This is a genomic window from Ruegeria sp. CK3 (assembly GCF_056536565.1).
Genome location: NZ_JBQFPV010000013.1, coordinates 108,445 through 157,036 on the forward strand (window position 1 = coordinate 108,445; position 48,592 = coordinate 157,036).

Here is a 48,592-nt window from a genome sequence, read left to right on the forward strand (position 1 = left end):
CGTTCAACGCGTCGCGGTAAAACATCGACGACCCGAGATAAGTCGCCAGACTGACCCGATGGCGCAGGTCCGAGATGGAGTGCCCCAGCAGGTTCAGCGCCTCGACGAAACTGCCGGTTTTTTTGGTTTTTGGATCGTCACGCACCCACAGGAAATAGGGCGCCATGAACAAAACGAACCACGCGGCGGTGAAAGGCCCGACAAAGCGCGTACCCTCGCTAGTCGCAGCATCCAGACCCAAAGCAGGTTCTATCCCGATCAACGTCTTGCCGTTGGGCTGTTCGACAAATAACGCCAGCATGATCGCCAGCGATATCAACCCGCCAAAGTATCCGAAGGCAAAACCTGAGCCCGAGATCTCGCCCACCTGATTATCATCGCCTAGTTCGGGCAGCTGTGAGTTGATGAAGATCAGCGCATACTCTGCCCCGACAAAGCCCAGCCCAAAGGCCGACAGCATCAGCCACATGTTCGAGCCGTCGGGCATCGTGTACCAAAGTGCGGCAGACCCCACCACATACATCACCGAGAACGCAAATATCCACGGTATGCGACGCCCGGAAACATCTGCCATCGCCCCAAGCAGAGGCGCGCCAAAAGCGATGATCAGCCCGGTGATGGTCAGGCAATTGGCCCAGACCGTCTGCGCCCGCGCGGCGGCGGCTTGCGGGTCCAGCCCGGCATCGGTGAAATACCCTGCGGCGACTCCGGCGAAATAGGGACCGAATACAAAGGTAACCAGAAGCGAATGATAAGGCTGCGATGCCCAATCAAAAAACCACCAGCCCCAGATGCGCTTGCGATTGGAAATCTCTGCCATGATTGCCCCAGTTATTCTTTTGTCCAATAAGACGGGTGTTTGGCCCAATTCGCAAGCTTTCAGTTGGCGCAGGCTTGCTCTTTGCGGCGTGTGTGCTTAGGTCTTTTTCGGTCAAAGAACGGAGTACCCATGCTGTCGCTGATCCAAATCCTGCTTCTGATCCTGGACATTGTCTGGTTCATTATCCTCGCCCACGTGATCATGAGCTGGCTGATCAATTTCCAGGTGCTGAATCTGCACCAACAGCTGGTCGCGCAGATCTGGTACGGCCTGAACCGCATACTCGAACCGATCTACGGCCCGATCCGCCGTATCCTGCCGAATATGGGCGGGCTGGATCTGACCCCTCTTGTCGTGCTGATCGGGGTCTATGCGGCGCGGATTATCTTGATCAACAATGCGGGCTATTTCGTCTGAACTCTTGTTCACCGAATCTTAGTGTGTGATTGTCCTGTCTTAAGAGCAGATAAACCTTTAAACAGGGCAACCCCGCACATGTTCGACGCCGCACCCCTGCTGCGAGATGTCTTTGGATTCGACGACTTCCGCCCTGGTCAGGAAGAGATCGTCGATGCCGTGACCGCAGGTGAAAACGTGCTGGCCATCATGCCAACAGGCGGCGGTAAATCCCTGTGTTATCAATTGCCTGCGCTGCTGCGCGACGGTGTGACGGTCGTAATCTCCCCTTTGATCGCTTTGATGCGCGATCAGGTCCGTGGCTTGCAGGAGGCCGGGGTTGAAGCCGGTGCGCTGACCTCGGGCAACACGCCCGAGGAAACCGATGCGGTGTGGGAGGCGTTAGAGGCCGGGCGGCTCAAGCTGCTTTACATGGCGCCCGAGCGTCTGGCGGCCGGGTCGGCACTGGGCATGTTGCGCCGCATCAATGTCAGCCTGATCGCTGTGGACGAGGCACATTGCGTCAGCCAATGGGGTCACGATTTCCGCCCCGACTATCTGCGGATCGGAGAACTGCGGCGCGCCCTGAACATACCTCTGGCCGCGTTCACTGCCACGGCGGATGCCGAAACGCAGGACGAGATCGTCGAGAAACTGTTCGACGGAGGCGCCCCGCGCAAGTTTCTGCGGGGGTTTGATCGGCCCAACATCCATCTGGCCTTTGCCGCCAAGGACGGACCGCGCAAACAGATCCTCGACTTCGCCGCCGCGCGCAAAACCCAATCCGGCATCGTCTATTGCGGCACCCGCAACAAGACCGAAGTTCTGGCTAAGGCTCTGCGCGACGAAGGACATTCGGCCTGCCACTATCACGGCGGTATGGACCCCGAGGACCGGCGTATCGTCGAAACCCGTTTTGCGCGCGAGGACGGGCTGATCGTCGTCGCCACCGTCGCCTTCGGGATGGGCATCGACAAACCCGATATCCGCTGGGTCGCCCATGCGGACCTGCCCAAATCCATCGAGGCCTATTACCAAGAGATCGGCCGCGCCGGGCGTGACGGAGGCCCGGCTGAAACCCTGACACTGTTTGGCCCTGATGACATTCGCTTGCGTCGGTCGCAGGTGGATGAGGGCCTGGCCCCGCCTGAACGGCGCATGGCTGATCACGCGCGCTTGAACGCTCTGCTGGGTCTGGCCGAGGCGCTGGTGTGCCGTCGTCAGACTCTGCTGGGCTATTTCGGAGAAACGGCCGAACCCTGCGGGAAATGCGATCTCTGCGACACCCCGCCCGAGGTTTTTGATGGCACAACCCCCGTCCGTATGGCGCTGTCGGCGATCCTGCGGACCGAGGAATGGTTTGGCAGTGGCCATCTGATCGACATCCTTCTGGCCAATGAAACCGACAAGATCCGCGCGCGCCGCCATGATACGCTGTCGACCTGGGGTATCGGCAAAGACTGGTCGCGCCCGCAATGGCAGGCGATCTTTCGGCAGATGATGGGCCATGATCTGGTCCGCCCCGACCCCGAACGCCACGGTGCCCTGCGCATGACGGAGGCTGCTAAGCCTATCCTGAAGGGTGAGGCGCAGATCAACCTACGCGAGGATACGATCCGCAAAGCCGCGCGCCGCCCCGCAGTCAAGGCGATGGTAGCCGAAGAAGACGCTCCGCTGCTCTCTGCCCTCAAGGCCAAGCGCCGCGCTTTGGCCGAAGCCGCACGTGTGCCTGCCTATGTCATCTTCCCGGACCGCACCCTGATCGAAATGGCCGAGAAACGTCCACAAACGCTGGACGACATGGCCCGCATCGGAGGGGTCGGGGCCAAGAAGCTTGAACGCTATGGCGACACCTTCCTTGAGGTTATTGCTGGGGCCGTAGAAGCGGTCCACCCTGCGCGGCGCAAGCTGGCCGGGCGCGAGCAAGGCGAGATTTACGACCGCCTGCTTGAGGTGCAGTCACAATTGTCACGCGGGCCAGAGGGGATCGACAAGCCGCTGAGCTGCACGGCCTCGCAACTGGCGAAGGTGGCGCAGATGCGACCCGATGATCTGCGCGGGGTCGAACAGGTGTTGGGCGATCGTCGTCACGAAAGGTTTGGGGCGGCCTTTCTGGATGTGCTGCGGCAAGCGGGATAGGTCGGTTCACGTTTCAAAGGCGTCAAAAAACACTGCCTCTCTCTGCGGTCGACTGCGCCTTTTGACAAAATCTCTTTTGGTGAAACGTAAAACGACCTAGATACCGCAGGACAGGCAAGGAACGAGGGCGGATATGCTGGTAGTGATTTCCCCAGCCAAGCGGCTGGACTGGACAGAACGGGATGTTGAGGCCACGCAGCCCGACTTTCAGGACGATGCGATCCGTTTGTCCAAGACTGCGCGCAACCTGACACTGAGCGACCTCAAGAAACTGATGGACCTCAGTGATGATCTGGCCCGGCTGAACCGGGACCGCTATCGCGCTTTCGCCGACGCACCCGAGCTTGAGGCCACCCGCCCCGCCGCACTGGCCTTTGCCGGTGACACCTATCAAGGGCTAGAGGCAGCCTCGCTGGACGCTGATGAGATGGTATGGGCGCAGGACCATCTGCGCATTCTGTCCGGTCTTTACGGCGTATTGCGCCCTTTGGACGCGATTCAGCCCTATCGGTTGGAAATGGGCAGCAAGCTAAAAACCCGGCGCGGCAAGAACCTGTATGAATATTGGCGCGATCAGCTTAGCAAAGCACTGAACGCGCAAGGGGCTGAGGTTGGCAGCGAGGTCTTGGTCAACTGCGCCAGTCAGGAGTATTTCGGGGCGGTCGACCTGAAAGCGTTGAACCTGAAAGTTATCACTCCGGTCTTCATGGAGGACAAAGCTGGTACGCCCAAAATCGTCAGCTTTTTCGCCAAGAAAGCGCGCGGTGCGATGGCGCGGTATATCATTCGGCATCGCTTGACCGATCCGGCCGGTTTGCTGGATTTTGACAGCGGCGGCTATGAATACCGCCCCGATCTGTCCGAGGACGACAAGCCCGTTTTCGTGCGGCCTTACTCGGCGTAGAAGGCAGGAAGCGAGGGGCCGCCCCTCGCGCTCCTCGAGGTATTTTTAGCCAGATGAAGGTAGGTCCCCTTTTTTAGGGCCTCTGCCGCTGCTTAATCGGGCTTGGGCGTGACAGGTTCAGCACCCTCGGGGTAATGGTCTAGGATCATTTGCTGGATGAGCTTCTTATGCAGCGGTTTGGTCAGGTAGTGATCCAGACCGGCCTCTAGAATACCTTGATCATCCCCCGCCATGGCGTGCGCCGTCAGGGCGACGATTGGCACGTGCTGATTGGTTTCAACCTCGCGGCGACGGATTTCTGCGGTGGCTTGTTTGCCATCCATTCGGGGCATCGAAATGTCCATGAAGATCAAATCGGGTGAAAACTCCTGATAGAGGTCAACAGCCTCTTGCCCGTTGCTTGCGAAACGCAGGTCGATGTTCAGATCCTTAACCATCTTCTTGAGGATCAGTTGGTTGGTCCGGTTGTCCTCGGCCGCCAGAACGCGCATCACACGGTTCCCGATCGGGTGGGCCACTGGCATAGGTGGAGGCGAGGTATCTGGCTGAGTTGCGGTATCCCCCAAGGCAATCAGTCGGCTGTAAAGTTCGGACCGTGGGATGGGTTTTTGCAAGACACCTTCGATCAAATGCCGTGCAGGGCTGGCGTGAATGACGCCTGGATTGGTGGACATGATAACCACCGGCAACTCGGCCCAGCCGCGGTCGTGCAGGATGGTCGCAAGCTCCATACCGTCCATATCGGGCAGGTCATGATCGCATAGTAACAAATCAATCGAGGGGTCCAGTTTCGACAGCGCTTCCCCTCCTGAAGCGCAGAGGGTGACCTTTGCCCCAAGACGCCCCAGTTGTTTGGCAAGGATGGCCCGGTTGGCCGCCATATCCTCTACCAGCATCACATGTTTCAGGAACCCTTGCAGGTCAGGCGGAGCGGGTTGTGGCCCCTCGGCGGTGGGCAGAGATACCCGGAAGCCAAAACACGACCCTTGCCCAACTTCGCTTTCGACCCAGACATTGCCCCCCATCATGGTGATCAGGCGTTTGGTGATCGCGAGGCCCAGCCCTGTGCCTTCGAATTGGCGATTGCGCTCATCTTCGACCTGATTGAACTCACCAAAAATATGGTTGATCTTGTCGTCCTCAATCCCAATACCGGTGTCTTCGATGGCGATGTGAACGTCGCAATCCTGGCGGTCCGGGTGGGGAACACCGGTCACCCGGATCAGCACATGCCCCTCGCTGGTGAACTTGACGGCGTTGCCCACTAGGTTGGTCAGAACCTGCCGCACGCGCCCCGGATCCCCCACGAACAGCGTTGGCAGGAAGAGGTCGTAATCCACCAGCAGCGTCAGGCCTTTTTCCCGCACGCTGGGCTGCAGCAACATCGCGACCTCAAGGATGCAGCGTTCGAGATCAAATTGCTCGGGGTGCAGGATCAGTTTGTCCGCGTCGATTTTGGAATAATCCAGCACATCGTTGATGATAACCAGAAGCGCCTCACCCGAGTTGCGGATCGTGTTGACATAGAGGCGCTGTTCTTCATCCATCGGTGTTTCGGACAGTAACTCGGTCATGCCAACGATGCCGTTCATGGGCGTGCGGATTTCATGGCTCATATTCGCCAGAAAGGCCGATTTGGCGCGGCTCGCAGCCTCGGCGCGGTCGCGTGCGGCCTGCAATTCGGCCTCATGCCGGACGGATGCGGTGATGTTCAGGGCAAGGCTGACCACATCTCCGTCGCTGCCACGCTGGTCGATCAGGCGGATGTATTGACCATTCCAGAGTTGGATCACCTCGGGTGGCGGATTAGCCCGTGCCCAGCGTCTTTGCATGCGTGCCTGCCAGTCCCCGGCCTTTTCCGAGTCGGTGTCGACGATGCCTTCGTTGGTCAGCAATTTAAGAATGCGCGTATACGAGATACCCGGCGCGACCTCATCCAGACCTTCGAACACGCTTAGATAGGCGGTATTGGCCCCGATCAGGCGACTGTCACCGTCGAAAAAGGCAAACCCGTCTTGAATGGTCTGGATCGAATGCCACAGGCGACGCTCGGCCACTTCGACCTTGGCATGGGCCTCGGTCAGATCTGATTTGACCTTTTCATTCTCGCCCCGGACGGTTTCAACTTCGGCCTGAGTCTCGCCAATTCGTTTGGTCAACGCCATCGCATGACGGCCCAGTTTGCGGTTGGCCGAAGACAGCTCAGCCTGTTTCAGCGCCAACATCCGTTCCGCCGCGAGGCGCGCGCGCCGTTCCTGTGCCAGTTTTTGTGCGAGGCTCATGATGCGTAATTCCGGTCTGCTCTGCCGTCAGCATCCGGGCAATCGGTGAAAAAGTGTTTAAGCCGTTGCCTGAGGGGCACCGCACGTGTCAAATTGACCCCAAACAGGAGGTCAAAATGCACCGCTTTGTATTTTTTTCAATAACTTACATCATTTCCACTTTCGCCCTGACCTTGGGCGCTCTGGCCCAGACTGCCGTGCCCGAGTTCCGCTATATCACGACCCGAGATGCGGATTTTTATGGCTCGGATCTGGATGCGCTGTTCGATACGGATCTAAAGTCCTGCATCCGCGCGTGTTCGGCCAATCAAAGCTGCACGGCCTTTACCTATAACACTCGGTCGGATGCCTGTTTTCCTAAAAGCGGTGTGAACCGGCAGGAGCCCTATCAAGGCGCGGTGTCGGCACAGAAAGTATTCATCCCAGAACAGACCCTATTATTGGGGAAAACGCGCGCTGAGTCCCTCACATTCCTTCGCCAGAAAAACCTGAACGAAGCGTTTCAACAGGCCCGCGACCTTGGGTTTCGCCACTCTGCCGGAGGGCGTGACCTGCAGACTTTGCTGGAGTCAGCGCTAAACGCAGATACGGACCGGCTCGCGATGTTGTGGACTGGGGAGGCCGTGACCCTCAGCGATGCGTCCGACCTATGGGTTGAATACGCCCGGCTGCTGCTGCGCCTGAACCCGAACGGATATCAGGAGCAGCAGGACTTCCGCACCCGCGCGTTGAACGCCGCCATCAACGGATATCTGCGCGCGGACACACCGGGGGCCCAAATCGCGGCGCTGATGGTGATGTCAGACGCGCTGGAAGCGGTCGAACGCGGTCGCGATATGGTATCGGCGCTGCGGCTGGCCGAACAGGTCCAACCGCGTGAGGATGTCTTGGCAGCTTTGGACGATGCGATCGGTAAATACGGTTTCCGCATCATCGACAGCACGGTGGAAAGCAACGCCGCCGCACCGCGTATCTGCGTTGAGTTCTCGGAACCCTTGGTCAAGGCGGGGGTCGATTACGACCCGTTTGTGCAACGCAGTGACGATGGGCTGGTGGTACAGGTCGATGGCAAAAGCATTTGCCTAGACGGCGTTGCGCATGGTCAGCGCTATCGCTTTGCCCTGCGCGAGGGGCTTCCGGCGGCCTCGGGTGAGGCCCTCAACCGTACTGTCGAGCTGACGCACTACGTCCGTGACCGTGCTCCGTCGGTCCGGTTTCCGGGGCGCAGCTATGTGCTGCCGAAATCGGCGGATGCGGCCCTGCCGGTTGAGACGGTCAATACCGGTTCTCTGGACCTGACCCTGCGACGCGTCAGCGACCGCAACCTGATCCGGGCGATCCAGCAGGATTTCTTTGGCCGCCCCCTCAGCGAATGGCAGGAACGTGAGTTTTCGGACGAGATTGCCGAGGATGTCTGGACCGGCACAGCCGAGATCGCAAACGAGCTGAACCAGAGCATGACCGCCCGCCTGCCCATGGCGGAGGCGATTGCCGATCAACCCGCTGGGATCTATGCGCTGACTGCACGCGTACCTGGGGCCGATCCCTATGATGACCCAGGCGCAACACAGTGGTTCGTGCTGACCGATTTGGGGATCAGCACGGCTCTTGGCACCGACGGGCTGCATGTCACCGTACGCGGTCTGCACGATGCTACCCCGCGCGACGGGATCGAGGTTTCGCTAGTCTCAAACGCCAACGCGGTGATTGCCAAAGCGCAGACAGATGCCAGTGGCTATGCGCAGTTCGAAGCGGGCCTGACCCGCGGCAAGGGGGCAAGCGCACCAGCTTTGGTGATGGTCGTTGATGGGGATTCTGATTTCAGCTTCCTCTCTCTGACTGACCCCGCGTTTGACCTGTCGGATCGCGGGGTCGAAGGGCGCGCGCCTGCGGGTCCCGTGGATGTGTTCCTGACCACTGACCGAGGCGCCTATCGCGCCGGAGAGGTCATTCACATCACAGCTCTATCCCGCAACAACACAGCTCAGGCCATCGAAGGCCTGCCCCTTACCGCCATTCTCTATCGCCCCGATGGGGTGGAGTATCGCCGCGCGGTCTCGGATGGCGGTGTAGCGGGCGGACACATCTTCAGCCTGCCCGTCGCCCCCGATGTGCCGCGTGGGACATGGAAGATCGAGATCAAGTCCGACCCCAAGGCCGACGCTCTGGCCCGTCAAACCGTGTTGGTCGAGGATTTCCTGCCCGAGCGCATCGACTTTGACCTCAGCCTGCCGGACGCGCCTTTGCGCCCCGGCGATACGCCGCCCTTGCAGATCGACGCCCGCTATCTGTTCGGCGCGCCGGGGTCGGATCTGAGCATTGACGGACAGGTCATTGCCCGCCCAACCGACGCCGTTCCTGGCTTTGAAACCTTCCGCTTCGGCCGCTACGACGCCGAGACCTCCACCAAAAGCACCTATTTCGGTGATGCGCAGACGGATGCCTCTGGGCAGGCCTCAATTGCCATCGAAATCCCGGGGTTAGAGACAAATGGAAAACCTCTTGAGGTCGAAGTTATCACCCGACTGACGGACGGATCGGGCCGCCCTGTCGAACGCCGCCTAACTGCTCCGGTCCAATCCGCACAGGCGATGATCGGTATCCGCCCCCTGTTCGAGGATGTGATCCCCGAAGGCACCGAAGCTGCGTTCCAGATCATCGGCCTGTCGCCCAACCTGACCACTGAGCCCATGCGCCTGCGCTGGACGCTGAACAGGCTGGAAACCCGCTATCAATGGTATCAGCTCTATGGCGACTGGAATTGGGAGCCGACCACGCGACGTACCCGTATTGCCACAGGTGAGGTTGAGACAGGTGCAGACCCACTGAACCTGTCGCAACCGGTCGACTGGGGCCAGTATGAACTGGTGGTCGAACGCCTCGATGGCACTTACGCGGAAACCGCCGTGGAGTTCAGCGCGGGCTGGTATCAGGCGGCAGACGCCTCAACCTCGCCCGACCGACTGGAAATGTCGCTGGACCGCGACAGCTATCGCCCGGGCGAGAGGGCGCAACTGCGGATCGTGCCGCGCATGGCAGGCGTGGCGCAGATCGAGGTCCTCTCGAACCGGCTGATCCACCGCCAGATGGTCGACGTGCCAGAGGGCGAAACCGTGATCCCGATCGACGTGACCGAGGATTGGGGTGCCGGAGCATATGTCACCGCTACCGTGATCCGCCCCATGGATGTCGCAGCCGGTCAGAACCCGGCACGGGCAATGGGCGTGGCCCATGCAACAGTTGAGCCTGTCGGGCGCACATTGGATGTAAGCATTGATGTGCCGCAGGTGACCTCTCCGAGAACAACGCAAAAAGCCCTTGTTAGGGTCGAAAATGTGCCCGAAGGTGAGCCTGTTTGGCTGACCCTGGCCGCCGTGGATGTGGGTATTCTGAACCTGACCGGTTTCGAAAGCCCCGATCCGCAGGGTTACTATTTCGGCCAGCGCCGTCTGGGCGTGGACCTGCGTGATGTCTATGGCCGCCTGATCGATGGCATGAACGGTGCAATGGGCACGATCCGCTCTGGCGGAGACAATTCGGGGATGCAGAGGCAATCCCCTCCGCCAACACAAGACCTGATGGCCGTTTTCAGCGGCCCGGTTCAGGTGGATGCAAACGGAGAGGTCGAGGTCGACATCCCTCTGCCCGCCTTCAACGGAACCGTACGGCTGATGGCGGTCGCCTGGTCGGCGGCAGCCGTCGGACAGGCCGAGGCCGAGATGATCGTGCGCGACCCCGTGGTCGTCACAGCCAGCCTGCCCCGTTTTCTGGCCTCCGGCGACCAAAGCCGGATGTTGCTTGAGATCGTCCATGCCGATGGCCCATCAGGTGAGATGGGACTGGGGCTGACCGCATCATCCGGGTTGGAGTTGGGAACAGCGCCCGTCAGCTTTGTTCTGGAGGATGGCGGCAAGGCGGTATTCGAAATCCCGCTTCGCGCGCTTGCCGTCGGAGACCCGGAAATCAGCGTGGCGATCACGACGCCGGATGGCCGTGACTTGCCGCAAACCCTGCGGATGCCGGTACGCGCAAACGACCCTATTGTGGCTCAAACACGACGGTTTTCGCTAGGCACGGGCGACAATTTCCTGTTCACCCAGGACGTGTTCGATGGCTTCCAGCCCGGCACTGCAAAGGCGATTCTGTCCGCGGGCGCTTTGGCAAAGTTCGACACACCCGCCCTGCTGGATCAGTTGAATCGCTACCCCTATGGCTGCACCGAGCAAATCACCAGCAAGGCCCTTCCGCTGCTGTACCTGTCCTCCGTGGCGCAAGCGTCGGGGCTGGGTGACGGGCCGATTGTGGATCAACGCATCAGCGACTCGATCCGCAGCATCCTGACCCGACAGGCCCCGAACGGAGCGTTCGGCCTCTGGCGTGCAGAGAGCGGAGATTTCTGGTTGGACGCCTATGTCACCGACTTCCTCTCACGCGCCCGAGCGCAAGGCCACTCGGTGTCGGACCGCGCCTTCGCGCAAGCCATGGATAACCTGCGCAACCGCGTGAACTATGCCCCAGACTTCGACGAAGGCGGTGAGGATATCGCCTATGCTCTTATGGTGCTGGCGCGCGAAGGCGCAGCCTCGATGGGCGATCTGCGCTATTACGCGGATACCAAGGGGGACGTTTTCGACACCCCTCTGGCCGCCGCGCAACTTGGGGCGGCGCTGGCGTCCTACGGAGATCAAACCCGTGCCGACGCCATGTTCGCCCGTGCGGCCCAGCTGCTGCAGCGTCGACCCGCGCAGGAGCGCTACCTGTGGCGGGTCGACTACGGCACAGATCTGCGGGATGCCGCCGGTCTTCTGACCCTTGCGGTCGATGCGGGCAGTCAGGCAGTGGATCGCGACGCGCTTGTCCAGCGTGTCACCTCAGGCCGCGCGCATTTGTCGACGCAGGAGGCTTCATGGTCCCTGCTGGCCGCGCATGCGCTTGTATCAGACCCATCCGACTCGGGGTTGATGGTGAACGGCACGCCGGTCTCGGGTCCCTTCGTTCAGGTGCGTGATGCAGGGTTTACCGATGACCTGAACATCTCGGCCACCGCAGCCAACCCAACCGATATCACGCTGACAGTGACGGGCATCCCAACCACTCCGCCCGAAGCCGGAGGCACCGGATACGCCATAAACAGAGCCTATTACTCGCTTGAAGGCGACCCTCTGGACCGGTCCACCTTCACCGCCGGCGACCGCTTTGTAACCGTCCTGACCGTCACACCGTTCGAGAACGGCGGCGCGCGGTTGATGATCGACGATCCTCTGGCTGCAGGGATCGAGATCGACAACCCCAACTTGTTGCGATCAGGCGATGTGCGCGCGTTGGATTGGCTGGACCTGTCCGACGCGACGCATACCGAGTTCCGCTCAGACCGCTTCTTGGCGGCGGTCGATCTGTCCGGCGGTGAGACGGTGACACTGGCTTATGTGGCGCGCGCCGTCACGCCCGGTACGTTCCACCATCCGGCCGCTTCGGTCGAGGATATGTATCGCCCGCAAAACCGCGCGCGGACGGAAACCGGGCGGGTTGAGGTGCGGTGATCCCGCACCCACCATATCGGCGCAAGGGGGTCGCCCCGGCGTTGCTGGCGCTGGCCTCTGCGCTCTACCTGACCGCCTTCGCGCGGGACCGGTTGGATGCGTGGGTAGACGCAACCGTCCTACCACCTGTTCTGGCCGAAACCTCGGTGGAAATGAGGGGCCGGGACGGAGCGCTTCTGCGGGCCTTCCCGGTCGAAGATGGCATCTGGCGGATGCGCCCCGGCCCAGTGGACACGGCGTTCATCGAAATGCTGGTCCGGTATGAGGATAAACGGTTCTGGTCACATTCCGGTGTCGACCCTCTCGCGTTCCTCCGCGCTGCCGGGCAAGCCCTATGGAATGGGCGTACCGTTTCGGGTGGCTCAACCCTAACCATGCAGGTCGCGCGACTGATCGAGGATGGCTCAACCGGGCGCTGGAGTGGAAAGATCCGGCAAGTTAGGGTCTCATTGGCGCTAGAACGGCGTCTGAGCAAGCAGCAAATTCTAAACCTCTACCTGACCCACGCCCCCTACGGTGGCAATCTGGAAGGCCTCCGCGCAGGCAGCCGTGCGTGGTTTGGAAAAGACCCGGTGCGGCTGACCCCCGCACAGGCCGCTCTGCTGATTGCCCTTCCGCAATCGCCCGAGGTCCGGCGCCCGGACCGTGCCCCTTTGGCTGCCCGAGACGCGCGAGATCGGGTTCTGAAGCGGATGCAGTCTTATGGGGTTTTGACCAAATCTGAGATGCACAGCGCACTGACCGAAGATATCCCGGATCAGATGCGCCCATTTCCCCGCTTGGCCCCTCACCTGACAGACCGAGCGCGGCGTGAAAACCCGGAAGCTGAGGCTTTGGACCTGACACTGGATGCCGGGCTGCAGGAACGGCTGGAGCCTCTTGTCGCACAGGCGGCGGCGCGAGCGGGGCCACGTATTTCAGGGGCGCTGATCCTGGCTGATCACCGCGGCGGAGAGATCCTGGCCTCGGTCGGATCCGCGGGCTACACAGACGCGCGGCAGGGGTTCGTGGATATGACGCGGGCGCTGCGCTCGCCGGGGTCGACGCTGAAACCTCTCGTCTATGGGTTGGCCTTCGATCAGGGGCTGGCCCATCCCGAAACTTTGATCAGCGACAGCCCGGTTATGTTTGGCCGCTACGCGCCGCGCAATTTTGATGACGCCTATCGTGGCGATGTGCGGGTTCGGGACGCGCTGCAATTGTCGCTCAACATCCCAGTTGTGCGGCTGACGGATGAGCTTGGGCCTGCGCGCGTGATGGCCGCCCTAGAGCAGGCCGGAGCCCACCCGAAACTGAAAGGAGGCACCCCAGGTCTTGCTATCTCACTAGGCGGTGTTGGGCTGAGCCTGCACGATCTGGTGCAACTCTACGCCACGCTGGCCGCAGGTGGGCAAGGGCCAAGGTTGCGTCATGAGGCCCTGGCGGATCGCGCTAGGACGCCTCGGGTTCTGTCAGATGTCGCGGCATGGCAGGTGAGCGATATTCTGGTCGGTCTTGCCCCTCCACCAGGGGCCGCCGCATTTGGCTTGGCGTATAAGACCGGCACGTCCTACGGGCACCGGGATGCCTGGGCGATTGGCTTTGACGGCCAGCATGTGATCGGCGTCTGGCTGGGGCGCGCGGATGGCACTCCGGTCCCCGGCGCCTTTGGTGGAGAGCTGGCGGCCCCCCTGTTGTTTGAAGCCTTCGGCCATCTGAAACCGGCTGCCACGCCATTGCGCCCACCGCCGCCATCGACCTTGATCGTGGGGGCCGCCGAACTGCCGCAACCCCTACAACGCTTTCAGCTCCGAGGGGCAGCATTCGACGATGACCCAAGCGCCCCAGACCTGATCTTTCCGCCCAATAATTCTGTGTTAGAGACGGATGGAGGCCCAGTGACCGTAAAACTACGTGGCGGGGTTGGACCGTTTTCACTGCTTGCGGATGGCGTTCCGGTGTTGACGGGGCAACGGCATCGCGAGTTCGAAATTCCGAACCCGGGTCGCGGGTATACCGCACTCGTGGTGGTGGACGCCCATGGCGCGTCGGATCGGGTGTCAGTTCGAATCGACTAAAGCGTGGCAGAGTATTCGTGTCGCAGGTTAACCCGAAGCGATCTAGCGACGGCCTTCGCGCAGCCAACCGCCCAACAGGAAGCCACCGGCCAGCAGCAGTACCAGCCACGGCGGCAGCAGTCCGGCTTGGGTAACGTCCCGTGTCTCATAGGCCTCGCGCGGGGTTAGGCCGATCCAGCCACGCCCCGCCGCCGGACGCCCGGCGCGAACGTTGCGGATTGAGGGCAAACCCTCTTCCAGCCGGATTACGCCACCGCGCATGGCGTTGATCACAGGTTCCAGCACGTCGCCGGTTGCGATCGTACGCTCAAACTCTTTCGGGGCAGCGGGTCCCAGTCCGATCACGGCCATCAAATCGCCCTCCTGCAGGCGATAGAGGCCAATCTCGGGTCCGAAATACTGCGCTTCGAACCGTCCGGGCGAAACCTCTTCAAGGATGATCTCAAGCGTTTCACCATTGGGCCGGGTGATCGTGACCGGTCCGACCTCTTCCTCGAGGGTCTGGCGAATAATGCGCATCGACTGGCCGTTAGCCTCGGCCCAAAGCGCTTCTTCCTCAAGCTCGGGCTCTTTCATCATCCAATGGGCCAGTCGTCGCAGCAATTCCAGCTGAGGCCCGCCGCCTTCAAAACCCCGGCTCCATAGCCAGGCGTGGTCTGACGCCAGCAGGGCTACTCGCCCTTCACCCACCCGGTCCAATACCAATAGCGGCCGGTCCTCAAGGCCGGTCATCAGCACCTGGCCCGAGCGTTCATTCACATCGATCTGGCGCAGCCATGCACCCCAATCCTCGGAATCGCCCAGATTGGTAGTCACAGGGTGCCGATGCCCCAGATCACTAACCATGGGGACGTAGCGCTCTTCGATCACCCGTGCCGTCGGTTGCGCCGGAAGACTGCCCGCGAGGGGCGAGCGGAAGATGCTATCCGCGGTGGCGAAATCAGGGCCTGCGGCGATCAACACAGCGCCCCCGTTGTCGATATAATCGGCCACGTTATCCAGATAGATCGCAGGCAAGATGCCCCGGCGTTTGTAACGATCAAAGATGATCAGGTCGAAATCGTTGATCTTCTCCAGAAACAGTTCGCGTGTCGGGAAGGCGATCAGAGACAGTTCATCCACCGGGACACCGTCTTGCTTCTCAGGTGGGCGTAGAATTGTGAAATGCACCAAATCGACCGAGCTGTCGGATTTCAGCAGGTTGCGCCAGGTGCGCCCGCCGGGATGCGGCTCGCCCGACACCAGCAGAACGCGCAGACGGTCGCGCACGCCGTTCATCTGGATCAATGCGGTATTGTTGCGATCGGTCAGCTCGCCTTCGGCCTCCGGAACCGTGAACTGGATGACGTTCCGCCCCCCGTGTGGCAGTGAGATGGGCAGTTCAACATCCACGCCAATTGGAATACGGAATTCCTCTGGCTCGCCCCCGTCAACCGAGATCTCAAGCGGCGCGCTGGTGGCCCCGCCCGGAGCCGCCCCGCTGTCTTCGACGCGCAGGGTCAGGGTTACGGGTTCACCGATGATGGCAAAGGCAGGCGCGTTGCGGACGATGAGCCTGCGGTCCCAGTCGCTCTCACGCCCGGTCTGCAAAAGGTGCAACGGCGCGGGCAGGTCAGGTGCTTGATCAACGTCATGTACGATCCCGTCCGAGACCACGAGGATACCGGCCACCCGCGCGCGCGGCTCCTCGGCCAGGGCCGCATTCACCGCGGCCAGCACCTGCGTGCCTTTGTCGCCATCGCCGTCGCCCACGCGGATGCGGCGCAGCTCGGTATTGTCACGCGACTCGATCTCGGCCGCCAAGGCCTCAGCCGCTTGGGCGGTTTGGTCGGCCCTGTCCGAGAGCGTCTGGCTGGCGCTTTCATCCTCGATCATCAGAACGATATCTGTCAGTGGCGCGCGGTCTTCGACCTGATAGACCGGACCGGCAAGTGCCGCGATCACTACCAACACGGCCAACCCACGCAACGCCCATCCGGACAATCCCCGCCAGACCGCCAAGACCACGCCAGCAACAGCGATCGAGGCAACCACAAGCAGAACAGGCCACGGGATCAGCGGATCAAAGATAACGGTTCCGGTCATTGTCCCAACCTGTCCAGCAGAGCAGGCACATGGACCTGATCGGATTTGTAGTTACCGGTCAGCACATGCATCACCAGATTGACCCCAAAGCGATTGGCCAGCTCGCGCTGACGCTCCCCCGCATAGCCACGCCCGACGGGGAGGAGGGCCTGCCCGTTTCGATCAACCGCCCAGGCCCCGGCCCAGTCATTGCCACCGATCACCACGGGCGTCACGTTGTCGTTGAGGTTGCGGAAGGGCATCCCTTCGATCTGTTCCGCATCCAGCGGAGCGGCCTCGACCCAGACATCTGTTCCTGCGTAGCGGCCAGGGAAATCCTGCAGAAGATAGAAGGTCCGCGTTAGCACATGATCGTTCGGAATCGGCTCTAACGCGGGGATATTCAGCGGCGCAGCCAGTTGCTGTAGCTTTCGCCCATTGGGACTGGAGGCACCGAACCCTGCGATATCCGCATCGCGCGTGTCAAACAGGATCATACCGCCCGAGCGCAGATAGGCATTCAGCTTGGCATATGCCTCATCCGAAGGGCGCGGCTGATCCTGCGTGATGGGCCAGTAGAGCAATGGGAAAAAGGCCAGCTCGTCCCGTTCCAGATCAACGCCAATCGGCGCAGCGGGTTCAACCGAAGTGCGGTAGTTCAACGTCTGAGCCAATCCTCGCAACCCAGCCTGTGCGATGTCGTCCACCTGGCTGTCGCCCGTCAGCACATGCGCCAAAACCAGTTCATGTGTCGCGGCGAGGGCAAAGTCGGTCTCATCGGGCGTCTGCGCCTGCGCCTCGGGCGCCAGCAGCACGGCCCCCATGGCCATCGCCGCCGCCTTGGCCAGACCCAATCGGCCCGACAAGGCCAGAGACGCGACTACGTCCACGGTCAAAAGGATCAATGCGAGGCTCAGAAGTATTCCTCCCAAGGGCGTCTCGGTTGAGGCCTCCTGCCCACGGATCGGCACATCTGCGGGCCAGACAACGGGGCCGAGCGTCGTCTCTTCGGACAGCACATTCCGCGCCAGCTTTTGCTTCCCGCTTTCATAGAGGCCAGGACGAAGGTCGGGCCCGATCTGCCCTGACACCAGCTCGACCCCATTCACACCCGCCAGCGTACCGGCATCGGACAATGCTCCGAACCCATCCATGATCTGGACCGGCTCCCACGTGGTGCCCTCCAATTGCGCGACCTGACGCGATTTCGCGGCTGAGGCGACGGCCAGACGATCCAGCATTTCCACAAACAGGCCAGACAGCGGCAGGCTGGACCATTCCGCATCTGCCGTCACATGGAACAGGACAACCTGCCCCAAGCCCAGCGCCTTGCGCGTGACCAGAGGGGTGCCGTCCGAAAGCGACGCAATCACGCGATCGGCCAAGTTAGGGTCTGGTTGCGCCATAACCTGCGTCGACACGGTCACGTCATTCGGTATCTGCAACCCGTAGAAAGGCGAGGCCTCGGGGAAGGGTGCCAATGTCTTGGATTCCCCCCAGCTCATCGCGCCACCAACGGTGCGCCCGCCGCTGCGCAGACGAACGGGTAGCAGCGTATCCTCTTCATCGCGCCCCAGATCGCTGGCCGCCATGCGAGGCCCCGCAAACCGCAGCAACAGACCGCCCTGCTCGACCCATTCGATCAGAGCAACCTCTTCCGGGCCCGAGATCTGGGCGACGTCCGACAGGACAATCACATCCGGGTTGGCGGGCAGAACCTCAGGCAGGCCGCCCTCGACAAAATCGGCGGTGGGGATCAGAACCTGCGTCAGGTAGTGCAGCGGCGACAACAGCTCCAGCCCCTCGCGGTTGAGGGTTCCGGCAATCAGCGCAACCTCGCGCCGCCGCAAGCTGTCATCGGTCAGCGTCACGGCTCCGGCTGAGCGCTGGCCCTGCAGCTCAAACCGTGTGATCCGGGCGCGCAGCTCCGACGGCAGGGCGAGGTCGATCTGTGCCTGGGTCTCGCCAGCTGCGAACGTGATCACGGCCGATTGCAGTACCCGCGCCGTGCCCGCCGGGTCACGGCCTTGCGCAAGAACGGTCACGCTCTCCTCCGGGCCCGGTTCGGCCCGCAATGCGGTCAATTGAATGACTCCGTCCTGATAAACGGCAGGCAAAAGCGCCAGCGCCGCCGCGTTCGAGCGGTAGACGGTGACCTGCCCGCGGGACTGCAGTTCAGACACTAACTCTGAGTGTTTTTCATATCCCAAGCGGTCGCTGAACCAATGCGTATCAAACCCACCTTCGACCTGATCCAGTGCGGCGATGACCTGATCAACCTGATCTTCGGTCGGCTGCCACGGGTTCGGAACAAGGCCCGGCAAACGGTTGCGCCACGCCTCGGCCGCCTGGAACACGGGCGGCTCCGGCTCGGTCAGGCGCAGGATCGAGACGGGGCGGCCCGCCCGTCCGGCTTCGGTCAATTGCGCGTCGATCTGGTCTAGCGTTGACGACCAGCGCGTGGCCCCGGCCCAGCTTGCATCCAGCACCAACATCAGGGGACCCGTGCCCGTCTGATCACGCGACGGATTCAGCACTGGGCCAGCCAACCCGATGATTATTGCTGCTGCCGCCAGCATCCGCAGCAAAAGCAACCACCAGGGTGTCCGGTCCGATACGCTTTCGTCGTCTTTGAGGCCCAGCAACAGTGTGACCGCAGGGAACATCCGACGGATCGGCGCGGGTGGGACCGCGCGCAGGATCAGCCACAGAATCGGCAGGGTCAGCAGACCCAACAACACCCATGGCGCGGTGAAGCCGATGCCCGCCAAAACGGTCATTGAACACCCCCGTCCAGCGCACGATAGAGCCACAATAGAGCCGATTGCGCGCTGTCACCGGTGTGGTGCAAACCCAACTGCCAGCCGGTTGCGCGACACAGATGCGTCAGCGCATCCTTGCGTGCGGCGAGGCGGTCCAAATAACGGTCGCGCAGCTCTCCGGCCTTCAGCGTTTCATGCCGAACGGTGCCGCCGACGCTTTCAAAAATGGTGCGACCCGCGAAGGGAAACGTCTCTTCCCCCGGATCGAGGACTTGCAACAAAACGCCCCGAACGCCGCGATCTGCGGCTTTGGTCAGGGCCAGTTCAACCTCATCCATTGGGCCAAGAAAATCCGAGATGAACACCGCGCGGGCATGCGGGATCATGGCGCGGTGTTCCGGTGGCGCGTAGTCGACCTCCGAGTCCTCAGACCAGGCCTGCGCCAAACGAATGATCTGTGCGTTCCCGCGCCGGGGCGGCAGGGTTGTTCCCGTCAGGCCAACACGTTCCCCCCCGCGCACCAGAAGGATCGCGGTCGCCAGACCCAGCAGCCGGGCGCGATCCGCCTTGGAGGGCAGCGCCTTATCCGACGCAAAGCGCATTGAGGCCCCCTGATCGACCCACAGCATGACCGATTGCGCGATCTGCCACTCGCGCTCGCGCACGAATTGCTGATCCCCGCGCGCCGAGCGGCGGTGGTCGATCATCCGGCGGCTGTCTCCGATCTGAGCGGGACGATATTGCCAGAAGTCGTCCCCCATGCCGGATCGCCGCCGACCATGGTCACCCAACAGAACAGTGCCTGCCAGATGCTCGGCGCGCGCCAATAAAGGCGGCAGCCGGGACGCTTCGGCCTCGGAACGTTGACGAAGGGTCAGCGCAGCATTCACGCCGCAGCCTCAGTGCGGATCAGGCCAGCCGCAGTGCTATCGATCAGATCGGCCAAACTGTCGCCCCGTGCACGTGCCGCAAAATTCAGAGCCATCCGGTGGCTGAGAACCGGGCGGGCCATATCCAGAACGTCCTCGGCGTTCGGCGCCAGACGCCCCTGCAGCATCGCCCGCGCCCGAACAGTCATCATAAGCGCCTGCGCCGCACGCGGACCGGGACCCCAAGCAACGGTTTCAGCGACGCGATCCGAGACGCCCGCTTCCTCGGGACGGAACGCGCGGACCAGATCGAGGATCAGTTCCACAACCGAATCCCCCACAGGCATCCTGCGCAACAAGACCTGAGCGGCCAAAAGCTCTTCTTTGCTGAAGATCTGATGCGCCTCGTCCTCGCCCACGCCGGTGGTGGCCAGCAGGATATCCCGCTCGGTCTGCCGATCGGGGTACTCTACGTCGATCTGCACAAGGAAACGGTCTAGCTGAGCTTCGGGGAGCGGATAGGTGCCCTCTTGCTCAATCGGGTTCTGTGTTGCCAACACGTGGAACGGCGTACCCAGCACTCGGTCTTCGCCCGCCACAGTCACCGTGCGCTCCTGCATCGCCTGCAGCAACGCCGACTGCGTCCGCGGACTGGCGCGGTTGATCTCATCCGCCATCAGCAACTCGCAGAAGATCGGCCCCGAAATAAACCGGAAATGACGGCTGCCATCATCGGCTGTATCCAGAACCTCGGACCCCAGAATATCGGCCGGCATCAGGTCGGGCGTGAATTGAATACGGTTGCCATGCAGGCCCATCACGGTGGACAGCGTCTCAACCAGTCGGGTTTTGCCCAGACCTGGCAAGCCGATCAGCAGGGCATGCCCCCCGCACAGCAGCGCCGTCAGGGTCAGGTCCACGACCCTCTCCTGCCCGATGAAGCGGCGGGTGATCGAGGATTTCGCCTCTTGCAGCTTGTTTTCCAAAGCTTCGATCTCGGACACGAGGTCGGCAGGTTCGGACATGACTTTCCCTTCCGTGGACTATTATAGATGAAGTCTATCGCGCTGAGAGGAAATGGCAAAAGCAATGAGCGGACAAAAACCTGTGAAACCTTCCCCTGACGGTCTTGCGGCCTCGATCAAAGCGACCAAAACCAAAGGTTTACCCCCCGTTCACCTCTGGAATCCCCCTTTTTGCGGTGATCTGGACATCCGGATCGCCAAAGATGGCACTTGGAGTTATTTAGGCTCGCCCATCACCCGTTTCGAGCTTGTGAAGCTTTTTTCCTCAATTCTTAAGCTGGAGGACGGGAAATACTACCTGGTGACCCCAGTCGAGAAGGTGGGAATCACCGTCGAGGATGCGCCGTTCATCGCGGTGGACGTCGATGCCTCGGGCGAGGGGCAGGCGCAGGCTCTGGCTTTCACCACCAAGGTTGGCGATATCGCAGTGGCCGGGCTGGATCATCCGATCCGCGTTGTCATGGACCCGCGGACCCAGGAACCCTCTCCATACATTGTGATCCGCGACGGGCTTGAGGCCAGGATTGACCGCAAGAGCTTTTACCGGCTGGTCGAGGTGGGAACCCACCATGACGGCTGGTTCGGAGTTTGGTCCAAACAGCGCTTCTTTCCGTTGATCAAATCAGACGACCTGCCGGGCTAAGCCGGCTTTGCAACTCTCCGATCCTGCGCCAGCACGACGGCCACCGCAACGACCCCTGCGCCCAAAGCGCGGGTCCAGTTCCACTCTTCCCCCAGCACCAGCATGATCAGCATCACGTAGAACGGTGCGATGTTGATGTGGAACGAGGCCAAAGCAACGCCCAGTTTCCCAACGGATCCGACAAACAGAACTTGGCTGAGGCCCATAGACACCAGAGCATAGATCCCAAGCATTCCGATCTGTTGAACATCAATCTGCGCCGTTGGCATGACATCCATACCCACTTGACGTGCCCCGAAGAACAGCAGCAAAGCGACGACCATGCCGCCAAAGAAGGTGATGGTGCTGCGCCCGGTCTGGCCTAACTCGGGAAAGTCCCTCGCCGTTGCCATAGTCGCCCAGCAGAACAACCCGGTGGACACGATCGCGCAGAGCGCGCCCAAACCCAATTGCGCCGGCGCCACTGCACTGGTCGCGATCAGACCGCCAATGATGGACACCACAACGCCAAGCGCGAAATTCCAGCGCAACCGTCGTGCCCCGGTTGCCAGTTCGATCAGAGTGGCAAACAATGGCGCGCAGGAGGCAATGATGGCGACGGTCACAGGATCTGTCAGTTTTTGCGCCACGATGATCAGGAACATACCGGCCCCGAGTGTCCCGCCAACAAGCATCGCATGACCCCAACGGGCGCGTAAAACCCGGCTTGGCCCGTCGATCAGAAACCACAAAGGCACCATGACCGCCACTGCTAGCGCCAGGCGCGCCACGAACAGCGCGACCGGAGGCCAGGTCTGCAGCAACACTTCGGCCGCAGGAAACCCCGCTGCCCAGGTCAGCATGGACGCCACAGCCAAACCGTTTCCAGACAAGGCCGAGCTGCGGCCAGTGGACATAGGAAGAGTGTTCCCGCGCACAGGATCAGGGCTCATCGCCATGGGATCGGACCTTCTGTTGGAACGGCGCAGAAAAATGATTCGCCGTATTAGCCCAAACATCTCTGGACTTGGGCCTGCCTTCTTGTCGATTTTCGACAATCTGTCGTTTTCAATCCCTTTCCTAGAAAATCGGGGGGGACTAAGCTGGGCCGCGTCACCGACCCAAAGGCCTCTCATGCCCAAATTCGCCGCCAATATCTCCCTGCTCTTTGCCGAACTCCCATATCTGGAGCGGTTCCAGGCTGCGGCCGAGGCGGGCTTCAAAGCCGTTGAAATTCTGTTCCCCTATGAGCTGGCCGCAAAAGAGACCCGCCGTGCCCTTCTGGCCAACGGGCTGGAGCTTGTGCTGATCAACGCGCCTCCGCCAAACTACACGGGGGGTGAGCCGGGCTATGCCGCCGTGCCCGGCGGTGAGGCGCGGTTCCAATCCGATATCCGCCGCGTCTTGCGCTATGCCGATGTGCTCAAACCCGGCCTGATCCACATCATGTCCGGCTATGCATCGGGGCCTGAGGCGCTGGATTGCTTTGTTCGCAACCTGCAATGGGCCGCCGATACAGCCCCCGGCCAGACCTTCACCATCGAGCCGCTGAACCAAGTGTCCCAACCCGACTATTTCCTTAACGACTACGATTTGGCCGCCGAGGTTCTGGACCGCGTGGATCGCCCCAACCTGGGCCTGCAATATGACAGCTTTCACGCACAGATGATCCACTCGGATCCGCTGGAGATTTGGGATCGTTTTCACAATCGCGTCATCCACGCCCAGATCGGCGCAGCGCCCCACAGGTCCGAACCGGGTAGCGGAGATCTGGATTTTCAGACCCTATTTAAGGCGATGGAGGTCTCTGGCTATGAAGGATGGGTCAGTGCGGAATATACTCCCTCAACAGCTTTGACGAGCTCATCCCTGGATTGGATGCATAAGGCAGTTCTTGCCAATGCAGATCTCTGATCCGCAAATAGCGCCGTCCGTCCTACCGTAGATACCAAGGAAGCGCCTTATGATCCCTGCCCGCTATGCCCGCGCCGTGTTCAGCCTGATCATGTCCGGGTTGATGTCCTGCATCGTCACCGGGATCGCAACAGTCAAAGCCATCGGCTTTGGCCCGTCCACTCTTAGCGATTGGATGGCCTCATGGGCCTTTTGCTGGCCCATCGCCTTCACCGTAATCTTGCTGTTTGGCCCAACCGTGCAACGGTTCGTCAACCGCATGGTCAGGCCACAGGACTGACCCGCTGCGAAGAGGGTCCGCCGGGCCTGATGAGCAGCGCCTTTTAATGCGCTTCGGCCCAGTTCGCCCCCTGACCGGCATCCACAACCAGTTTCACATCTAGCTTCACGGCAGGGTCCGAGGCACCCTCCATAACGTCCCGCGCAACGCCGATCACCTCATCCACCGCATCTTTGGCGACTTCGAACAGCAATTCGTCGTGGACCTGCAGCAGCATTTTGGCCGGCAACCCATTGATCGCCTCAGGCATCCGAACCATCGCGCGCCGGATCACATCTGCCGCCGTCCCCTGAATCGGGGCATTGATTGCTGCCCGACGCGAGAACCCGGCATGAGGCCCTTTCGCGTTGATCTCAGGCGTATGGATCTTGCGTCCGAACAAGGTTTTCACATAGCCATTCTCTTTGGCGAAGGCGACCGTGTCGTCCATGTAGGCTCTAATACCCGGGAAACGCTCGAAATAGCGGTCAATAAACCCTTGCGCCTCGGCCCGCGGAATGCGCAGATTGCGCGCCAGACCAAAGCCCGAGATGCCGTAGATCACACCAAAGTTGATCGCCTTGGCCTGACGGCGGATATCCGGCGTCATCTCGTCCAGTGGCACATCGAACATCTCAGACGCGGTCATAGCGTGGATGTCCAGCCCGTCTGCAAAGGCCTGCTTCAACGCCGGTATCTCAGCGATATGCGCCAGAATACGCAACTCGATCTGGCTGTAGTCGAGGCTCACCATCACATTGCCCGGCTCAGCGATGAACGCTTCGCGAATACGACGGCCTTCCTCGGTCCGGACGGGAATGTTCTGCAGGTTTGGATCGGTCGAAGCCAAGCGGCCCGTGTTTGCCCCAGTGATCGAATAAGACGTATGCACGCGGCCCGTATCGGGGTTGATATGGGTCTGCAGCGCATCCGTGTAGGTCGACTTCAACTTCGACAGCTGCCGCCAGTCCAACACCCGGCGGGGCAACTCATGCTCAGTCGCGAGGTCCTCAAGAATATCGGCCCCGGTCGAGTACTTCCCGGTCTTCCCCTTCTTGCCGCCCTCAAGGCCCATCTTGTCGAACAAAATTTCACCCAACTGCGCGGGCGAGCCGACATTGAAGTTCTCACCGGCCAATTCGTGAATTTCAGCCTCTAAACCGGCCATTTTCTGCGCAAAGGCGTTCGACATCCGACTGAGGACATCGCGATCCACCTTGATACCGTGCATCTCCATTTCTTTTAGAACCGGCACCAGCGGGCGTTCGAGCGTTTCATAAACTGTCGTCACCTGAACCTGATGCAGCTGCGGCTTGAACAACTGCCAAAGGCGCAGCGTGATATCCGCATCCTCAGCCGCGTAGGCCGTGGCCTCATCAATTGCGACCTTGTCGAAGGTGATCGCCGATTTGCCCGACCCCAGCAACGGTTTGATCGGGATCGGCGTGTGGCTCAGATAGCGCTCGGACAGAGTATCCATCCCATGCCCATGCTCACCGCCATGCATGGCGTAGGACATCAGCATCGTGTCATCGATCGGAGCGATCTCGATGCCATAGCGCGCAAAGATCTTGGCATCGTATTTCATGTTCTGCCCGATCTTGAGGATCGAGGGGTCTTCAAACAGCGGTTTTAACAGTGTTAGAGCCTCATCCAGCGGCATCTGCCCTTCGGCCAGCGCATCCGAGCCGAACAGATCATCCGCCGACCCGTCGCGATGGGTCAGCGGGATATAGCAGGCCTCCCCTGCTTCGATACAAAGCGAAATGCCTACCAGATCGGCGATCATTTCGTTCAACCCGGTGGTCTCGGTATCTACGGCAACCCAGCCGCGCTCATAGACCTGATCAATCCACTTCTGCAAAGCGCCCGCGTCCCGCACGCATTCGTATTTCGACGCGTCAAACGGGATCGCCTCGGCAATAATCTCTTCCGCGACTGGCGCGGGCGCATCGGCGATGACCGGAGCCTCAGCCCCTAGCTTGTCGGCAATCCGTTTGGTGAGGGTGCGGAACTCCATTTCCGCCAGAAACCCCAGCAAGGTATCGGGGTCAGGGTCCTGAACCTCAAGGTCGTCGAGAGTGAAATCCAGCGGCGTGTTCTCATCCAACTGCACCAACCTCTTCGACAGCTCGATCTGATCCCGCTTTTCGATCAGCGTCTGGCGGCGCTTGGGCTGTTTGATCTCTTCCGCGCGGTCCAGCAGTGTTTCCAGATCACCATATTCGTTGATCAAAAGGGCCGCCGTCTTGACGCCGATCCCAGGGGCCCCCGGCACGTTGTCAACGCTATCCCCAGCCAACGCCTGTACATCAACCACGCGATCCGGGCCAACGCCAAATTTCTCGACCACGCCATCTGTGTCGATGCGTTTGTTCTTCATGGCGTCCAGCATCTCAACGCCGCCGCCGACCAACTGCATCAGATCCTTGTCCGAGCTGACGATGGTCACGCGCCCACCAGCCTCACGCGCCTGAACGGCCAGCGTCGCGATGATGTCGTCGGCCTCATAGCCCTCAAGCTCTTTGCAGGCGATGTTGAAGGCCTTCGTCGCCTCACGGGTCAGGGGCATCTGCGGGCGCAAATCCTCGGGCATCGCCTCGCGGTTAGCTTTGTAGAGGTCATAGAGATCGTTGCGGAACGTATGCGAGCCCTTGTCGAAAATCACCGCCACATGGGTCGGCGCGTCCGGTCCTGCATTTCCTTCGACATATTTCTGCAGCATGTTGCAGAAGCCCGACACAGCGCCAATCGGTAAACCATCCGACTTGCGCGTCAGCGGAGGCAGCGCGTGATAAGCCCGAAAAATAAAGGCCGATCCGTCGATAAGATGCAGGTGACATCCTTTTCCGAAATTGCTCATGCGCGTGCTCCCTGTCGGTCAGGGACGGTTCTGCCACAGGGCCGCGCGACTGACCAGTGAGGAACGTCAGTTAACCGCCAAAGAGGCCGCCAAACACATCCGAGAAACTGTGAAGCAGCGCCATGATGACCAGCGCGCCTAGGAAAGCAAAAAACGCCATCGCGAAGAACTGAAACAGGATAGCGCCGACGCCAATACTCACTCCGGCGATGGCAGGCCGCATCCGTTCATGGCGCAAAATGCCAATAACAGAGACGACAATGGCCAAACCGCCCAGCATGGCGACACCGATTTGCAAGAAATCGTCCAGATCGCGGGTTTGGGCGACAGGTTCGGGCTGCTCGAGACCTGCAGCGGCGCGCAGGGTGGATTTCCCGAGCTCGGCTGCCAGCTCCCCCAGTGACACGCCGGTGGATTGCTGCGGCGCGAAAGGCCCGGCCCAAAATACGAACAGCGCCGCAAACAACGCAACCGACGCCGTACAAAACCCGATCCATCCGAAAACCGGACGGGCAGTATCCGTAGCAGAAATGTCCGTCATCACACTCACCTATGCTGACTGCACCACGTTAGTACCATCACAATCGCGGCAAGATTTGGGCAGAGGGCGGGTAAGGAGCTTTTCGGGATCGTTTTGTGCCTTGCTGACCATAGAAAAGACCGCACCCGCTGCAGCGCCCTATTTATCGGGGCTGTCACGTAGTGCGGAAGACCCGCTGCGACTTGTCCCAGAGAAGCCCCGTGCGATCAGCGATATACTGCATCTGCTTGCTAAGCGAACGGTTGTTCAAACGACGGCTCAGCGTGCGCAAAGGAACCAGATTGCGCTCTCCGTACCCGTCAATCAGAACAAATATTCTGGTTTGATTGCGCAGCCCGTAGACAATGTTTTCCGGGTGGATGTCGCGCCCTACGATCTGAAGCTGAAACAACCGATGCACAAAACTGTTGAGTTCGCTCAGAACGTCGTCCGTCAACTGGCCCTGTTTGCACACCGATGACAGCTGCGGAGCAAGTTGCCCATCCTCAGACTGAATCCGCTCTACAATAATGCCCGGGCCGACATCAGTCTGAACAATTCCGAATGCGCGCGCGACAGGTAGTTTCGCTATGTCAGAGCCGCTTTTCAAGGCCGCCTTCAACTCGCATTCCATCTCTTTGAGGGCGTTACGATATTTTGCATCGGGAAACACCTGCTGGATCAGCCGCTTGGTGTACGACCGAATAGGGCGTTTACGCGGCCTAGTGATTTTGATCAGCAGCTCTGGCCGACCTGGGCACGCATATACGTTTCTTTGACCACCACGTGCCAGAAGATCCTGTTCTGACAGCTGTAAAGGCTGCGCTGGAAAGAGCATTTGGGTTCCGTTTTATACCGTAGACAAACGGCTGTACCGGCCATGAAAAGCCAAATCAACCACGGCCGCCGTTGATGTAACAGTTATGCGTCAGTTTTGTGAATGTCCATCCGCCAGCACATATTTGCAATCGCAATAGGGGCATTCGACCCATCCGGTGTCTTCCGGAATCTGCAGCCACACCCTCGGGTGTCCCAAAGCGCCTTCGCCGCCATCACAGGCAACACGAGAAGTTTCCACGATCTTCGTTTCCGGCGCTTCGATTGTCACGGCTGGCGATCCTTCACTGGTTGTCGGCCTCGCGGGCATGCATTAGGTGCGTTTATGAGCGATGAGCAAACCGGGGGCAAGAGCCACATGAGCGATGCGGCAATCAGGATCGAAGGGCTGCGCAAGACGTATCGCGGCGGCAAAGGCCAGCCCGAAAAACACGCGTTGAAGGGCGTTGACCTGACCGTTCCGCGCGGGTCAGTCTTTGGTTTGCTGGGTCCGAACGGCGCGGGGAAGTCGACCCTGATCAACATCCTTGCGGGGTTGGTGGTGAAATCTTCCGGCCATGTTTCGATCTGGGGGTATGATCAGGACAAGAACCCACGCTCGTCTCGCGCCGCCATCGGTGTCATGCCGCAAGAGCTGAATCTCGATCCCTTTTTCACCCCCCGAGGCGCGTTGGAGGTTCAAGCCGGTCTCTACGGTGTGCCCAAAGCTGAACGCCGCAGTGATGAGATTCTGGAACTGGTGGGCCTCAGCGACAAGGCCGAGGCCTATGCCCGCACACTGTCCGGCGGGATGCGGCGTCGGCTGTTGCTGGCCAAGGCACTGGTGCATCACCCCAAGATCCTGGTGCTGGACGAGCCAACGGCGGGCGTGGATATCGAGCTTCGCCAAATGCTCTGGGCCAATGTGCGCAAGCTGAACGAACAGGGCATGACCATCATCCTCACCACGCATTACCTGGAAGAAGCGCAAGAGATGTGCGACGAGATCGCCATCATCAATCACGGTGAAAAGATCACCCAGGACAGCACGACCAACCTGCTGGGCCGAATGGACAGCCGGACGATGGTGATCGCCCCTGACAGCCCCGTCACCGATTTGCCCAAGACGGATGGTGTCGAGGCCACCTTGCGCGACGATGGCAGCCTTGTGCTGCAGTACCGCAGCGCCCAGACCAGCGCCGAGCAGGTTCTGGAGTCGGTGCGTGCCGCCAATATCCGCATCCGCGACGTTCGAACCGAAGAAGCAGACCTCGAGGATGTGTTCCTTGCGCTTACCTCATCGCGTGCGGATGACACCCCGGCCGAGGATAAGGATCAGCCGCGCCGGGGCATGCACCGGGTCAAGCTCTAGTCCGGTCGATCCGCGCCTGATAGCAATTGTTCCGCGCTGATCGGACGTGAATGTAAGCGATGTCCGGTCTGGCAAAGATATCAGCGATTTTGGCCCTGATCTGGTCCGTTGGCGTTATGGCACCCGTGCCATAGACGATCCGATCATCCTCACCATAGCCCTTGATCAGGTAGTCGGGGGAAGAGGTCAGGATCTCCGGCAATGCATCGCCTTCATACCGGTCGCATGGTTTGGCACACAGGAAGATTGGGCCGGTTTCTGCATAAGGATGTGGCTCTAAAAAAGGTCTATGCGCCAAAATTAGCATGTCTTGCCCCTCTGGGATGTTCTGTAAGCAATGACGACAGGGATTGCCTGCGCCGGTGGAAACAGCCCGCTCTGGCGTGGCGCCATATGCGTCCGGCCCACCCGCCTGCAGGGCGCGGACTTCGTCAGTGGGGAGTGCGGTGATCTTGAACATTTTGGGTCTCCTTTTTTCCTAACCATGCCCACCTGATCAGCCGCAAGCGACCCGGTTCCTGCGCAAAGGACTCGAAAAAGAACAAAACGTGAATATAATAGTGACTCGCCATGTATGCCGAGCTGTCGATCACGTCAAACTTCACATTCCTCACAGGGGCCTCCCACCCCGAGGAATACATGGAACGTGCCGTGACCCTGGGCCTGCCCGCCATCGCGATTGCCGATGACAACTCGGTCGCTGGGATCGTCCGTGCCCATACCCAAGCCCGCGAGATCGCCCGCAAGGTGCGTGAACGGCTGGAGTGGGAGGCGCAGAACACGAGCCTAGGCCCGCCCTGCCCCGATCACATCCCCACACCGCCCTCGTACCCGATCCACGCGGTGCCGCGCCTGATCCCGGCAGCGCGGCTGATCTTCACCGACGCGCCCACCGTCACCGCTCTGCCCCTGAACCGGCAAGGCTGGGGGAACCTGTGCCGCATTCTGTCCAAAGGCCGCTTGCGTGCGGAAAAGGGCGATTGCATCCTGCATCTGTCCGACCTGCTGGAGTTTTCCGACGGCCTCCACCTGCTGCTCTGGCCACAAGCAGACCGGTCAAAGGGCGGCGCGAACGCGTGGCGGACACAGGCGCAACAGCTGACGCGCCGCTTTGGTGGGCGGATGCATCTACTGATGCACCCTCGATATGATGGCGCAGATAGTACATATTTCTCTTTGTTAGAGACTGAATCAAAGCAACTCGATATCCCCACCCTCGCCAGTGCCGCGCCGATGATCCACCACGGCGCGCGCCGCAAGCTGGCCGATGTGCTGACCGCCATCCGCCTGCGCCGCAAGGTGGATGAGCTGGGCCGCGACGCGCTGGCCAATGGCGAACAGCGGTTGCGCTCCGAGGGAGAGATGCTGCGGATCTTCAAAGGTCACGAGGGGGCCGTCACCCGCGCCCATGACCTCAGCGAACAGCTCACCTTCTCGTTGGATGAGCTGCGCTATGAATACCCCAGCGAAGGCAGCGAACAGGAAACCCCGACCCAACGCCTGCACCGCCTGGCGCATGAGGGGTTGAAATGGCGCTATCCGGCAGGCGCATCCGAGAAGGCCAAAAAGATGCTGGCCCATGAGCTGAGGCTAATCGGCAAGCTGAAATATGAACCCTATTTCCTCACCGTCCGGGATATCGTCCACTTCGCCCGCTCACGCGATATCCTGTGTCAGGGGCGTGGCTCGGCGGCCAATTCGGTGGTCTGTTTCTGCCTCGGCATCACCGAGGTCAGCCCCGAGATGGGCACGATGGTTTTTGAGCGCTTCGTATCCGAGGCCCGCGACGAGCCGCCCGATATCGACGTCGATTTCGAACACGAGCGCCGCGAAGAGGTGATCCAACATATCTACGACCGCTACGGCCGCGAACGCGCGGGCCTCTGCGCCACGGTTGTTCACTATCGCGGCAAACGCGCCATTCGTGAGGTCGGCCGCGCCATGGGCCTGACCGAGGACACGATCTCGGCCCTGTCCTCACAGCTCTGGGGCTTTTTCTCGACCAAAGGGCTTGAGGCGCATCGGATGCGTGAAATCGGCCTCGATCCTGAAGATCGACGGCTAAAACAGACTCTAATGCTGGTCTATGAGATCGACGGTTTCCCCCGTCACCTGTCACAGCACGTGGGTGGCTTCATCATCACCGAGGGGCGGCTGGACGAGCTTGTCCCCATCGAAAACGCCACGATGGAGGGGCGCACGGTCATCTGCTGGGACAAGGACGATATCGACTCCTTGGGTATCCTGAAGGTCGATGTCCTCAGCCTCGGGATGCTCACCTGTATCCGCAAGGCGTTCGACCTGATCGGGCAGCATCATCAGACCGGCTATACCCTCGCCACCCTGCCGCCCGAGGACCCCGAGGTCTACGATATGCTGTGCAAAGCAGACTCTATTGGGGTGTTTCAGGTGGAAAGCCGGGCGCAGATGAACTTCCTCCCCCGGATGCGGCCGCGCAATTTCTACGATCTGGTGATCGAGGTCGCCATCATCCGCCCCGGCCCGATTCAGGGTGACATGGTCCACCCTTACATCCGCCGCCGGAACGGAGAGGAGGAGGTCAGCTTCCCCTCGGATGCACTGGGTGATGTGCTGGGCAAAACACTGGGCGTGCCGCTGTTTCAGGAGCAGGCGATGCAGATCGCCATTGTCGGCGCGGGGTTCACCCCGGAACAGGCGGACCGGCTGCGACGCTCACTGGCGACCTTCAAGAAGCACGGTAATGTCAGCGAGTTCCGCGCGCTGTTCTTACGCGGGATGAAACGCAACGGGTACGAGCAGGATTTCGCGGAGCGCTGTTTTTCCCAGATCGAAGGGTTCGGGTCTTATGGCTTTCCCGAAAGCCACGCGGCCAGTTTCGCGTTGCTGGTCTATGCCTCGGCCTGGATCAAATGCCACCATCCGGGCATCTTCGCCTGCGCGCTGCTGAACTCGCAGCCGATGGGCTTCTATGCCCCTGCCCAGATCGTGCGGGATGCCCGCGAACACGGCGTGCAGGTGCGGCCGGTCTGCATCAATGCGAGTTTCTGGGACAATGTGATGGAACCTGATGGCCATGGCGGGCTGGCCCTGCGGCTGGGGTTCCGCCAGATCAAAGGCCTCAGCGAGGAAGACGCCAGCTGGCTGACCGCCGCACGGGGCAACGGCTACACCCAAGTGGATGACGTCTGGCGTCGCGCAGGCTTGGGGCCGTCGGTGATCGAACGTCTGGCCGAGGCCGATGCCTTCGCTGCCTGCGACCTGACCCGGCGCGAGGCTCTGTGGCAGGCCAAGGCGATCGCGACCGCCAAACCTCTGCCGCTGTTCTCACAGGATCTGGAAGGCGAGACGTTGGATGAACCCGAAGCCTACCTGCCGCAGATGACATTGGGCGAACAGGTGGTCGAGGATTACGTCGCCACACGCCTCAGCCTGAAGGCGCATCCGGTGGCCTTGATCCGGCACCTGCTGACGCCCGAGCCGCGCGACAAAACCACACCTGTTGCCTGACCTCCGCCCCGGATATGTCCCGGGCTAGAGTCGAAACCCGAGACCACCATGACCAGACCCACCTTGCCCCCCCGCTTTCCCGCCACACCGGCCCAGATCAACGCGCAGGTCCACGCCTTCTATGCCCGCGTGCGCGAGGATGCTGTTCTGGGGCCGGTGTTCAACAAGCACGTCCATGACTGGCCCGCGCATGAGGACAAGATCGCCGCCTTCTGGCGCAACGCCATCCTTTTTGAGCGCAGCTACAACGGCAATCCGCAACGTGTTCACAGCGAAAGACCCGACGTGCAGCCCGAGATGTTCGCTCATTGGCTGGACCTGTTCGAGGAGGTCGCCACCCAAACCCTACCACAGGAAACGGCCAACCCCTGGGTCGCGCTGGCCCGACGGATCGGTGTGGGGATGAAGGCGGGCGTCCAATCCGCTCGACAGCCCAAGGATGCGCCGCCGATCCTGCGTTGATCTCACAACATGGCGGCTTTGCTGTGTTAGCGGTAAAATAGGGGCTATGCGGTCCGGGAAAATGCGTCTACTCAGGGAAAAGACAGCCCATTTGGCTGCGCCGGCTTAAAGCCACCACACCGACATCGCCTGAGGCCAGATCATGAGCACTCAAAACACCACCCTCCGGGGACTTGGTTTCGCGTTTCTGGGATTCGCGGTCTTTGCCAGCCATGACGCGCTGATCAAAGTGCTGGGCGGGACCTATTCGGTGATGCAGATCATCTTCTTCGCCACGTTGTTTTCCTTCGTGCCCATGGCGGTGACGATCCTGACGGACCGCACGACCGGGAATTTCCTGCCGCATCACCCGTGGTTGGTGCTGCTGCGCTCGGCCCTGATGGTCACATCCATGGTCTGCGCTTTCTATGCCTTTTCGGTCCTGCCTCTGGCCGAGGTCTATTCGCTGCTGTTTGCCTTCCCCCTGTTCGTCACGGTCCTGTCGATTCCGATTCTAGGAGAGGTCGTGCGTGTACAACGTTGGGCTGCAGTCGGCGTTGGCCTGATTGGTGTTCTGATCGTCCTGCGCCCCGGCGCGACGGATATCACACTCGGCCACATGGCCGCCCTGACAGCCGCGTTTTGCAGCGCGTTAGGCTCTGTTCTGGTGCGCAAGATCGGGAATGAGGAACGCTCGGCCGTGCTGATCCTCTACCCGATGCTGCTGGCCATCGTGGTCATGAGCTTGATGCAACCGGCAGTCTACCAGCCGCCTTCGCTGCTACATCTGGCGATGATGGCGCTGGTCGGCGTGTTCTCGGTCATCGCCCAGCATCTGATCATTCTGGCCTATCGCGCGGCCCCGGCCGGTGTCGTGGCCCCCAGCCAGTACAGCCAGATCATCTGGGCCACCTTGTTCGGCATGATCTTCTTTGGCGAACACCCGGATGGTTGGGTTGCGGTCGGCGCAAGCGTCATCATCGCCTCGGGCATCTTCGTCGTCTGGCGCGAAAGCCGGTCGAACACCACTTCAGCCAACACGCCGGTTCTGCGTGTGCGATCCCCCCGGTCGGATACCGGCGCATCACGACCCGGCGAATGAAAAACGGCGCGCCAGACAGCGCGCCGCTTAGGCAAATTCAACTGGTTTAGAGCCTTAGTAGATCACCACCGAGCGGATGCTCTCGCCTTTATGCATCAGGTCGAAACCGTGGTTGATGTCGTCCAGACCCATGGTGTGGGTGATCATCGGGTCGATCTCGATCTTCCCTTCCATGTACCAGTCGACGATCTTGGGTACATCGGTCCGGCCCCGCGCGCCGCCAAAGGCGGTGCCGCGCCAGGAACGTCCGGTCACCAGCTGGAACGGACGGGTGGAGATCTCGGCACCGGCAGGTGCAACGCCGATGATGATCGACTCACCCCAGCCCTTATGCGCTGATTCCAGTGCGTCGCGCATCACGCCGACGTTGCCAGTCGCGTCGAACGTATAGTCTGCTCCGCCTTTGGTCAGGTTGACCAGATAGGGCACCAGATCGCCTTCGACCTCTTTCGGGTTAACGAAATCGGTCATCCCGAACTTGGTGGCCATTTCGACCTTTGATGGATTCAGGTCGACACCGACGATCTGGTCGGCTCCGGCAAGGCGCAGGCCCTGGATCACGTTCAGGCCGATACCACCCAGACCGAACACGATGGCACGGCTACCGATTTCCACTTTGGCGGTGTTGATCACAGCGCCGATGCCGGTGGTGACGCCGCAGCCGATGTAGCAGATCTTATCGAAGGGTGCGTCCTCACGCACTTTGGCCAGCGCGATCTCAGGCAGGACAGTGTGGTTGGCGAAGGTCGAGCAGCCCATGTAGTGCAGGATCGGGTCGCCATCCAAAGTCGAGAAGCGCGAGGTGCCATCGGGCATCAGGCCCTTGCCCTGAGTCTCGCGGATCGCCTGACACAGGTTAGTCTTTGGATGCAGACAGTATTCGCACTCACGACATTCGGGTGTGTAGAGCGGGATTACGTGGTCGCCCGGCTTCAGGCTGGTGACGCCCGGGCCGACCTCGACCACGACGCCTGCGCCTTCATGGCCCAGAATGGCCGGGAACAGGCCTTCGGGATCTGCGCCGGACAGGGTGAATTCATCGGTATGGCAGATGCCGGTGGCCTTCACTTCGACCAAAACCTCGCCCGCCTTGGGGCCTTCGAGGTTCACCTCCATCACTTCCAAAGGTTTGCCAGCCTGAACGGCGACGGCTGCACGGGTGCGCATGGTGCTTGTCTCCCAGTCTTGTTTGACCCGACCCTGCGTCAAATGCAGGGTGTTTTCAACTGCACTTTCATGGCAGATTGGCTAAACATTTGATATTGCAGAAACGACATTGTCATACTGGGGAACGCCAATGCACCGATTTATCCCGATCCTGATCCTTCTGGCCGCCTGCGCTGAAACCTCTGCCCCGCAAGGTGCAGACCTTGAGCCCGAGGCTGCGCCTGTCGATCTAGCCTTCTGCAAAGGCGATCCGTTTGCGGATTCCATCGGCCAGCCGGTTTCGACCATTCAGGCCAGCCTGCCCGAGCGCGCGCGGGTGTTGGGACCCAATGACATTGCGACACAGGATTACCGTATCGACCGGCTGAATGTCTTCGTGAACGGTGCGGGCATCATTCAGCGCCTGACTTGCGGGTAGGGGTGGACTCGAGCGCTGATTCTCGGGCAAGAACAAAGTGGGAACATTTTGATGTCTGCCGATGCCAAAACGCCGAATACTCTCACTCTGGTTTCCCCGTCTGGGGGCTGAACGGCTGATCCGCGCCGCGCGGGGGCTGCATGTCGGGCCTTTGGCTGTAGTGGCCGAGCAGTCGAACATGCAGGTGATCACCTCTCTGAACGCCGAAGCTCAGGCCGCCGGGCTGCAGGTGGGTCAGCCGGTGCGCGATGCCCATGCCATGTGTGCGTCCCTGATCACGCGGCACCGCAACGCCCCGGCCGAAGCCGCGTTCCTGACCGCGTTGCGCCGCTGGGCAGGCAAGTTCAGCCCTTGGGTCGCCGAAGAGGCTCCGGACGGGCTGATCGTTGACCTCTCGGGCTGCGCGCATCTGTTTGGCGGGGAAGAAGCGTTGCTACGCGTGCTTGAGGTCGACTGCGCCGATATGGGCCTGAGCGTGCAGATGGGCATTGCAGACACATTGGGCGCGGCCTGGGCGCTGGCGCGCTATGCTGGGCAAGAGGCCATCTCCGACCGCAACGGCGACGCCATCAGCCAAGAGGCCCGCGCCACCCGTGCCCGGGCCAGCAAGCGACGACACTGGACCAAGGGCGGGGCCGCACCGCAAGTGGTGGCCTTGGGCGGCGGGGCGCGGATCGCAGCCCCGGGGCAGTCTTATGGGGCGCTCAGCCCGCTGCCCATCGCGGCGCTGCGGCTCGAGGATCAGGTGGTCGCGCAGTTGAACCGTCTGGGCCTGCGGCGGATCGGGGATCTGCTGGGCCAACCCCGCGCCTCCCTCGCCCGCAGGTTCGGACGTGGGCTGGTCTTGCGGCTGGATCAGGCGATGGGCAGCGCGCCCGAGCCGGTCTCTCCGGCCCACCCGCCGCATCACTTCGCGGTGCGGATGACTCTGCCCAATCCGATTGGGTTGGTCGAAGATGTGATGGCCGCCATCGACCGGGTTCTGCCGACACTCTGCACCAAGCTGGAAGAAAAGGGCCGCGGCGTCCGGACCCTGCGGCTTGAGGCTCATCGTGCCGATCAGGCGGCCGAGGTCATCGAGGTTGGGCTGGCCCGGCCAACTCATGACAAACACCGCATTCGCCCTTTGTTAGAGATGAAAGTCGACAAGATCGACGCGGGCTATGGCATTGACATGCTGCGGCTTGAGGCGATGCAGACGGAACCCATCCACGCCCGCACCATCGCCGGTCATGCCGAGGCCCGCCGTGTGGCCCGCAACCGGCTGGAGGGCAACACCGCCGTCGAAGACCTTATGGCCAAGTTGGGCGCACGGGTGGGGCTGGAGGTCATCACTCGGCGTCACCCTGCGGCATCGCATATCCCCGAGAAAACCGCGCAAGTGTTAGCAGCGGCATGGTCCGAACCAGCGCGAGATTGGCCTGCGCCGCCACGCCCGCGCCCCCTGCAGATGTGGCAGCCCGAGCCGGTAATGGCCCCGGAAACCCCGGATGTGCCCTCCGCCTTTCGCTGGCGCGGGCGTGATTGGAAATTGGCACAAGCCACCGGCCCGGAACGGATCGCGCCGGAATGGTGGCTGGATGACCCCAACTGGCGCAGCGGCGTGCGCGATTACTGGGTTGTGGTGACCGAACAGGGGGAGAGGCTCTGGCTGTTTTATGGCCATGGAGGCACTATGTCCGCAGGCTGGTTCTGCCAGGGGCAATTTGGCTAGACGCTATAATTAGGGTCTATTTTCCGCGATAAATCAGGATATCGGGCAGATAGTCCAGCAACCGGATCACCCAGGAAAACGGAGCTGGAAAATCGGTGCGGAACCGGCGGCGCGACATCGCTTTGATCACACGCTCTGCCGCATCCTCGGCCGACATCAGCATGGGCATCTTGAAGTTGTTCTTCTCGGTCAGGCGGGTTTTGATAAAGCCGGGATTGACTATCCGAACCGTCACGCCCGTACCCGCCAGATCAAACCGCATGGTCTCGGCCAGCGAGACCAAGGCCGCCTTGCTGGCCGCATAGCCCACCGCCGCAGGCAAACCGCGATAGCCGGACAGAGAACCGATCAGAGTGATATCCCCGCTTCCGGCGCTCACGAAGCCCGGCACGGTTTCACCCAACACTCGAAGGGCACCAGTGTAGTTCACGTCGGTCATCGACAAGACCGCCTCGGTATCCCAATCACCGGTGCGCATAGGCTCATAGGCTCCGGCGTTGTAGACAAGACCATCGACCTCTCCGACTTCGGCCACGGCACGGCGCACGGCCTCAAGGTCGGTCACGTCAAAAGGCACCGCACGCGCATTGGGAAGGGTTGCGCAGATCTCGGCCAACCTATCCGCATTGCGCGCCGACAGGACAAGATGCGCGCCGCGCTCGCTTAGCGCTTGCGCCAAAGCGCGCCCGAGCCCTTCGCTCGCGCCTACAATCCAATACGTCTTTCCTTCGAAACCGGTCATGCCTGCCCTATCGTGGAACCATGAAACGACGCCCCATGCGCGGTTTCGGTTCTGCTTCAACGATCATGTATATTTTACGACCAAGCCAACCGGTCGGATCATCCCCAGCTGAGGGAGTTTTGCCACGAAGTCACAATATAGTGCGTTGGGAAATATAATCTAACCTGATTGATCCGCGTCAGAACCTGCTACGTATCCCTAGATAAATGTCGCACTTAAGGGGATCACATGTTCGACGAAACGCGAGGCGAGCGCAAGAAAATCGCAGTCATAGGTGCAGGCATTTCAGGACTTTCCGCAGCTTACTACCTTTCAGAACAGCACGATATTACCGTTTATGAGGCCGAACCGCGCCTTGGCGGGCATGCCCGAACCGTGATGGCGGGCAAAAACGGAGATCAACCGGTCGATACCGGCTTTATCGTCTTCAACTACGCGACCTACCCCCACCTGACCAAGCTGTTTGATGAGCTGAACGTCCCCGTTGAGAAAAGCGAGATGAGCTTTGGCGCGACCATCGATAATGGCCGCATTGAATACGGGTTGAACACGCTGCGCACTCTGACAGCTCAAAAACGCAACCTGCTGCGCCCGTCTTACTACAAGATGATCTCGGACATTCTGCGCTTCAGTAAAGAGGCCCCGGATGCCGCGAAGGATGACGACACAACCATCGGAGAACTGGTGGACCAGATGCGTCTGGGTCATTGGTTCCGCCACAACTACCTCATGCCGATGTGCGGCGCGATCTGGTCCACGCCGGTTGAGTTTGTGGATCAGTTCCCGGCCCGCTCGCTGGTGCAGTTCTTCCGCAACCATGCCCTGCTGGCCAGTGGGCGCGCCAAACAGCATCAGTGGTACACAGTCAAAGGCGGCAGTATCGAGTATGTGCGCCGGATAGATGCCGCGCTACGGTCGCGCGGATGCGACATCCGTCTGGCGGCTCCGGTAGATCACGTACAGCGGAATGAGACCGGCGTCACGGTCACTAGCCAGGGCGACGCCGATCAGTTTGACGAGATCATCCTTGCGACCCACTCGGACCAATCGCTGGCCATTCTGGGCGACAACGCTACGGCGGATGAGGCCGCGGCCCTTGGCGCGATCCGTTATCAGCCCAATCACGCGATCCTGCATTGTGACGAAAGCCAGATGCCAAAGCGACGCGCCTGCTGGTCCAGCTGGACTTATCGCTCACAAGCCGGGGATGTTGGCGTGACCTATTGGATGAACCGGTTGCAGAACATCCCGGACAGCGATCCGCTCTTTGTATCTTTGAACGCGTCTTCGCAAATTGCCGAGGACAAGATTTATGACCAAGTCGAGTTCGCCCACCCGGTTTTCGACAAAGTCGCGTTGAAAGCGCAGGGGCAAATTCGCGACATGCAGGGACAGAATCACACCTGGTACGCCGGAGCTTATAACCGGCACGGGTTTCACGAAGACGGGATCGCCAGCGCGATGCATGTCGTCGACCGCTTGAGCGGCGCCCCGCACATAACCGGAGCTGACAATGGCATTCTTGAAAAAGATCCGGCCATCCATGTGGCCGCCGAATAAATCCACTTTGCGCGTAGCGCTGCTGTCGATCGCCTTACTGTCGAGTGGTGGGGCAGTGGCGTCGCCTCTGTCCAGCGAACTGAGTGATCCCAAGCTTTTGGGCAGCTCGACATTTAGGTTCTTGGGCCTGCCTGTCTATGACGCCAAGCTATTCACGCCTGCTGGAGCGGCATTCAATTGGACCCAGGATTTCGGGTTGCAACTGACTTATCGAAAAAACCTCGCACAAAAGGCTCTTGTAGAGTCGACGCTGGATGAGATGGCGAGGCAAGGCAATCCCGCGCCGACAAAAGCCCAGCTAGAGACCTGTTTTCAGGCAGTCAGCAAAGGTGACAGCTATCTGGCCATATCCGAAGGACCTAACAAAGTTGGGTTTTGGCGCAATGGTGCACAAACCTGCACACTAACCAACACCGGCATCAAGAAATCGTTCATGTCGATTTTTCTTGGCGACAACACTCGGTCCGCCAGTTTTACACGGCAGTTGAAGGGACAGTGATGCTGTATCCCCGGGTCAGCCTTTATGCGCTGATGCTCGCTGCGGCGGGTATCCCGCTCTATATTCACCTGCCGCGCTTTGCGGCGGTGAATTTGGGCATTGGCCTTGGGGTGATCGGAACCGTGCTGTTGGTGATCCGGCTGGTCGATCTGGTGCAAGACCCGCTGATCGGCTGGGCCATCGACCGCTGGCCAGGTGGGCAGCTGCTGTTTGCCGCTCTGGCGGCGCTTGGGCTGGCAGTTGGGTTTCCGCTGCTATTCGGCCTGCCGGACGGGGCCAGCGTCGGCGCGCTGGTCGCCATCCTCGTCCTGCTATTTTCGGCCTACAGCCTTGGCACCATCCTGCTTTATGGCCGTAGCGCAACTTTGGCCAAACAGGCTGACCCGCAAGAGCTGATGCGCCTCGCCGCCTTCCGCGAAGGCGGGCAACTGACCGGAGTCGTTCTGGCCGCCAGCGCTCCGGCCCTCTTCGTTACCTTCGGCGCGCAGGGACAGGGCTATCCCGCTTTTGGCTTGTTTCTGGGCGCGCTGGCGCTCCTAACCCTGATCGTCACCATCCCGATATGGCGACGCACACCCATCACGGGCGAGGGCATCTCATTCACCGCGCTCGGACAATCCGGCGCCCTCCGCCTGTTGGTTCTGGCGCTGATCAACAGCCTGCCGGTCGCCCTGACAGCCACGCTGTTTCTGTTCTTCGTCGAGGACAAACTGCAACTTTCCGGTATGGCCGGCCCATTACTGATCCTGTTCTTCCTGAGCGCCGGGGCTAGCGTGCCCCTCTGGGCGCGACTCAGCAATCGGATCGGCCCGAAACAGACCCTGATGATAGCCATGCCGCTTGGCATCGCTTCCTTCATCGGCGCGGCCACCCTCTCGGCTGGAGAGCTGACCGCCTTTGCCGTGATCTGCCTGGCCTCGGGCGCAGCCGCAGGAGCGGATATCGTGATCCTGCCCGCCATGTTTTCCGTGGTGCTGACACGCGCGGGGCTGAATGCCTCGGCCGCATTTGGCATCTGGTCTTTCGCTGGCAAGCTGGGCCTCGCGCTCGCTGCCTTTTTCACCCTGCCCCTGCTGGAACGCAGCGGTTTTTCACCCGGTCAAGCCAACTCGGCACAGGCTCTAAACACGCTCACATTCGCCTATGCCCTGCTGCCCTGCATCCTAAAGCTGGGCGCATTCGGGATGGTCTTGACCCTGCCTACGGAGGTCCCAGCCAAATGAATACGCTTGTTGTGATTTTGCTCGCCATCCTCGTTATCGTGGCGGTCAAAAGACGGTTCCTGAGCTTTCGCTCACAATCCCCGGCTGACTATTCGGGAACGGGGCCGGAGTTTTCCCTGACCAAACACCTGAACGGAGATATCTTGTCCGAGGGGCTGATCTATGGCCCCAATGGCAAGATGTCGAACAGCTTTGTCGCGCGCATGGTCGGTGAATGGGATGGAAACACTGGCACTCTGGCCGAGTGGTTTACCTATTCCAACGGCAAACAGATGACCCGAAAGTGGTATCTGACACTGGGCACCGGCAACACGTTCACAGCCACAGCAGACGACATTGTCGGTGAAGGCAAAGGCGTGATCTCGGGCTCGACTGTCAAGCTGTCCTACCGGATCATCCTGCCCGAAGACGCCGGAGGGCACACGCTGGACGTGACCGACTGGATGTACCTGACCGAAAACGGGGCGATCATGAACCGCTCAGAGATGCGCAAATTCGGCCTCAAGGTGGCGGAACTGGTGGCAACCATGCGACCCGCGCCCGAGGTGCAGACCGCGCATGTACCCGGAGCAAACGGGTATGATGCGGACGCTGAAAACAGGCCGCTACAATGACCCGGCTTCGTTTTCTGATCTCACTGGTCGCAATCACCAGCCTGACGCTGCTCGCGGCCTGCTCGGCTAAACCGCGGGTGCCCAAAAGCTTTCTGTCCGACCGGCAGCTGAACCTCGAAGAGTTCTTCGAAGGCAAAACCGTGGCTTATGGTCAGTTCCAAGACATTCTGGGCAATGTGCCGCGTCGTTTCACGGTTGAGATCGACGGCACCTGGGACGGAGAAACCCTGACCCTGGTCGAGGATTTCGTCTACGATGATGGCGCAACCGAACAGCGCATCTGGACCCTGACTAAAACCGGCGATGACACCTGGACCGGCACCGCGCCGGGCGTGTTGGGTGTTGCTGACGGGATTGAGCGTGGAGATACGTTCAACTGGAAATACAAGATCGACCTGCCGATCAAAGAGGGCACCATGCGTGTGAACTTTGACGACTGGATGTGGCTTTTGGAAGATGACCGTCTGCTGAACCGCGCCTATGTTTCGCGTTTTGGCGTCCGTATAGGCGAGGTCATCCTGTTCTTCGAGAAACTGTGACGGCCCGACGGGGCCTCGGCGCGCTGATCCGGCTGCTCCGCCCTGTCGCGGTCATAGAAGATAAACTCATCGACCCAACCGAACATCTTGTTCGCCTCGGGCGCGCGTGGCTCGGGGGGCGGAGGCGCAGCTTCGGCTTTCACCTGCGCCCGCTCGACCTCGGCCCACAAGAAGAACAACCCGCGCCGGGTGCCGTTGAGATGTTCGGGTATTTTTACCCACACCACCTGTGAGGATTTTCCGGATTTCTGCTCGATTTTAGCCCCCGGGTTTCTAACGCCCTTTGGTCAAAGGATAGCAAATCTAGCTGAATCTGCCAATTTTTTCGAATTCCGCAGGCGGAAATCCACTGGAAAGTCGCCCTTCAACACGTTTGAATATAAATGGAAATCTCACAAGCAACCAAAGGTGGTGTCACTGACCGGCGCCTCTATCTCAAGCGCTTTCCGTTTTGGTGGAGCTAAAACCGATCCTCAAAACCCTGGCATCAGCTCCTTCAATTGGTCCATGCCCATTCCACCGTACTACTTCTTCCAGCGGTAGTAGGTCTGTTTAGTCAAGCCAAGCTGCTGGATCGCGTCCAAATGCGGCATACCTTGCCCAGTCAGAACCTCTACCTGCCGTAAATTCGTGACAGTCCCTTCAGGCTTTGGTCGCTTGTTGGCCATGTGTTTCCTCCTTGCTCCTAAATTTAGCGGAGGACCGTTTCAGAGGGGGAAGACCGCCCATACCCCCATAGCCATGGCAACGTTAGCGAAAATACAACTGGCATCCCGGCAAAAAAAGTCGTTGTTGGTGTTGTAACTGTTGTCAATCGGTTGGGGGTATGGGGGCACTCATTACAACTTCATAAGGAAGGCCCTCAGCTTCCGCTCTACAAGCGAGCGTCAGTTCTACGATCCTCTTATTCCGCATATTCCCGCCAGCATTCGCCAAACGGACGGATACAGGCGGGAATAGGTCGATGCCTGTTCTGGTTATCGTGAACGATCCAGCAGCCTCCTAGCCCGCCTCGGTGATCACTCTATAACTCGGACGAGTTGCAATGACGGCGGGGGCCGTTGGGTTAGTCCTGATTATTAGAAGGCTGATATCCGTGAACGCATTCCGACCCAACTTGCGGGCCTAAATACAGTGGCTTCGGTTCTGGACCGAACAGATAGCCCGTCACTTCCGGGCCCATCCAGTCGATAGTCGTTGCGAAGAGAAGTGGCGCATCATTCGGGATATCGTCGCGTTCGCGCCCGCGATCCTCAACGACAGTGCCGGAAAGACTGAATCCAAGCTGCTGCATGTATTGCGATGCGTCGACCATCGAGAGCGTCGGCACACCGCAGTCATGACGATAGGAGACCAGTGTTTCGTAGACATAGAAATCCGGCAACCAATATCCCGTGCCACCGGTACGCAGATAGATGCGCGGGGTGCCATTGAGGCCTGCTTCTCGCCAATGCGCCGTAATTGCTTCGGCATCGTTAAGGAGCATGTCCATGAACTGCCCATATGTCGCGGGTGTAATGTACTCATACTCCACGTATGCCCGGTTTAGTGGAGGTAACTTTGTTAAGGGCGCGGGGTTTATTCCGACAAAAGCAACGACCGCAACCATGATGGCCTGATATCCGACAACCAACGCAACCAACACAGGGCGAGGTTTTGCAAGCGCCTGCGATAACAGCAGGCTAACGCCCATGAGGTACGGTACGAACAGACGGTAGCCAAACATCATGTGCTGACCGGATGCTCGGCTCGCGTAAATCAGAAATATAACTGCACTGATGGATGCTCCTCTGAGGATTGCCTTTGATAGTGGTGTGCGCTCTGCTGACGGCTTTGACCACGTAAAGAGCACTATGAAACCTACACCGGATAGGACGGCAAAGTTGAGAAGGGCTGAAAGGCTGTCGAGGGCGACACGTCCACCAAAAGCCAATTTGACGTAGAACGAGGTTGGTAAAATATCGCCATAGTAAAGGGCTGAAAATATCAGCCAACTTGATGCCATAGCAATGCACAGCGCGGCGCTGCCCCAAAGAGTCGGGCGGCGGTACTCGACCATGACAATAGCCAGCAAGACCGGTCCGGTAACAAGAACGCTATCGTAGCGGGTCAGGAACATCAGCGCGGCCAAAAATCCGAGCCAAACAAAGTCGCGCCCTTCCGCGGCACCCATTCGAGACACTACGACAAGGCGCGATATAAACAGCGTTGCGAGGCAGGACAGTATCGGTGTCTCCAAACCGCCAACAGTCCAAAGCACGACGAATGGAGAAAATAGCGACAAAGCGGTGAAGAACAAAAGCGCTTGTCCGCGTAGTCCCGTCTCGCGAATTGCCGCAAACCAGCCTGCGAGTACTAGCATCGGTGCAACGACCCGATAGCTCGCGACTGGATCGAAACCGAAATATGCTAGTCCCGTTTCCAGCAGTGCGTGCAGCGGCGAGGTAAGTGCAGAAACCCGCTCACCAATATTGTAAACAAGACCGTTTCCTGCAGCGGCGTTCTGCGCATATCGCCCGACGATGTATGCATCGTCAGCCACAAATGGCCAATAGAGGACGCAGAGAGCAGCGAATGTGAGTGCGCCAACTGCGACTATTGCGCGATCCACGTTACGAGACGGATATTCATTTGTTGATCCAATAATAGTCATGTTGGCGAACTAGCTAGTCATTCCGGCATAAATTTGATGGCTACGTGTCACGCGGGCGACTTGATTTCAGCGTAACCGATCCCGTCAAGCCAAATTTTTTGCGGCCACTTTGAGAGGTCAACCTGCTTGCAGCGCCTTACTTTGGCTGAACGCAATCGAGTCCGACCCACATATTCGCTATTAGCTGCTAAGCATTTTAGTCTTTAGCTTTTATTTTTTTAACTACGTGAACTACTGCAGAGCGATCACGTCCTAGCTCATAGGGAGCCGTATCAGTGCTCTGTAATGCCCCATTTAATTTGGACCACAGTTATTGTTTGAGAAACGGAGGACCGAGAATGTCGAACAAGAGACACAAGCCAGATGAAATAGTTCAGAAGCTGCAGCAAGCTAATGCGCTTGTGAACGCGGTTTTTGTCTGAATACTATCGAGAGCGCCTAAATCCGCGGCACGCAAAAAACTCACGGTGTGCAGAGCTACTAATCAGCTCCAAGAAGCGACAATCTCCTGTCGAAAGAGGCAAACTTCGTGTCATCTGTCGCCATGAATAGTGGTGAGCCGTGCAGGATTCGAACCTGCGACCCACTGATTAAAAGTCAGAAACACCATGGTTTGGGCGGCTAGTCGCATAAAATCGCAACTAACCTCAGCACGTCGCAAAATCCCATATTAAATTAGTGGCTTCCGGCACACTACCCGTTGTCCCCCAAATAAAATGTGTCTAATCTGGTCTCATGTCTTATCACCTAATCTCAGCAGTTTTGTCCCCCATGAGTCCCCCAGAGGCGATATCGTGAAGAAAGAGTTAACCAACGCGTTCCTTATGAAGCTCAAGCCACCGGCTGAAGGGCGGATTGAGATTTCGGATACGAAGCGCACCGGGCTGCGGCTGCGGGTGTATTCCGCCCGCGCGGTCTGGATGTATGAAAAGCGGGTAAAGGGTGGCGCGAAGCGGAAACACACATTCGGGACGTACTGCACTTGGTCTACGCCGGATAAGCGGGAGGATGGGGCAATCGGTCTATCAGAGGCCCGTTCCATGGCTCTTGAGATTGAGGCCGAGGCTGCACGCGGATTTGACAGAGTGCTTGAGGCCCAGCAAGCGCGCCGGGAGCAGGAAAGAGCGGCTGCAACAACTCAAACGCTTCAAGACGTGCTGGACCTCTATGACCAACTGCACCTATCCACCCTGAAACGCCGGGGCGAACGGAAGCGCCAGCTTGAGGACGCTCTGCGCAATCACCTTAGCCAGCCAATTGGAGACGTGACCCGCGCCAGCCTGCAAAAGCCGATTGATGACAAGGCCAAGGAAGGCAAGTTGTTTATGGCGAACAGGATCAGGGCGGCTATCAAGCATTTCACGCGCTGGGCATGGCGTCGGGAATATCTGGAAGAAGATGTGGGCGGCCGATTAGAGCGAGCCACAAAAGAACGCATTCGTGAGAGAGTGCTGTCGCTTGCTGAAATTCGAGACATCTGGGCCAAGTCATTCGAGCTGGGCGACTTATGGGGGCCATTGCTTCGTCTGCTCCTGCTTACGGTGCAGCGCCGCAGTTCAGTCACATGGTTACGCAAAAGCGAACTGGATCTTACAAACACCCGGTTTAAGAAGGCCATCTCCGACGAAAAGAACGAGCGAGCCCACGTTACACATCTTTCCCAGCCAGCAATGATTGAAGTTGAGCGCGCATTAAAGCGACTGGCTCAGATGGAAGATGCGCAAGAAGACTACCTGTTCAGCACGACTGGTCGAACGCCAGTGTCTGGTTGGAGCAAGGCTAAGGCCCGCTTGGATAGGCTTCTGGGTGACGAATTCGAACATTGGCGCCTCCACGATATCAGGACCGCATTTGCGACCCACTTGGCTGAACGCGGAGTTTCCGAGTCAGTGGTGGATCGGGTTTTGAACCACGCTGCCACAGCTTCAAAGGCTAGCGCCGTTGCCCGCGTCTACAATCAAGCTGAACTGCTGGCAGAAAGAGCAGTTGCTTTGGACAAGTGGGCAGAGTTGGTAACTCAGGAAGGTGCAGATGTAATAGCGATTGGGGGTTCTCGTGACTGACGATAAAGAACAACGAAGAGCCTCACTTGAAGCAGCTATTAAGAAACTATCCAAGTCAATTGACGAAAATGATTTGCGCATTCACGTGGGAAAGCTGGAACAGAGCTATAGTACTGCCTCCATAGTACAGGATATGGATCGCTCGGATCGAGACCCCAAAAAAGACATTGAGGACATAGAAAAAGCGGCGAAGTCACTGGCGGCGGCAGCTAAGCAACTCGAAAGAGTCGGATGGCACGGTAGAAAGAGGTTTCCGCAGGTTCTAAAGTGTTTTTTCCCTGACCGCGATGAAGAATTCGCTGTGCCAAAACCTGACAAGCAGGCCAAGAAGGATCTTGTTGAGTCCTTGAATATCATGAGTGACATATTGAATTCGGCGGCGGCGTCAATAAACCCAAACGCTCTGTCCGTATACACTGCATTTGGCGATGGACCAGAGTTCGAAACCATCAACAAGCGCAAGCCCACTGAAATCATTGCTTTTCGCGTCGCGCGGGAGTGCGCAAGCGTGTTTCACACAATAACTGGCTCGGCTCCCACGGTCATCACTGCTTCTTATGAGCAGGGCTCCCCGGCATATGGCCCCTTTCTGACCTTCGTAGCTGATGTATTTTCAGCCACTCATATAATGGCAAGCCCGGAAACCTGGGCGAGGAATGCAGTTAAGGATTTTTCCCCAGCAAGCGGGTAGGAAAGCTCCTTTATACGGCGCTCAACAACTCACTTAGCCTCAACACATCGCAAGTAACCGCAGACAATCGCGAGGTGTTGAAAATGAACGCATTCACAGGAGACCGCCTACTTTCAGTGAGGGATACCGCAGCCATTCTTGGTTGTAGTGTCGCTACCGTTTGGCGTCGGGCCGCTGCGGGGAAAATCCCGGAGCCGGTCAAATTGGATGGCACGACCCGTTGGTCTGAAGCCGAAATCCAAGTCTTAATCGAGGAAGCAAAATCGCAGCGTGTCGCTGCCTAAAAGAAACCCCCACTCGAGGCACGGGCGGAGGCAAATTCTTTTGGGTGACAACAAGAGCATAGCCGAAAGCCCGATGTCTTTCAATTAAAGAAAGGCAATAGATGAATACTTTCGAACAAAACCTAACAATCCAAACTGAACTTCCACCCTCGAACGCACTGCGCGTGTA

The 48,592-nt window shown here is 59.8% G+C and carries 38 protein-coding genes, 1 tRNA gene and 1 pseudogene (1 of these 40 cut by a window edge); 22 read left to right on the forward strand and 18 right to left on the reverse strand.

The genetic code is table 11. The features are described from left to right. Positions 1–820: the 5' portion of an MFS transporter gene (locus ACR0C3_RS19875; RefSeq protein ID WP_480760131.1), read on the reverse strand. The gene continues 548 nt to the left of window position 1, outside the view; only the first 820 of its 1,368 coding nucleotides appear in the window; its start codon is at positions 818–820; the stop codon falls past the left edge of the window. 129 nt (positions 821–949) lie between these two features. Between ACR0C3_RS19875 and ACR0C3_RS19880 the strand changes: the two genes are divergently transcribed. The 3 genes from ACR0C3_RS19880 (at position 950) to yaaA (ending at position 4,259) form a co-directional block, all read left to right on the forward strand. Continuing rightward, complete coding sequence (locus tag ACR0C3_RS19880; protein ID WP_170472916.1) at positions 950–1,237, forward strand: YggT family protein; 288 nt, start codon at positions 950–952, stop codon at positions 1,235–1,237. A 78-nt stretch (positions 1,238–1,315) separates the two neighbouring features. Next, entirely contained in the window at positions 1,316–3,355 is a 2,040-nt protein-coding gene (gene recQ / locus ACR0C3_RS19885; protein WP_480760133.1) for a DNA helicase RecQ, read from the forward strand. Positions 3,356–3,488: 133 nt separating this feature from the next. Continuing rightward, the gene (yaaA, locus tag ACR0C3_RS19890; RefSeq protein ID WP_480760134.1) at positions 3,489–4,259 is read left to right on the forward strand and encodes a peroxide stress protein YaaA; all 771 of its coding nucleotides are present in this window, start codon (positions 3,489–3,491) and stop codon (positions 4,257–4,259) included. Between the two features lie 92 nt (positions 4,260–4,351). On the opposite strand, the gene ACR0C3_RS19895 is transcribed toward yaaA, so the two are convergent. Further along, positions 4,352–6,541, reverse strand: a complete 2,190-nt coding sequence (locus ACR0C3_RS19895) for a response regulator (RefSeq protein ID WP_480760136.1) — start codon at positions 6,539–6,541, stop codon at positions 4,352–4,354. Between the two features lie 116 nt (positions 6,542–6,657). Between ACR0C3_RS19895 and ACR0C3_RS19900 the strand changes: the two genes are divergently transcribed. After that, positions 6,658–12,081 carry an alpha-2-macroglobulin family protein gene (locus ACR0C3_RS19900; RefSeq protein ID WP_480760137.1) on the forward strand — a complete coding sequence of 1,808 codons (5,424 nt, stop codon included), beginning with the start codon at positions 6,658–6,660 and terminating at the stop codon, positions 12,079–12,081. Then, complete coding sequence (pbpC, locus tag ACR0C3_RS19905) at positions 12,078–14,138, forward strand: penicillin-binding protein 1C (protein WP_480760139.1); 2,061 nt, start codon at positions 12,078–12,080, stop codon at positions 14,136–14,138. The genes ACR0C3_RS19900 and pbpC overlap by 4 nt, the downstream gene beginning before the upstream one ends. Before the next feature lie 42 nt (positions 14,139–14,180). On the opposite strand, the gene ACR0C3_RS19910 is transcribed toward pbpC, so the two are convergent. From ACR0C3_RS19910 to ACR0C3_RS19925, 4 genes are read right to left on the reverse strand one after another with little or no spacing between them, the layout of a single operon-like run. After that, positions 14,181–16,223: a hypothetical protein gene (locus ACR0C3_RS19910; protein WP_480760140.1), complete on the reverse strand. Its 2,043-nt coding sequence runs from the start codon at positions 16,221–16,223 to the stop codon at positions 14,181–14,183. Further along, entirely contained in the window at positions 16,220–18,982 is a 2,763-nt protein-coding gene (locus ACR0C3_RS19915; RefSeq protein ID WP_480760141.1) for a DUF4159 domain-containing protein, read from the reverse strand. Before ACR0C3_RS19915 ends, ACR0C3_RS19910 begins: the two co-directional genes overlap by 4 nt. Further along, positions 18,979–19,854 (reverse strand): DUF58 domain-containing protein, encoded by an 876-nt coding sequence (locus ACR0C3_RS19920; RefSeq protein WP_170643718.1) that lies wholly within the window; start codon positions 19,852–19,854, stop codon positions 18,979–18,981. Before ACR0C3_RS19920 ends, ACR0C3_RS19915 begins: the two co-directional genes overlap by 4 nt. After that, positions 19,851–20,858, reverse strand: a complete 1,008-nt coding sequence (locus ACR0C3_RS19925) for an AAA family ATPase (protein ID WP_480760142.1) — start codon at positions 20,856–20,858, stop codon at positions 19,851–19,853. Before ACR0C3_RS19925 ends, ACR0C3_RS19920 begins: the two co-directional genes overlap by 4 nt. A 64-nt stretch (positions 20,859–20,922) precedes the next feature. Here ACR0C3_RS19925 and ACR0C3_RS19930 point away from each other — a divergent pair, with 64 nt between their 5' ends. After that, positions 20,923–21,501 carry a DUF1285 domain-containing protein gene (locus tag ACR0C3_RS19930; protein ID WP_480760143.1) on the forward strand — a complete coding sequence of 193 codons (579 nt, stop codon included), beginning with the start codon at positions 20,923–20,925 and terminating at the stop codon, positions 21,499–21,501. On the opposite strand, the gene ACR0C3_RS19935 is transcribed toward ACR0C3_RS19930, so the two are convergent. Then, on the reverse strand, positions 21,498–22,439 hold the full coding sequence (locus tag ACR0C3_RS19935) for a DMT family transporter (protein ID WP_480760145.1): 942 nt from the start codon (positions 22,437–22,439) through the stop codon (positions 21,498–21,500). The genes ACR0C3_RS19930 and ACR0C3_RS19935 overlap by 4 nt on opposite strands. 175 nt (positions 22,440–22,614) lie before the next feature. Between ACR0C3_RS19935 and ACR0C3_RS19940 the strand changes: the two genes are divergently transcribed. Both ACR0C3_RS19940 and ACR0C3_RS19945 read left to right on the forward strand, forming a co-directional pair. Further along, the gene (locus tag ACR0C3_RS19940) at positions 22,615–23,394 is read left to right on the forward strand and encodes a hydroxypyruvate isomerase family protein (RefSeq protein WP_419740218.1); all 780 of its coding nucleotides are present in this window, start codon (positions 22,615–22,617) and stop codon (positions 23,392–23,394) included. Between the two features lie 49 nt (positions 23,395–23,443). Continuing rightward, positions 23,444–23,674: a DUF2798 domain-containing protein gene (locus ACR0C3_RS19945; RefSeq protein ID WP_170661806.1), complete on the forward strand. Its 231-nt coding sequence runs from the start codon at positions 23,444–23,446 to the stop codon at positions 23,672–23,674. A 43-nt stretch (positions 23,675–23,717) separates the two neighbouring features. On the opposite strand, the gene polA is transcribed toward ACR0C3_RS19945, so the two are convergent. The 4 genes from polA to ACR0C3_RS19965 form a co-directional block, all read right to left on the reverse strand. Further along, complete coding sequence (gene polA / locus ACR0C3_RS19950; RefSeq protein WP_480760146.1) at positions 23,718–26,516, reverse strand: DNA polymerase I; 2,799 nt, start codon at positions 26,514–26,516, stop codon at positions 23,718–23,720. 70 nt (positions 26,517–26,586) lie between these two features. Then, the gene (locus tag ACR0C3_RS19955) at positions 26,587–27,057 is read right to left on the reverse strand and encodes a hypothetical protein (protein WP_480760147.1); all 471 of its coding nucleotides are present in this window, start codon (positions 27,055–27,057) and stop codon (positions 26,587–26,589) included. Positions 27,058–27,211: 154 nt separating this feature from the next. Continuing rightward, the gene (locus tag ACR0C3_RS19960; RefSeq protein WP_170640614.1) at positions 27,212–27,874 is read right to left on the reverse strand and encodes a YrbL family protein; all 663 of its coding nucleotides are present in this window, start codon (positions 27,872–27,874) and stop codon (positions 27,212–27,214) included. Positions 27,875–27,964: 90 nt separating this feature from the next. Continuing rightward, the gene (locus ACR0C3_RS19965; RefSeq protein ID WP_170379537.1) at positions 27,965–28,144 is read right to left on the reverse strand and encodes a zinc-finger domain-containing protein; all 180 of its coding nucleotides are present in this window, start codon (positions 28,142–28,144) and stop codon (positions 27,965–27,967) included. Between the two features lie 87 nt (positions 28,145–28,231). Here ACR0C3_RS19965 and ACR0C3_RS19970 point away from each other — a divergent pair, with 87 nt between their 5' ends. After that, positions 28,232–29,224, forward strand: a complete 993-nt coding sequence (locus ACR0C3_RS19970) for an ABC transporter ATP-binding protein (protein ID WP_480760169.1) — start codon at positions 28,232–28,234, stop codon at positions 29,222–29,224. Here the strand turns inward: ACR0C3_RS19970 and ACR0C3_RS19975 are convergent. Continuing rightward, complete coding sequence (locus ACR0C3_RS19975) at positions 29,214–29,684, reverse strand: DUF1203 domain-containing protein (RefSeq protein ID WP_480760149.1); 471 nt, start codon at positions 29,682–29,684, stop codon at positions 29,214–29,216. The genes ACR0C3_RS19970 and ACR0C3_RS19975 overlap by 11 nt on opposite strands. A 110-nt stretch (positions 29,685–29,794) precedes the next feature. Here ACR0C3_RS19975 and ACR0C3_RS19980 point away from each other — a divergent pair, with 110 nt between their 5' ends. From ACR0C3_RS19980 to ACR0C3_RS19990, 3 genes are all read left to right on the forward strand, one after another. Continuing rightward, entirely contained in the window at positions 29,795–32,713 is a 2,919-nt protein-coding gene (locus ACR0C3_RS19980; RefSeq protein WP_480760150.1) for an error-prone DNA polymerase, read from the forward strand. A 48-nt stretch (positions 32,714–32,761) separates the two neighbouring features. Then, complete coding sequence (locus tag ACR0C3_RS19985) at positions 32,762–33,175, forward strand: group III truncated hemoglobin (RefSeq protein ID WP_480760151.1); 414 nt, start codon at positions 32,762–32,764, stop codon at positions 33,173–33,175. A 142-nt stretch (positions 33,176–33,317) separates the two neighbouring features. Continuing rightward, entirely contained in the window at positions 33,318–34,256 is a 939-nt protein-coding gene (locus tag ACR0C3_RS19990; protein WP_170528657.1) for a DMT family transporter, read from the forward strand. Positions 34,257–34,310: 54 nt separating this feature from the next. Here the strand turns inward: ACR0C3_RS19990 and ACR0C3_RS19995 are convergent, their stop codons facing one another. Then, entirely contained in the window at positions 34,311–35,423 is a 1,113-nt protein-coding gene (locus ACR0C3_RS19995) for an S-(hydroxymethyl)glutathione dehydrogenase/class III alcohol dehydrogenase (RefSeq protein WP_480760152.1), read from the reverse strand. A 130-nt stretch (positions 35,424–35,553) separates the two neighbouring features. Between ACR0C3_RS19995 and ACR0C3_RS20000 the strand changes: the two genes are divergently transcribed. Both ACR0C3_RS20000 and ACR0C3_RS20005 read left to right on the forward strand, forming a co-directional pair. Then, positions 35,554–35,841, forward strand: coding sequence for an I78 family peptidase inhibitor (locus tag ACR0C3_RS20000; protein WP_419740210.1), 288 nt, complete (start codon positions 35,554–35,556; stop codon positions 35,839–35,841). 61 nt (positions 35,842–35,902) lie between these two features. Then, a complete protein-coding gene (locus tag ACR0C3_RS20005; RefSeq protein ID WP_480760153.1) occupies positions 35,903–37,555 on the forward strand; it encodes a DUF6504 family protein in 1,653 nt (550 codons plus the stop codon). A 16-nt stretch (positions 37,556–37,571) separates the two neighbouring features. On the opposite strand, the gene ACR0C3_RS20010 is transcribed toward ACR0C3_RS20005, so the two are convergent. Next, complete coding sequence (locus ACR0C3_RS20010; protein WP_480760155.1) at positions 37,572–38,297, reverse strand: SDR family NAD(P)-dependent oxidoreductase; 726 nt, start codon at positions 38,295–38,297, stop codon at positions 37,572–37,574. A gap of 228 nt (positions 38,298–38,525) precedes the next feature. On the opposite strand from ACR0C3_RS20010, the gene ACR0C3_RS20015 reads away from it, so the two are divergent. The 5 genes from ACR0C3_RS20015 (at position 38,526) to ACR0C3_RS20035 (ending at position 42,732) form a co-directional block, all read left to right on the forward strand. Continuing rightward, positions 38,526–39,857: an NAD(P)/FAD-dependent oxidoreductase gene (locus ACR0C3_RS20015; RefSeq protein ID WP_480760156.1), complete on the forward strand. Its 1,332-nt coding sequence runs from the start codon at positions 38,526–38,528 to the stop codon at positions 39,855–39,857. A 121-nt stretch (positions 39,858–39,978) separates the two neighbouring features. Beyond that, positions 39,979–40,356, forward strand: coding sequence for a hypothetical protein (locus tag ACR0C3_RS20020; RefSeq protein WP_480760157.1), 378 nt, complete (start codon positions 39,979–39,981; stop codon positions 40,354–40,356). Beyond that, positions 40,356–41,579, forward strand: a complete 1,224-nt coding sequence (locus ACR0C3_RS20025) for an MFS transporter (protein WP_480760158.1) — start codon at positions 40,356–40,358, stop codon at positions 41,577–41,579. Before ACR0C3_RS20020 ends, ACR0C3_RS20025 begins: the two co-directional genes overlap by 1 nt. Continuing rightward, a complete protein-coding gene (locus ACR0C3_RS20030; protein WP_170661782.1) occupies positions 41,576–42,193 on the forward strand; it encodes a DUF3833 domain-containing protein in 618 nt (205 codons plus the stop codon). The genes ACR0C3_RS20025 and ACR0C3_RS20030 overlap by 4 nt, the downstream gene beginning before the upstream one ends. Beyond that, on the forward strand, positions 42,190–42,732 hold the full coding sequence (locus ACR0C3_RS20035; protein WP_480760160.1) for a DUF3833 domain-containing protein: 543 nt from the start codon (positions 42,190–42,192) through the stop codon (positions 42,730–42,732). The genes ACR0C3_RS20030 and ACR0C3_RS20035 overlap by 4 nt, the downstream gene beginning before the upstream one ends. On the opposite strand, the gene ACR0C3_RS20040 is transcribed toward ACR0C3_RS20035, so the two are convergent. From ACR0C3_RS20040 to ACR0C3_RS20055, 4 genes and pseudogenes are all read right to left on the reverse strand, one after another. Continuing rightward, entirely contained in the window at positions 42,672–42,956 is a 285-nt protein-coding gene (locus tag ACR0C3_RS20040) for a hypothetical protein (protein WP_480760161.1), read from the reverse strand. The genes ACR0C3_RS20035 and ACR0C3_RS20040 overlap by 61 nt on opposite strands. Positions 42,957–43,259: 303 nt before the next feature. Next, positions 43,260–43,400 (reverse strand): annotated as a pseudogene (locus ACR0C3_RS20045) (IS3 family transposase); the annotation flags it as partial. A gap of 398 nt (positions 43,401–43,798) precedes the next feature. Then, positions 43,799–45,385: a glycosyltransferase family protein gene (locus tag ACR0C3_RS20050; protein ID WP_480760162.1), complete on the reverse strand. Its 1,587-nt coding sequence runs from the start codon at positions 45,383–45,385 to the stop codon at positions 43,799–43,801. A 552-nt stretch (positions 45,386–45,937) separates the two neighbouring features. Further along, a tRNA-Lys gene (locus ACR0C3_RS20055) sits at positions 45,938–46,034 on the reverse strand. Positions 46,035–46,179: 145 nt separating this feature from the next. On the opposite strand from ACR0C3_RS20055, the gene ACR0C3_RS20060 reads away from it, so the two are divergent. The 3 genes from ACR0C3_RS20060 (at position 46,180) to ACR0C3_RS20070 (ending at position 48,423) form a co-directional block, all read left to right on the forward strand. Next, a complete protein-coding gene (locus ACR0C3_RS20060) occupies positions 46,180–47,448 on the forward strand; it encodes a tyrosine-type recombinase/integrase (protein WP_480760163.1) in 1,269 nt (422 codons plus the stop codon). Next, a complete protein-coding gene (locus tag ACR0C3_RS20065) occupies positions 47,441–48,139 on the forward strand; it encodes a hypothetical protein (protein ID WP_480760165.1) in 699 nt (232 codons plus the stop codon). Before ACR0C3_RS20060 ends, ACR0C3_RS20065 begins: the two co-directional genes overlap by 8 nt. 83 nt (positions 48,140–48,222) lie before the next feature. Next, positions 48,223–48,423, forward strand: a complete 201-nt coding sequence (locus ACR0C3_RS20070; RefSeq protein WP_480760166.1) for a helix-turn-helix transcriptional regulator — start codon at positions 48,223–48,225, stop codon at positions 48,421–48,423. The last annotated feature ends 169 nt before the right edge of the window (positions 48,424–48,592 follow it).

Coding starts and splice junctions, on each gene's coding strand:
- ACR0C3_RS19880 (WP_170472916.1), top strand. CDS start 950: ATGCTGTCGCTGATCCAAATCCTGCTTCTGATCCTGGACATTGTCTGG.
- recQ (WP_480760133.1), top strand. CDS start 1,316: ATGTTCGACGCCGCACCCCTGCTGCGAGATGTCTTTGGATTCGACGAC.
- yaaA (WP_480760134.1), top strand. CDS start 3,489: ATGCTGGTAGTGATTTCCCCAGCCAAGCGGCTGGACTGGACAGAACGG.
- ACR0C3_RS19895 (WP_480760136.1), bottom strand. CDS start 6,541: ATGAGCCTCGCACAAAAACTGGCACAGGAACGGCGCGCGCGCCTCGCG.
- ACR0C3_RS19900 (WP_480760137.1), top strand. CDS start 6,658: ATGCACCGCTTTGTATTTTTTTCAATAACTTACATCATTTCCACTTTC.
- ACR0C3_RS19910 (WP_480760140.1), bottom strand. CDS start 16,223: ATGACCGGAACCGTTATCTTTGATCCGCTGATCCCGTGGCCTGTTCTG.
- ACR0C3_RS19915 (WP_480760141.1), bottom strand. CDS start 18,982: ATGACCGTTTTGGCGGGCATCGGCTTCACCGCGCCATGGGTGTTGTTG.
- ACR0C3_RS19925 (WP_480760142.1), bottom strand. CDS start 20,858: ATGTCCGAACCTGCCGACCTCGTGTCCGAGATCGAAGCTTTGGAAAAC.
- ACR0C3_RS19930 (WP_480760143.1), top strand. CDS start 20,923: ATGAGCGGACAAAAACCTGTGAAACCTTCCCCTGACGGTCTTGCGGCC.
- ACR0C3_RS19935 (WP_480760145.1), bottom strand. CDS start 22,439: ATGGCGATGAGCCCTGATCCTGTGCGCGGGAACACTCTTCCTATGTCC.
- ACR0C3_RS19940 (WP_419740218.1), top strand. CDS start 22,615: ATGCCCAAATTCGCCGCCAATATCTCCCTGCTCTTTGCCGAACTCCCA.
- ACR0C3_RS19945 (WP_170661806.1), top strand. CDS start 23,444: ATGATCCCTGCCCGCTATGCCCGCGCCGTGTTCAGCCTGATCATGTCC.
- polA (WP_480760146.1), bottom strand. CDS start 26,516: ATGAGCAATTTCGGAAAAGGATGTCACCTGCATCTTATCGACGGATCG.
- ACR0C3_RS19955 (WP_480760147.1), bottom strand. CDS start 27,057: ATGACGGACATTTCTGCTACGGATACTGCCCGTCCGGTTTTCGGATGG.
- ACR0C3_RS19960 (WP_170640614.1), bottom strand. CDS start 27,874: ATGCTCTTTCCAGCGCAGCCTTTACAGCTGTCAGAACAGGATCTTCTG.
- ACR0C3_RS19970 (WP_480760169.1), top strand. CDS start 28,232: ATGAGCGATGCGGCAATCAGGATCGAAGGGCTGCGCAAGACGTATCGC.
- ACR0C3_RS19975 (WP_480760149.1), bottom strand. CDS start 29,684: ATGTTCAAGATCACCGCACTCCCCACTGACGAAGTCCGCGCCCTGCAG.
- ACR0C3_RS19980 (WP_480760150.1), top strand. CDS start 29,795: ATGTATGCCGAGCTGTCGATCACGTCAAACTTCACATTCCTCACAGGG.
- ACR0C3_RS19985 (WP_480760151.1), top strand. CDS start 32,762: ATGACCAGACCCACCTTGCCCCCCCGCTTTCCCGCCACACCGGCCCAG.
- ACR0C3_RS19990 (WP_170528657.1), top strand. CDS start 33,318: ATGAGCACTCAAAACACCACCCTCCGGGGACTTGGTTTCGCGTTTCTG.
- ACR0C3_RS19995 (WP_480760152.1), bottom strand. CDS start 35,423: ATGCGCACCCGTGCAGCCGTCGCCGTTCAGGCTGGCAAACCTTTGGAA.
- ACR0C3_RS20000 (WP_419740210.1), top strand. CDS start 35,554: ATGCACCGATTTATCCCGATCCTGATCCTTCTGGCCGCCTGCGCTGAA.
- ACR0C3_RS20005 (WP_480760153.1), top strand. CDS start 35,903: ATGCCAAAACGCCGAATACTCTCACTCTGGTTTCCCCGTCTGGGGGCT.
- ACR0C3_RS20010 (WP_480760155.1), bottom strand. CDS start 38,297: ATGACCGGTTTCGAAGGAAAGACGTATTGGATTGTAGGCGCGAGCGAA.
- ACR0C3_RS20015 (WP_480760156.1), top strand. CDS start 38,526: ATGTTCGACGAAACGCGAGGCGAGCGCAAGAAAATCGCAGTCATAGGT.
- ACR0C3_RS20025 (WP_480760158.1), top strand. CDS start 40,356: ATGCTGTATCCCCGGGTCAGCCTTTATGCGCTGATGCTCGCTGCGGCG.
- ACR0C3_RS20030 (WP_170661782.1), top strand. CDS start 41,576: ATGAATACGCTTGTTGTGATTTTGCTCGCCATCCTCGTTATCGTGGCG.
- ACR0C3_RS20035 (WP_480760160.1), top strand. CDS start 42,190: ATGACCCGGCTTCGTTTTCTGATCTCACTGGTCGCAATCACCAGCCTG.
- ACR0C3_RS20050 (WP_480760162.1), bottom strand. CDS start 45,385: ATGACTATTATTGGATCAACAAATGAATATCCGTCTCGTAACGTGGAT.
- ACR0C3_RS20070 (WP_480760166.1), top strand. CDS start 48,223: ATGAACGCATTCACAGGAGACCGCCTACTTTCAGTGAGGGATACCGCA.